The organism is Natronoarchaeum sp. GCM10025321, assembly GCF_042663585.1.
Classification (GTDB): Archaea; Halobacteriota; Halobacteria; order Halobacteriales; family Natronoarchaeaceae; genus Natranaeroarchaeum.
Genome location: NZ_JBHTAN010000006.1, coordinates 2,838,317 through 2,891,089, shown reverse-complemented (window position 1 = coordinate 2,891,089; position 52,773 = coordinate 2,838,317). Strand labels below are relative to the sequence as shown.

Below are 52,773 nucleotides of genomic sequence, written 5' to 3'. Positions count from 1 at the left end.
CACCGTCGCCGCGATGTTTTTCACTTCGCCCGGCGTGTCGACGATCACCTTCGCGATGATGTCGACGTCGCCGGCGACGATGTGTGCGCTCTCGACGCCGTCGAGCGCCGAGATATCGTCACGCAGTCGATCCGCCTCGCCCGTATTCGCTTTGATCATGACGTAAGCAGTAACCATCGTCAGGTGCCTCCCGGGCCGGTCTGTGCCGTGGCCCGACTGTTGTCTCCGACCAGGATCTGTCGCACGTCACCGAGCACGTCGAAGTCCGCGAGCACGACCAGTCGATCACCCTCGGCGAGCGACTCGTCGGGGTTGGGGATATCGAGTGGTTCGCCCTCCTTTCCGAACGCGAGTACCGTCGCGTTTGCGGGAAGTTGCAGTTCGCTGATGGTGTAGCCACGCGTCGGCGATTCCGGCGTCACCGTCAGTTCGACGACCTGGAGGTTCTGAGCGATGTCGGCGATCGCACGGATATCGCCGCCGAGTAGCGCGTTCTTGGCACCAATCGCACCCAGACGCTCGGGGTAGATGATCTCGTCGACCTCTTCGGCGTACTTCCGGTAGATATTCTCGCGGTAGTCCTCGTCGATCCGCAGAATGGTCCGACAGCCGTGATGTTTCCCGATGAGACAGGCTGCGAAATTCGTGTTGAGATCGCCGGAAAGCGCGCCCAGCGCGTCGGCGTCGTCGATCCCCGCTCGTAAGAGAATCTCCTCGCGAGAGCCGTCACCGCCGACGACGTCGAACCCCTGATCACGGGCCCGTTCCGCGACCGCCGCATCGCGCTCTACCAGCGTCACTTCGTGTCCTTCTTCATTGAGGACGCGACCGGTCCGTGACCCGACACGACCCGCCCCTATGATAACAAACCGCATATCACTGCTTACGCTGCCCCCCTTGAATAATGTTACCCCATCGGCGAGCAGAGAGGCGATTCCGTCGCCGGGTTGGACTCGAAGAAAGGTTTTTGACGTGCCACGGAGTACCACACAGCATGGTTCACGCGTTCGTCATGGTGAAGACGGCGGCCGGGAAGTCGGAAAGCTTGCTCGCGGATGTCCGCGAAGAAAACCACGTCGTAGAGGCCCACATCGTGGCGGGCGAGTACGACATCATCGGAGAAGTAGCCGTCGACGAAGTCTACCAGGTCCTCGAAGCCGCATCGAGCGGGATCCAGGCCCTACCCGGCGTCAAGGACACCAAGACGTACATTTCGCTGGAGTAGTCCTTCTATTCGCCAAGCACGCCCCCGAACGCGCCGGCAAGCGCGGACTCCGCGGCGACGACCAGCGAAAAGAACACGATCAGGAGTGCGAGGACGAACCCGCCGGTCGCTCCGATTGCGCCGCCGACCGGCCCGCCCACCGAGCCGACGATTGTCAGTCCCACCCAGAGGAACACTCCCGCAACGATGCCGCCGAGGCTCCCTGCCAACAGGCCATGCCACGCGCCGCTCGCCAGCCCGCCCCCTGCGAGGTAGCCGGCGACCAGTCCGCCAAGCAACCCGGCCGTCAACTGACCAAGCCCGGGGAGGACGACGCCGAACACGCTCAGCACTGTGAGAGTAATAAATCCGATCACGACCGCACGCCAGTTCGTCATGAACGACCGTAGACAGTCGAGGCGTATAAGCACATCAACACGCACGCGGCCCGAAGAACGGCCTTTTATAGCCAGCTATCGTACGATCGGCTATGATTTTCGAGGATCTTCCGACGACGCCATGGTCGGAGGAACTCATCGACAAGGCGTTCTCGCGCGCGTCGCGATCCGGCCGGGCGAAGCAGGGCCGGGAGGCCCAGGAGTCAATGGTACAGACATCGTCGAACATCCTTTCGGATAACCTGGAGAACGTCGTCACGGCGTGGCCCGACTTCGACGAGATCGATCCGTTCTACCGCGAACTGGCCGAGGCAATCGTCGAGACGCACGAGTACGACACCGAGGCCGACGGCGTCGACGCGCTCAGACAGAGCCTCTCGGAGGTAAGCTGGGCGAGCCGCCAGACCAAGCAGATCGGCGACGAGGCCATGGGGAAGATGCGAAAATCCGACGTCGAACTGGCGCGGAAACACCGCAAGCAGGCGTTCGCGCGGATGGCGGACGTCGTCGAGCAGGTCGATACGAACCTGCGACTGATCGGGGAGGCCCGGGACGCTCTCAAGACGCTGCCGGAGATCAACCCCGACAAGCCAGCAATCGTGGTCGCGGGCTACCCGAACGTCGGCAAGTCCTCCTTTGTCAACGACGTCACGCGGGCCCGCCACGAAACCGCGGAGTACCCCTTTACGACCCGCGGCATCGGCGTCGGGCACTTCCACGGCTCCGACGTACCGAGCGAACTCCGAGATGGCGAGGGCTCGTCGATGGACGAGCACGTGCGCTACCAGATCGTCGATACGCCGGGACTGCTCGACCGGCCGCCGGAGGAGCGAAACGACATCGAATCGCAGGCGGTCAGCGCGCTCGAACACCTCGCCGACTGCGTGATCGTGATCCTCGACGCCAGCATGGACTGTGGCTACCCGATCGGCGTCCAGCTAGAGCTACGGGATGCAATCGAATCGCAGTTCGACGACGTGCCGGTGCTGACGGTATGTAACAAGATCGATCTCTCCCGGGACGTCGAGGCCGACCACTACATGAGCGTGACCGAGGACGAGAACGTCGAGGGCGTCCTCGCGGCGGCCGTCGACGCCATCGGCTACGAGCCGGAACTGCCGTTCGAGCGGTAGGACCACCGTACTCAGACCCCAGCGCCGCTTTTCTGGCGAACAGGCACCACACGAGAGTCACGACGCGGTCCGGTGCACACCCGCTGGCCGCGCCGTGGCGGCTTCGTCAGGACACGGTGCGACTGGTCCCGGCATCGTATATGAGTGTTCGGCCCCGAAATTGATGGTACGACCCCGCGTACGGGGCGGCATGGAGATCGTCGAGAACTCGATGGACGTCCCACTGGAGGCGGTGCTCGAACGGCCCCTCTTCTGTTTCTTCGCGACGACCGACGAGGGGTTGCCCCGGATCTCGCCGCTGTGGTATCTCTGGGAGGACGGGACGGTCTGGATCATCGCCGACGACGGGAAGACCTACCTTGACCGGGTGCGGAAGACGCCCCATGCCGCGCTGGCGATGGTCGATTTCCTGCCCGGTTCCGGCGTCGTCCGACACGTCGGCTTTCGCGGGATGGCGACGGTCGAACCCTTCGACGAGGAGCGGGCAGACCGCCTGCTCCGGCGGTATCTCGGCCCCGACCCCGAAACGTGGGACGAGCGATTCAAAAGCCCCTGGAGCGACCGGTGGCAGTTCATCCGCTTCGAGCCCGAAACCGTCGTTGCCCGCGATCAGAGCTACGACGTCGGGACCCTCTGAGAACGCGGCACTCGTGACGTGAGCCTTTTCCCCGCTGCTCGCCAACGATATGTATGTTCGAGAACCGACCGAACCGCTCCGACGAGGTCGTCTTCGTCGGTCGGTCGAACGTGGGGAAATCGACGATTATGCGAGAGCTGACGGGCCACAGTTTCGAGACGGGCGGCAAACCCGGTGTGACGCGCTCGCCGAATCACTACGACTGGGCGAGCCAAGACTTCATGCTCTCCGATCTTCCCGGCTTCGGCTTCATGTCGGGCGTCCCCGAGGACGTCCGCGAGGAGATCAAAACCGAGGTCGTCCAGTACGTCGAACGCCATGCCGACGACATCATGGTCGCGGTGCTGGTCGTCGACGGCAAAAGCGTCATCGACATCATCGACCGTCACTCGGGCGAGGGCGAGATTCCGCACGACGTGGAGATGTTCCACTTCCTGCAGGAACTGGATATCCCGACGGTCGTCGCGGTCAACAAGATGGACAAGGTCGACGACCGAGACGAGCGACTGAACGACCTCTGTGATCGGCTTGGGATCTACCCGCCGTGGAAGCAGTGGCAAGAGACCATCGCGCCGATCACCGCGAAAAAAGGGTCGATTCAGACGCTCAAGGACGCGGCACGCCATCATCTCGAAGAACAGAAACGCGACGACCTGAAGCAGTTCTTCTAGCCCAGCCGTTCGAGCAGTTGCTCGCCGTCGACGAAGGGAATCCCGTTTGCAGTCGCATACTCGCGAGCGGCCGTGGTGGTCAGCGCCCGGCCGGTGTCGTCGTCGAGCATCTCGCAGACGACCGCCGCAGGGGGTTGGCTGGCGGCGTCAGCCAGCGCGATGCCGAGTTCGGTGTGGCCCTGGCGCTCGTCGAGGAGGCCATCCGCGGCCCGGAGCAGGTGGACGTGCCCCGGGGCGCGGAACTCGCTTGCGAAGTCCTCGGCGTCGAGCGGTTGGCCGTCCTCGACTGCCGCCGCGAAGCCGGCGATTTCGGTGATCGTCAGCGAGCGATCCTCGTCGGTGATCCCGGTGAACGTGTCGCGATGATTGACCGTCAGCGAGAACGACGAGCGGTCGCCGTACGCGAGGTGGGCCGTCTCGCTGGCGGGATGGTCGATGGCGTCGGAGAGGAACGGAAGCGAGGCGGCGTCGGCGACCGACCCGGAGAGGCCGACGCAGATCAGCCCGCCCGCGTCGTTTCGCAGTTGCGCAACGGCGTCTAGGTCAACCGCGCCGGCGGGGTAAATGAGGTCAGTCTCACCCTCCCGGTCGTCGAAGTCGTGGACGCAGACGGGGTTGCCGTCGCGAAACGCCGCGACCGCACGTTCGACCGGGTCGGTCGTCGACACGTCTGCGATATCGGCGTTGCTGGTGTTGCCCGCCATCTCACTTGTCCTCGATGTAGACGGTGACCAGTTCGTCGTCCGTCAGTCCGAGTTCGTCTCGGAGTCGATCGGACGCGATCAGTTCGAGTTGATCCTCGTCGTGATGGGTCCGTTCGGGGGCGATGACGTGTGTGCCCTCATAGCGCTCCCCGTCGGCGGTCTCGATGGTCGCGGGGTAGCAGACGGCGGGACCGTAGGTCCGGTCCTCGTCTTCCCAGCCGTCGATGTGGACCGGGTCGAGAGCCTCCATCGCGGAGCGCCGCCTGATGCTCGACTCGGTGAGTTCGACGTTGAGTGTCCCCTCGAACGGTTCGTACTCGAGCCGCTCGCGGAACTGCTTCATGTAGCCCGGCAGGGAGATGTAGTGTTTCCCCTCGCCCATCCCGCCGGTGATGGTGCCCTCGAGTTCCACCGTCGTCTCGCCCTCGAAGATTCGACGATAGTCCTCGTACTCCGCCCGAAGGGCCTGTTCGCCCTCGTCCGTGATCGAGAGCCACTGCCCGTCGGTCACCGTCTCGCGCGTGAGATAGCCCGCATCTTCGAGCCGCTGGAGACGACGCGATGCCGTCTGTGTCGAGACATCGAGGTCCTCGGAGAGCCCGGAGCAGGAGGCTTTCATCTCTCCCGTGGTCCCCCCGTCGAGTGCCAGTAGTTTTAACACGGCAAGCTCGTCGTGTCCGACGGCCAGCGTCGGTGCGTTCGACATATGAGAACCTTCGAACTACCGACTCATAAGCATATCGAATATGGGATGCATCTCAAAAACTTGAACCAGGTTGACCGTGTTACAGGGAGTTAGTGGTCCCATAGAGATAAGCGATATGGGTCAAACGGCGGCGTTTTATTATTCGCTCCAGAACTCGCTGCCCTTTTCCAGTTTCGGCACCCACGTATCGGCGTCTCTGGACAGCAGTGCGACCCGGGAGTCCGGGACGTCCTTGATCGCGTCGTGCTCGGGCATGTGCTCCCGGATCGACTCGGCGAACTCGACGACGTCCTCGTGGTCGGGCATCGAACTCCGGTCGAGACGCCCGCGCGAGTGGCCAACGTGCATATACGCTTTGAGCTCCACGAAGTCGGGGTCGGCACGGTCGTAAAAGGCCGCATACCAGTCCGGATCACGCATGTTCTCGCCGTCGACGAGCGTCGTTCGGAGCACAGTGCGGGTGTCGTCTTTCTCTGCGAGGACGTCCATCGTGTCGATCAGTCGCTCCCAGGCCTCGTCCTCGACCGGTTTTACGACCTCGTCGAACGTCCATCGATCCGGCGCGTCGACGCTGATGTAGAGCTGGGTGGGATCACACCGCTCCAGCATCTCGGGGTTGGTGCCGTTGCTCACGAGAAAGGTCGTCATGTCTCGCGCGTGGAACTCCTCGATCAGTTCCGGGAGATAGGGGTACAGCGACGGTTCGCCATCCAGCGAGATGGCGACGTGGCGTGGCTCCATCGACTCCTCGAACACCTCGCGGGGAACCTTCTCGTTGCCGCCAAAGCCCGAGAGCAGTTTCTTCTGGAGGCGGATCGAGGCGTCGACGACCGCCTCGGGGTCGTCCCACTCCACGTCATCGAGTTCGTAGGCGTGGCCCGCATGGTCGCGCCAGCAGAAGACACAGCGCTCGTTGCACTTGACGACCGGCGTCATCTGGATGCAGCGGTGGGACTCGATGCCGTAGAAGGCGTACTTGTAGCACTTGCCCTCGCCGCGAAGGGCGTTGGCCGTCCAGCCACAGGTCTGGGCGGCGGTGTGGTTCTCGCTGTGGTAGTCGGGATCGCTGACCTGTTTTGCGCCGTCCGATTCACTCATTGTAGAACGACTAGCCGTCGAGGCTAAAACGTTCTTTCCTCTGTGCATACCGACCGAGCCAGCGGTCCGGACTAGTCGTCTCGTCGCGACGTCGGATCGTACGACTCCGGAAGGAACGGAGCAGCCACGTCCTGTCCCGCAGCGTGAGCGTTCAGTCTCGCTGCCGCAGGCGACTCCCTGATAGCCTCGGCGTCGTACTGTAGTTCGTCGAAGACGTCGGTGATCCAGCGCTGGCTCCGTAGCTGGAACTTCTGGTGATAGCTCTCCGCAAGGTAGAACTCGTCGGGTGGTTCGAGCCGGGTTTCGACTTGCTGTCGGCGCAAGTCACTGTCGTCCAGAAAGGCTCGAAGCTGCTCGCGCTGGGCGGCCGTCTCGGTGAAGACGATGTTCTGATACTGTCGTTTGCTCGACTGGCGACGGGGAGAGTGTTCGGAGAACGCCCAGTCGAGGAGGTCACTGAACGAGAGTGTCGTCGAATCGTACTCCACCTGCACGACCTCGGTATGGTCACCGATCACCTCGTAGGATGGATCGGGCTTCGTCCCGCCTGCGTAGCCGACCCGTGTCCGAACCACACCATCCATCGCGCCGGCCGCGGCGTCAGGCCCCCAGAAACAGCCGAGTCCAAACGTCGCCGTCGACGTCTCTGTGGGGGCGTTCGCGTCGTACTCGCTAAGGAGTTCTGGAGTGAGCATTGTTCTGTGAATCCGATGTGGTATTGTATCAGGGCCGGAACCGATTAACGCTCATGGAGCTATCGGAAGACGTCCCACGAGTCACGTTCGGCGTCGTATCGGACCGGGATGCCCTCTCGCATCTCGGCGTACCAATCGAACAGTTTGCATTAGCCGTCCAGCGAGAGCACCAGCGCTGGTGAATCCGCACCCGACAGTGCACCAAGCGAGTGCGACCGCTGTGTCGTCGCTCACAGGCTGACTCGCGAGACAGTCGAGTACTCGGGACCCTCGGAGGTCAGTTCGCTCTCGGTCAGTCGGACGTCCTCGACGGTCCACTCGCCGATGACCGGATCGAGCTCGCGGACGCCAGCCTGGACCAGTTCCTTGCCGCCGGCGTGGTCCATCCGCGCCAGCGTGACGTGGGGGGTGAACTCGTGGTCTTCGGCGTCGAAGCCGAGGTCGACCATCCGCGCCTCGATGGCCTCGTGGAGCGCGGTGAGTTCCTCGGGCCCCGCCGAAAAGCCCGCCCAGAGGACGCTGATGTACTCCATCGAAGGGAAGACGCCGAGCCCTTCGACGCGGGCGGTGAACGGGTCGACGCCGGCGTCCTCGACGGCGGCGGCGAGCGCAGTCTCAACCGTCTCTACGCGCCCGGACGCCACGTCGCCGAGGAACTTCACGGTAACGTGGGCCTGCTCGGGATCGGTGAAACTGAGCCCGCCCGCGTCGCGAAACTCGTCCTGGACGGCCGCAACCTCGTCGGCGAGTTCGTCGGGCAGGTCGACGCTCACGAACAGTCGTCTGCTCATATGAGAGAGTAAGCGCGCGTGACTCAAAAGCGATAACGTCGCCGCGACGGGCAACGTTATAGACCTTCGCGTCGTTAGCCGAGGGTATGAGTCGCTCGCGGAAGCCCGATTGGCTCCTCAGCCCGCTCCCCACCGGCGAGGAGTTTACCGGGATCAAACAGACGTTGCGGGACCGAGACCTGCATACGGTGTGTGAAGAGGCCAACTGCCCGAACATGGGCGAGTGCTGGAGCGGAAACGACGGCCCCGGAACGGCGACGTTCATGCTAATGGGCCACAAGTGTACCCGCTCGTGTGGCTTCTGCGACGTCGAAACCGGTGGCGGCGAACCGCTCGATCCCGACGAACCGTCCGAGGTCGCCGGGGCAGTTGCCGAAATCGGCCTCGACTACGTCGTCCTGACTTCGGTCGACCGCGACGACCTGCCCGATCAGGGTGCGAGTCACTTCGCCGAAACGATCCGCGAGATCAAGCGTCGCGACCCCGAGACCCTCGTCGAGGTGCTGATCCCCGACTTCCAGGGCGAACCCGAGCTAATCCGGAAGATCATCGACGCCGAACCGGACGTGATCGCCCACAACATCGAGACCGTCCAGCGCTTACAGGGCAAGGTCCGGGACCCCCGCGCGGGCTACGAGCAGAGCCTGCGCGTCCTCGAACAGGTCGAGCGGGAGTCCGACGTCTACACCAAGACGTCGATCATGCTGGGCCACGGCGAGCACGACCACGAGGTCTACCAGACGCTCGCGGACCTGCGCGAGGCAGACGTCGACGTCGTCACCTTCGGCCAGTATCTCCGCCCCTCCGCGGACCACCTGCCCGTCGGCGAGTACGTCCACCCGGACAAGTTCGATACCTGGCAACGCGTCGCCGAGGAGGAACTGGAGTTCCTGTACTGCGCCTCGGGACCGATGGTGCGCTCGTCGTACAAAGCGGGCGAACTGTTCGTCGACGCCGTGCTCCGGGAGGGGAAAACCGTCGACAGCGCGCGGGCCACCGCGCGGGCCTCCGAGAGCTAGGAAGGCGCTAACGCAGGTCTTAACATCGTCCCAGACGAATTTATCCGTATGACAGATTCAGCAGACAATCCCAAGGACGACCACGAGTTCTCCGAGGGAGAGGGCTTCTCCGGCGACTACGACGAGTTCGATCTCGACCCGCCCGAACTCGAAGTCGACCCGGACAGAGTCGACCCGGTCGACTCCCGCGTGATCCCGGACCTGCTCGACGACGAGACAACCTCGAACGACGAGATCGACGGGAACGCCCTGCTCGACGTCGGCCTGAACTACATGGCGATCAACCGGTACGAGCAGGCGACCGAGACGTTCGAGCGGACCGCCCGGTTTGCCGAGGACGAACTGGTCGAGCAGGAGGCCTGGGTGAACAAGGGCGTCGCCCACGCGGAACTCGAAGAATGGGACGCGGCGATCGGCGCGTACAAGGAGGCCATCTCGATGGATGGCTCCAGCGAGCACGCCGCGACGGCGGAGACGAACCTCGCGTTCGCGCTCTGGGAGTCCGGCCGAAGCGAGCAGGCACTCGAACACGCCGAACGCGCCGTCGAGATCGACCAGCGCTTCGCCGAAGCCTGGTACAACCGCGGATTCCTGATGCTGGAACGCGGTCTGGCCGAGGACGCCCTGAACGCCTTCGACAACGCCATCAGGCTGGGTATGCGTAATCAGGTCACCCTCGAAGAGAAGGCCCGCGCGCTCGAAGAACTGGGCAAGCACGAGGAGGCCGAAGAGATCGCCGAGGAGGCCGAAGACATGCGCCGGGAGGCCGAGCGGGAGATGGTCGACGAGGAGATCGGAGAGTGATCGTCAACGAGCGGACGACCGAGAAGGGACTGCTCGTTTCGGTCTGTGATCCCGACACGCTCGGAGAGAGCTACGAGAGCGACGACATCTCCCTGACCGTGACCGAAGAGTTCTACGGCGGCGAGGAACTCGACGAGGCGGACGTCGTCGAGGCACTCTCCCGGGCGACGATTGCAAACATCGTCGGGGCGGACTCGGTGGCGCTGGCTATCGAACACGGCTTCGTCGAGGAGTCGAACGTTCTCGAAGTCGGTTCGACGGTACACGCGCAGATGCTACGGTTGGCGTAACCTCACGTTTCTTCTGCGGACTCGTCAGCACCCGTATTCACCAGCACGAGACCGAGTAGCGACAGTCCCGCGAGCGTGAGTCCGATCCACTCTAGCCCGCTGTCGAAGGCAAAGGCCGCAACGGTGTGGAAGAGGCCGACAAACGCGAGTCCGAGCAGTAGGAGACTGGCGCCGAGCGCCCGTTTGGTCACCATACAGGAGCGCAGGGGTGGAGCGACTTAACGGGTCGGGTCAGCCGAGATCGGCAGTGCGGAACCGCAGATAGCCGAGGAAGACTGGGACGATGATCCAGGCGAGCAACACGACGGCCGAGAACCACTCCGAGAGGTAGAACGGAACCTCCCCGACGACAAAGTCTTCGAGCGGTGCATCGCCGAAGACGTTGACACCGATAGGGAACTGGAGCGTCAGCGTGGGAACCTGCTGGTCGATTAGCCCCGAGGCGACCACACTGTACGCTTCCATCGGATTGAGTCGCTTGAGCGCTAGCGCCCACGGCTCGATAGGCGACTCGGGGCTGATGGGGCTAGCCGGGAACGAACCGGTTACGATCCGGTAGATGCCGCCGACGAGCACGTCCCAGAAGCCCAGAAAGACCAGATAGGTGCTGACGACGCCCGCCATCGCGCGACCGCGGGAGGCGACCGCCGCGGAGAAGCCGACCGCGATGCCGACGAACGCGAAGCCGAGCAACAGGTGGGCGGCCGCTAGCCCGGCCAGACCGCCGACCGGCACCTCGCCGAACAGCAGACCGGTCAGGAGGATCGCGACGACGAACGCCGCGAGTATCGCGACCCCGACGACGCCCGAACGACCCAGAAGCTTTCCGGCGACGACGTCCTCACGCGTCGGCGGGAGGCTGAGCAGGATCTTGATGCTGCCGGAGCGTCGCTCCCCGACGATTGACATGTAACCCACGATCAGCGCCGCAAGCGGGATAATGATTTGGAGGGGCAACGCGAGTATCGCCGCAAGGTCGCCGGACGGTAGGTCACCCTCGAAATACCAGATCGCGCCGTAGACGAGAACGATCAGGCCGACGAGGAGGCCCGCCAGCGACCAGAGCATCTTGGATCGGACGGCGTCCTCGAAGTCCTTTCGGGCGACGGTCGCGATACTCATGCTGGCACCTCCTTGGCCGTCTTCTCCGCGTCCTCTTTTGTCCCGTTCCCGGTGAGTTCCGCGAACAGGTCGTCGATGTCCTGATCCTCGACCTGAATGTCGCGCACGGTCGTTCCGGCGGCCTCGACATGGTTGATCGCTTTCGCTTTCGCCGCCGACCGGCTACAAGTGATATCGAGGTTGCCGTTGCGTGCTGTCGCGCCGGAGACGCCGTCGATGTCCGAAAGCGTCTCGACCGTCCGGTCGGAGACGTCGTCAACCGACAGTTGGAGGTGAGCGTCCCCGCCGATCTGTGCGTAGAGTTCGTCGAGGGTTCCGACGGCGACGAGTTCGCCCTCGTTCATCACACCGATACGATCACAGACCTCCTCGACGTGATCGAGGATGTGGCTCGAAAAGAAGACAGTCGTTCCGCGCTCGGCCTCCGAGCGGACTATCTCTTGCATCTCCTGGATGCCGGTCGGATCGAGGCCGCTCGAGGGTTCGTCCATGATCAGCAGATCGGGGTCGCCGACCAGTGCCATGCCGAAGGCGAGGCGCTGTTTCATCCCCTTCGAGTAGTCACCGGCGTTGCGGTCGGCGGCGTCGCCGTCGAGGCCGACGCGGGCGAGATACTCCTCGGGGTCGCCGTTCGCACCTTTCGCGCGCTGTACGAACTCGATATGTTTGCGACCGGAGAGGCGCTCGTAGAGATCGAACCCCTCGGGCAGTACGCCGACACGCTTGCGGATCTCCTGTGACTCGTCTCGGATATCGTAGCCGAGTACGGTAGCCGATCCGCTCGTCGGGCGGGCGAAATCGAGCAGCATGTTGATCGTCGTCGATTTTCCGGCACCGTTCGGGCCGAGAAAGCCGAACACTTCTCCGTCGTCGATCTGGAGGGACACGTCGTCGACCGCAACGACGTCGCCGAAGCGTTTGCTCAGCGAGTCGGTTTCGATAGCGGGCATGTCGTTTCCAGCATCGGCCCGGCATACATTAATACCGCCGTCATAGTTTCCGACCGAGAAACTGTGGACGTTTTTATATGATGTGTGATAACGAACAAATGAATGACCGACGATGAGGAAACCGAGCTGCTCGCGATACTCGACGACGAGTATGCACGCTCTATCCTCATCGAGACGAGCAAGGAGCCGATGGATGCAGAGCGGCTTGCCGAGCGCTGTGATGCCTCGCCCCCGACGATCTACCGACGGATCGATCGACTCGACGAGCACGACCTGCTGGAGGCCCAACAGCAACTCGATCCGGACGGTCACCACTACAAGACCTACGCCGCCCGACTCGAACGCGTCGCGGTCGAAATCGAGGACGGTGAGATGGATATCGACGTGTACCGGACGGAAGAGGACCCTTCCGACCGATTCACCAGACTGTACGAGGAGCTCTGATCCGATGACTATCACGCCACTGCTGACGACGACCGGTGGCAGCCCGTTCGTCGGCGTGCTGGTGTTCGTCGGCCAGACGCTGGCGTTCCTGCTGGCATGCTGGATCGTGCTACGCGCCTACCGGGGCTACCAGCGCGCCAGCGCGCCCGCACTGCTGTGGCTGGCTATCGGCGTCGCGCTGCTCAGTGCCGCACCGACCGTGACGCGGTTCCTGCTCCCGACGCTAACCGATCTCCCCTCAGTAACCATACAGGTCGTTGCGACGAGCGGCGAAATCGCAGGCCTGCTGGCGATACTGTACTCGATATTCGGAAACCCATGAGACGGACACGCTACACACCGACCGACCGCGACACTGCCCGCGGGTGGTGGTCCCGATGATCGCAGAGACCGTCCTCTCGGCCATCGAGGCCGAACTCGGCAGTAGCGCGACCATCTTCCTCGTCACGCTGACCAGCGCGGCACTCGGCGGCGTCGTGGCCGGACTCGCCTATCGAGGGTACAGACGCAACCAGAGCGAACCCATGCTCTACCTCGCGGTCGGCGTCGGGTTCCTGACTGTCGTCCCTTTCGTGCTGTCGTACAGCGTCGACGGCCTGACGGACGCGACCGATGCCCAGATACTGCTCGTGATTACGGGCTGTAACCTCGCCGGCCTGCTCGCAATCGCACACTCGTTACGGAGACCGTGAGATGACTACTGACACAAAAGATAATACCGAAACGGATCGTACCGTTCGAAACGACAGAGGGAAAGCGATGAGCACGGGAACCGACACCTACAGCGTTGCAACGGACGGGCTTCGCTGGTTCCTCGGGGCCCCCCTCCGCCGCCAGACCTACTTCAATCTGCTCTACCTGCTGCTGGCCTTCCCGCTCGGACTGGCATACTTCGTCTTCCTCGTCACTGGCTTTTCCGTTGGCCTCGCACTGATCATCCTCGTCTTCGGGCTCCCCCTGCTGGTGCTGACTATCTATTTCGCCACCCAGTTAGCCGCAGTCGAGCGAACGCTCGCGGAGGTGTTACTCGACGTCGACATCCCGGCGGCCGACCCCGCTGCCGACACGGGTGCGCTCGGACGTCTGAAAGCCCTGCTCCTCGACGTCGCCACGTGGAAAAGCACCGCCTATCTGTTCAGCAAGTTCTTCCTCGGCCTGTTCGCGTTCATCGTCGTCACCGTGCTGGGATCGGTCGTCGTCACGCTGTTGCTCGCGCCGCTACATTACGGCAATCCGAACGTCGGCATCGTGATGGGTAGCTCCATCGAGTTCACCCTGCCGGAGTTCGTCTTCGACCGTGGCGGCTGGGAGGTCAGTCTGGCACTTCCCTACAGCGCGACGCTCGAAACCGGCGAAGTAATCTCGACGTACGCCGACTCGGCGTGGAGCGCCCTCGCGTTCAGCGCTATTGGCGTAGTCGTCGGCATCCTCGTCCTGCACGTGACCAACGGGCTGGCGTGGCTGTTCGCACGCTACACCGAACTAATGTTGCGCTTTACGCGACCGTCGATCCTCACCGAACTTCGCGCGTCCTGACGGCGTCTCAGATGGCACCGTAGCGGCGTCTCGCGCGGCAGTAAAACGGCGTCCAGACCCGTCCGACAGGCGGCAGATGGTACGCGACCGAAGGAGTGTTTTGCCTGGAGTCCTTCCGCTTCAGTAATGAGAAGCCACGAGACCGCACCCCTCGATGTCGAGCGAATCCGCGAGGACTTCCCGATCCTGCAGCGGCAAGTTAACGACGGCCAACAGGTCGTCTATCTCGACAACGCGGCGACGAGCCAGACCCCGAACCAGGTCATCGACGTCTTCGGCGACTACTACCGTGGGTACAACGCCAACGTCCACCGCGGGATCCACCACCTCAGCCAGGAGGCCTCCATCGCCTACGAGGAGGCCCACGACCGCCTCGCCGAGTTTATCGGCGCGAGCGGCGGCCGCGAGGAGATGATCTTTACGAAGAACACCACCGAGAGCATGAACCTCGTCGCCTACGCCTGGGGACTACACGAACTCGAACCCGGCGATGAGGTCGTCCTCACGGAGATGGAACACCACGCCGCGCTGGTGACGTGGCAACAGATCGCCAAGCGAACCGGCGCGGACGTCCGGTACATCCGCGTCGACGAGACCGGCCGCCTCGACATGGACCACGCCCGCGAACTGATCGGCGAGGACACCCAGATGGTCAGCGTCGTCCACGTCTCGAACACGCTGGGAACGATCAACCCCGTCGCCGAGTTGGCCGACATCGCTCACGAGAACGACTCGTACATCTTCGTCGACGGTGCGCAGGCCGTCCCGACCCGACCGGTCGACGTCGAAGCGATGGATGCCGATTTCTACGCCTTCTCCGGCCACAAGATGGCTGGGCCGACAGGGATCGGCGGTCTCTACGGCAAAAAAGAGATCCTCGAAGGGATGGAGCCGTTCCTCTACGGCGGCGACATGATCAAGAAGGTCACCTTCGACGACGCGACCTGGAACGATCTGCCCTGGAAGTACGAGGCGGGCACGCCCCTGATCGCCGAAGGGGTCGCGATGGCCGAGGCCGCGGACTACCTCGACGACATCGGGATGGCGAACATCCAGAAACACGAGGAGTTCCTGGCCAACTACGCCTACGACCGGCTTTCGGAGTTCGACGACATCGAGATCTACGGCCCCGAACCCGGCCCCGACCGCGGCGGTCTCGTCGCGTTCAACCTCGGGTCGGTCCACGCCCACGACCTCGCGTCGATCATGAACGACTCGGCGGTCGCAATCCGCGCCGGCGACCACTGCACCCAGCCACTGCACGACAAACTCGGCGTCGCCGCCTCCGCCCGCGCGTCCTTTTACATCTACAACACGCCCGCAGAGATCGATATCCTGATCGATGCGATAGATGACGCGCGGGAACTCTTCGCCTAGAAGGATTACTGTACCCTCGGGACGGTCTGACGAGGGGACCGAGTCAGACCTCGAAGCGCGCGCTTCGGATGCGCGGGAACTCGTCGCCTGAAGCGGCCTCGTTCTGGCAGTTCCTTTGTTCTGGACCCCTGCTCTGGCACGACCGACTGGTCAGTAACGGGGGGTTTTTCAGGGATGAGCGACCACAGGGTGACGATGAACGTTCCACCGGAGATGACGCCACTGTTCGGAACAGTGCTCGTCGTCGCCGTCATCGGAGTCGCAGTCGTGCTCTGGTGGCGCTCGCGACGTGCATCCGACAGTTCGGCCTCGAAGCGCGCCCACCAGAAGGCACAGAGCCGTGACGCGCCGGTCGAGAAAGGCGAGATTATCGAGGCTGGGGTCGAAGAGCTGACCGAACACCATAGCGGGGAGACCGATGCCGTCGTCAAGGTCGAGGGGTTCGTGATCTTCGTCAAGGACGTTCCCAAGGAGGTCCAACCGGCGGAGATGCTCCGCGTGCGCGTGCTCTCGTTCAATCGGAAGGGCACCTCGGCAAGCGGGAAACTCCTCGAACGACTCTGAAACGGCGATCTATCGCAATCGACCGCTAGCGATCCGGTGGCGGCGTCGGAATCCTTTTGCCGCAGACGCACCTATCTATTTTCAACAATGGGAATGGGATCAGATATGTATCGCCAGCAGATCCTCGATCATTACAAGAACCCGAGAAACTACGGGGAGATCGAGGAGCCGACCTACACGCACGTCGGCGAGAACCCGATGTGTGGCGACGAGATCCGGGTCGACGTCAAACTGGCCGAGGACGACGAGACGATCGAGGGCGTCGCCTTCCAGGGTGACGGTTGTGCGATCAGCCAGGCGAGCGCAAGCATGCTCTCGACGAAGCTACCCGGCAAATCTATCGAGGACTTGATGGAGATGGATCGAGACGATATCGTCGACATGCTTGGCGTCGACATCAGTCCGATGCGAATCAAGTGTGCCGTCCTCGCCGAGAAGGTTGCACAGGACGGATACAAGATTCATACTGGAGAGAAGGATCTCGACCGGACGTCGACCGAAGACGACTGAGCCGCTGTTTTCTACCGCACAGTAAGCACGTTTTAGCTATCGAACGACGTTGACTGGCACGTCCGAGCGGCGGACGACGGTCTCGGCGACGCTTCCGAGTAGCAACCGCTTCACGCCGGACAGGCCTTTGCTCCCCATCACGGCCTGGTCGATGTCGTGTTCCCGAGTGTACGAGAGGATCACGTGTGCCGGCCGACCCTCCCGGAACTGGACGTCGAACTCCGTCGCTTCGGGGTCCACCCGGTCGAACCGGTCGCGGGCCTCTCGGGCAATCTGCTCGCTTTGCTTGATCTGTTCCCCATTCTCTGTCACGTAATCGCCCTCCAGCGGATGGATCACGTACAGCACCGTAATCGAATCCCCTTCGTGGTGTTCGAGCGCGTGCTCCAGAGCCTTCCAGGCGGTGTCCGAACCGTCGACCGGAACGAGGATCTCTCTCCCCATGACAGTATGCACGGGCGGGATTCGCTTAGTGTTTGAGTAGGTCCGGTCTCGCTACTCGAAGCCCTCTTCCCACCGGAACCGGCCGTTTCGCTGGACTGTTTCCCCATCGATTTCCAGCCGGGAATCCTCGCTGACGTCCGTGATCAGGTCGACGTGAACGGCGCTGTCGTTTCCAGCCACGCCGTCGGGCATGTTGGCGTCGTAGGCCCGACCGAGCGCGAGGTGGACGGTGTCGCCCATCTTCTCGTCGAACAGGATGTTGTCGGTGAAGCGATCGATCCCGCGGTTCATGCCGATCCCCAGTTCGCCCAGGCGGCGCGCGCCCGCGTCGGTATCGAGGACATCACCGATCACGTCGGCGTTCTGGCCGGCGTCGTACTCGATAACCTCGCCGTCCTCGAACGTCAGCGAGACGTCCCGGACCCGCTTGCCGTGGATGGTCATCGGGACGTCGAACTCGACGTGGCCGGTCGTGCCGTAGGGGGCGGTGAAGACCTCGCCGCTCGGGAGGTTGTGCGAGTCGTAGGCGACTGTGGCACAGCTATTGACCGCCGTTCGCTCGTCTATCGACATCGTCAGGTCGGTGTTCGCGGAGACAAGTCGGACCTCGCTTCCCTCGTCGAGCAGGTCCTTCATCCGATCCATCTCGTCGGCGAGGGAGTCCCAGTCCCGCAGAACGGCGTCGTAGACGAACTCCTGGTACTCCTCGTAGGCCATGCCTGCCTGCTGGGCAAGCGATCGGGTAGGGTGGACGGTCGAGACCCAGTCGGTATCCATCCGGGCCTCGCGCACTCCCTCCCTCGCTTTCGCGTGGGCCTGCCGGCGCTCCGCGGGGACGTCCGCCGTTGCCGACGTGTTGTGGCCACCCCCCAGCGAGAGATAGGCGTCCGCGTTCTCGTAGAGCGCGAGTTCGTGAGCCGGGTCCGCGTCGAACTCGTCGTCGTGGGCGCTGAGATACGCTCTGGCGATTTCGCCGGACGACCGCGTCGTGACGAGGTTCGCCCCCCGTTCACCGAGTAACTCCGCCGTCGCCACTGCGAGTTCGTGGGCACCCGGACTGACTGCGAGGACGACGTCGTCGCCCGCCTCGATCCGCGCGCTCCAGTCGACCAGTACCTCGGCGTGTCGTTTGATCCGATCGTCCATATCTCCCGAAAACGGCGGCGGCTACAAATACGTCGGGGAACCGACCTAGTCGTCCTGATCGGCAGGCGCAGTCGTGTCCGACGCCTCGACCGCCGGTTCGTCGATATACTTTTCCTTCCAGGTCCCACGCAGGAACCATCCTACCGCGACTATCGCCCCGAGCACGTTCCCGACCGCCATCCCGATCCAGATACCCGTCTCGCCCATATCGAAGGCGAACACGAGCAGATAGACCGTCCCCACGCGGCCGACCCACAGCGTGATGATCGAGATGACCATCGCCACCTTCGTGTTCCCGGCCCCACGGAACGCGCCGAGCATCACCTGCGAGACGCCGATGAAGGCGAACTCGACCGAGCGGATCTGAACGTAGTCGACGCCGAGCGCGATGGTCTCCGGTGCGTCGGGGACGTCACCGAGGAAGATACTCACGATCGGTTCGGTGAACGTGACCGCGATTACCGCGACGACGAGCATGACGCCCGCACCGGTCGTGGCAGCGAGCCACGCCGACCGCGCCGCTCGATCCGCCCGGTCCGCACCGAGGTTCTGCCCGACCATCGTGTCTATCGCTCGACCCAGCCCCATCGCGGGAAGGAAGACCAGCGAGATCAGTCGGTTCCCGAGTCCGTACGCGGCGACCACTGTCGGCGCGAACGTGACGACCATCGCGGTCAGACTGATCATCGCGAGCGCGCTCGTGCTCTGCTCGATCATGCTGGGCGTACCCAGCCGAACGATATCTTCGATAATATCGAGGTCCGGGCGGAGATGGCTCAGGCGAACGGCGGGTCCGACCGACGTACCGAAGAGGATACCGAGTCCCAGCCCCGTCCCCGCCCCGCGGGCGATAATCGTCGCGGCCGCTGCGCCCTCGATACCCCAACCAGTGAACCCAGTGCTAGCGAGCAGCGACGCTTCGACCCCCTGCAGTCCGGTCCACAGCATGAGCGGGTTGTTCTGAAAGCCGAAGATCAGGAACGGATCGAGGAGGACGTTCGCGACCACCGAGACCACCATCACCAGCATCGGCGTTCGCGTGTCGCCATACCCGCGCATGAGCGCCGAAAAGACGAAAAACCCGAACAGCAGCGGCATCCCGAGGAAGAAGACCTCCATGTAATCCGCGGCCAGCGGAATGACGTTTGCCGCGGTATCCGGATCACTCGGTAGGAGTTCGAGCGCCGGGCGCGTGTAAAAGTAGCCGACGATACCGATAACGACCGAGAGCAGACTGACGAACGAGACGGTCTGGCCCGTGACTAGCCCTGCCGACCGGTCACCCTTCGCACCGATATACTGGGCGACAAGGATCGCACCCGCGGTCGTAAAGCCGCCCGCGACGGCGATCAGCAGAAAGATCAGCGGAAACGCGAGGCTGATCGCACCGACAGCATCCGCAGAGAGTCGGCCGAGATAGAGCGTGTCAGCGACGTTGTAGGTCACCTGCAACAGTTGGATGACAACTATCGGCCACGCGAGATGAAAGAGCGGCCGGATCAGGCTTCCCTCGGTGATCGATTCTTTCGGCTCGTCGCCGGAATCGTCCTGTTCGGCCGTCGTATCGTTCGGGTCCGCTGGAGGGCGGTCCGAGTCGCGGGGCTGATCAGTCACTATCTTTGAAAAGGGAGCATGGGCAGTTCAGTATTTTGATGTGACTCTCGCACACGTTGTCAGCGACCCACCGAGATGTCCGAGAGATATCTCGTGCGGTCTGTTTTCTATCCGTCGGCCCGAAACGCGAGTAGTTTGTCAGTCACCCAGGGGAACGACGATTCGTCCGGAAAACCCCCGGGAGATGCCGACAAAGTGTCATATCGTCATCTCGACTCGTGTCTCGGCATCTCTGTCGGCTTCAAGGGTCGCGACTGCGACGTAGTCCCCCGATTGGGGATCGGACCAGGTGTATTCGTGTTCGAGAGTCTCACCGGGAGACAAGGTCACGCGCTCGAGCGCCTGAGTGAACATCTTGTCGTCGCTCCACCGCCAGACGGCCACGTCAGTGTCGGTATCGTGGACGGTAACGTCGGCGTGCTGTCCAGTTCGGAACGTCAACTCGACAGCCTCAGTGCCCCTGTTGGTCACGGCAAACCGAATCGTGATGTCCTCGTCGACAGTCACGTCCAGAGTCGGGTCCAGTGACATCCGTGGGAACGCTTCAGTCGTCTACACCGTCTGGGTTTCGCTCGTCTCGTTACCGGCGGCGTCGAGTTCGGTGACCGCACCGTTCAGCGTCGCAGTGCTCGAACCGATTGGCGGTCGGTCGTCCCAGAGGTCGAATCGTCATTTGATCTTGCCGCTCGCAACGTTGCTCGCAACAAAAGAAAGCCAAGGGCCGGATTTGAACCGGCGATGGGCGGCTCTGCAGGCCGCTGCGTTAGGCCGAACTCTGCCACCTTGGCGCAAGAAAACGTAGACGGGACTCCCGCTTAAGCCCTGCGTTTCGACAGTGGGAGTCGGGTCGGCATCGGCCACGCGTCCGCGCTGACCGGCACTGCCGCTCTCCCTTCTGAATGAAATAACCCCCGCGCCCGAATGGGCGCGGAGGGTCTATGAATAGCAGGCGGCGATCCGGTGTTTCCAGAGGGTCTCCCACTCCAGTACTTGCCGGAACGCTGGCAGGCTTATCTTCCGTGTTCGGGATGGGTACGGGAGTTGCCCTGCCGCTCTGGCCGCCTTAACGCCAACTCGTGGACTCGAACCACAATAATGGACACCTGTCCGTTGGTCAGTTGACCACCATATTCGTGTACGTGCGATCCAGTTTACGCCTGGACCAGGTCAGCAGAGCGAGTCGCTCTACGTTGTGGACCAGTGCAGATGATACACTCGGATATGAGTGAATGGCTTGGCATGTTAGTGCTCGCGGGCTCAACGTCTCGTTGCCTCGACGCGGACACCCCAAGTCTATCGAACTCGTCTTCTACGAGTTGCCTCAAGAGTACTTCGTATCCAGGTGGGTTTCGAGCTTAGATGCGTTCAGCTCTTACCCCGTGGTGCGTAGCTGCCCGGCACGTGCCCTTGCGGACAACCGGTACACCAGTGGCACCCAAGCGCAGTTCCTCTCGTACTATACGCTTGTTCCTGTCAAGTACTCAAACACCCCCAATAGATAGCAGCCGACCTGTCTCACGACGGTCTAAACCCAGCTCACGACCTCCTTTAATAGGCGAACAACCTCACCCTTGCCCGCTTCTGCACGGGCAGGATGGAGGGAACCGACATCGAGGTAGCAAGCCACCCGGTCGATATGTGCTCTTGCGGGTGACGACTCTGTTATCCCTAGGGTAGCTTTTCTGTCATCAATCTGGCCCATTGAGGGCCATGATTGGTTCGCTAGACCCCGCTTTCGCGTCAGCGTCCTTCGTTAGGCAGGACACTGTCAGACTATCTTGTGCTCTTGCACTCTGCGCCGGATTTCTGACCCGGCTGAGATAATCATGGGGCGCGCTCGATCTTCTCTCAAGCGCGTACCGCCCCAGTCAAACTGCCCGGCTACCGGTGTCCTCCGCCAGGAGTGAGAGTCACAGTCACTAGTGGGTAGTATTTCAAGATTGCCTCGGTGGCCGCCAGCGCGGGTACCTGTGTAGCGGCTCCTACCTATTCTGCACACTAGCGACCGTGTCTCAGCGACAGCCTGCAGTAAAGCTCCATAGGGTCTTCGCTTCCCCTTGGGGGGCTCCAGACTCCGCACTGGAATGTACAGTTCACCGGGCCCAACGTTGGGACAGTGACGCTCTCGTTCATCCATTCGTGCAAGCCGCTACTGAAGCGGCAAGGTACTACGCTACCTTAAGAGGGTCATAGTTACCCCCGCCGTTAACGGGTCCTTCGTCCCATTGTACTGGGTGTTCAGATACCCGCACTGGGCAGGATTCAGTGACTGTACGAGTCCTTGCGGATTTGCAGTCACCTGTGTTGTTACTAGACAGTCGGAGCGTCCGAGATACTGCGACCTGCTCCATAAAGAGCAGGCATCCCTTCTTGCGAACGTACGGGACTAACTTGCCGAATTCCCTAACGTCGGTTGCTCCCGACAGGCCTTGGCTTTCGCCGCCATGGATACCTGTGTCGGTTCTCGGTACGGACACCGTACTCAGATTTTCACGGGTTCCAGGTTGACCCAGCTTGCGGTATCTCGCCGTTCGTCCGCTTCGTGCCATTACGGCTTCCACGGAGTTGGACGGTTACACTGGGCGCGAGCCCAGCCTGGGCGACCCCGAAACGTCTCCTTTGAATGTACGGTGGCGCAGAAATATTAATCTGCTACCCTGTTTCGATCTCCTCGAATTGCGAGAGATCTTAGGACCGGCTAACCCTCGGCTGATCAGCATTGCCGAGGAACCCTTATCCATTTGGCCGTCGGGGGTCTAACCCGACTATCGCTGCTACTATGGCCAGAATTGTCGTCACCAGTCGGTCCACACGAGTTCTCACCCGTGCTTCCACCCAACTGGAGCGCCAACCTACTCGATCACTCTGTGAAGAGTGCGGCCAGGTCTCGGTAGTGGATTTGAGCCCCGATCATTTTGGGCGCCCCGAACCTCGGCCGGTAAGCTATTACGCTTTTCTTAGAGGGTAGCTGCTTCTAAGCTCACCTCCCGGCTGTCTGGGGCTCGGGACCACCTTCGGTTGCACTTAATCCACATTTTGGGACCTTAACCCGGCGCTGGGTTGTCTCCCTTACGGTACGCAGGCTTACCCCGCGCACCGGAATCCACGCGTCAACAGCGTTCGTAAGTTCGGAGTTTGACAGATGAGCCGACTCCTCTCGGAGGCGGGGTCATCAATCGGTAGCTCTACCTCACGAACGACCTCGGCGTAGGTCATGCTTCGACATGTTTCGGTTGGAACCAGCTGTTGCCGGACTCGATGGGCCTTTCACCCCTATACGTGAGTCACGAGAGGGTATTGTAGGACACCAACTCTAACAGGCCTCCACATGGCTTTCGCCATGCTTCACCTTGCTCACGCATAGATCGTCCGGATTCGGGTCGTGTCCGAATGACTCCCCGCACTTGAATACGGCGGCCCTGGGGCAAAGCCCTGCGGCCATGTCGGTTTCCCTATGCCTTCCCGGATGCACCGGTTAGACTCGTCATTCAGACACACTCTCTGGCTCGTTTTTCAAAACGCACGACGCGACATCGGCTTCCATTGGGTCCTACTGTGGGGTCGCCCCCAGGTCGTTTTCCAATGGACCTTGTATGCCCCGTCGCTCAGTGGCTGACTGAGTTCAAGCCCTATTGCACCTCCCGTTGTGGGGTGCTTTTCAGCGTTCGCTCACGCTACTTGTTCGCTATCGGTCTCGAGGAGTGTTTAGTCTTCTCAGTCGATGCCTGAGATATTCACGAGGGATATCCAACCCCCGCTACTCTGGAACTGACGCACACTCTACTGCTCGATCGTACGGGGTTGTCACCCTGTTTCACGCTCCGTTCCAGGAGACTTCTGATCGAGGTTCAAGTGCTGCAAGTCAGCCCGAACACCACATTGCCCGTGAAGGCTTCGGTTTGGACTGTGTCGCGTTCACTCGCGGTTACTAACGATATCGCGGATTGCTTTCTATTCCTGCCGATACTGAGATGTTTCAGTTCTCGGCGTTCCCCATTGCGCAAAGCAATTGCGGTGAGGATTCCTATTTGGAGATCCCGAGTTCTTCGCCTCCGTGCGGCTCCCTCGGGCTTTTCGCAGCTTGGCACGTCCGTCGTCGGCTCTCGAGCCGAGCTATTCACCAGCCAGCGTCGTAGCCACGTCTGTCGTCTAATCGTCTAAATCGTGTGTCGTCTGTGTTGGACCACTGCGGTTGAGCAGACTCGCAAGTCTGCCGAACTGGTCCAGTGGACGTCTGGATCGCACGTACACATGGTCTCGTCACACCCGGGGTGGTCTAGCCGAGTGTTCAACCCTTCCCATCCGCGCTTACACGGGATGGTGCATCAGTTTCGCTTCGTACTCCAACCGAGCGCCGTTTCCCACTTAAGGGCAACGGTTCGCGATTCGAGCACGAGTCATGGACCCACAGGGATTCTGAACCCTGGGCATCCTCCTTGCAAAGGAGGCACTCTACCGCTGAGCTATGGGCCCACTCCGGGCAGAGCCCGGAGAGGCGTGTATAGTGTTAGCTTTGATAGTTCGTTAGCGCCCGGACGCGTCGTGGTGGCGTCGGCCGGCGTGCGGACAGTGCATGAGTATATAGGTGGGTCGGGGCGTCGCCCCGATCCCGGTCAGTGGAGGTGATCCAGCCGCAGATTCCCCTACGGCTACCTTGTTACGACTTAAGCCCCCTTGCGGAGCCCAGATTCGACCGAGGAACTCGGCCTCATCCGGACCCCACTCGGGTGCTTTGACGGGCGGTGTGTGCAAGGAGCAGGGACGTATTCACCGCCACCTTCTGAGTGGCGATTACTACCGAATCCAGCTTCATGAGGGCGAGTTTCAGCCCTCAATCCGAACTACGACCGAGTTTCGGAGATTAGCGCCCCCTCTCGGGGTTGCATCCCACTGTCTCGGCCATTGTAGCCCGCGTGTCGCCCAGCACATTCGGGGCATACTGACCTACCGTTGCCCGTTCCTTCCTCCGTGTTAGCCACGGCAGTCTCCCTAATGTACCCACCTGGCGCGAGCCAGTGCTGGCAATTAAGGATGCGGGTCTCGCTCGTTGCCTGACTTAACAGGACGCCTCACGGTACGAGCTGACGGCGGCCATGCACCTCCTCTCAACAGGTCTGATAAGCTCATCACACTGATCGTCACTCCTGTTGTCGATGCTGGTGAGATGTCCGGCGTTGAGTCCAATTAAACCGCAGGCTCCTCCGGTTGTAGTGCTCCCCCGCCAATTCCTTTAAGTTTCATCCTTGCGGACGTACTTCCCAGGCGGTCCGTTTATCGTCTTCACTGCGGCACAGCACAGGCTCGTAGCCTGTGCCACACCTAACGGACATCGTTTACGGCCAAGACTACCCGGGTATCTAATCCGGTTCGTGACCTTGGCTTTCGTCCCTCACCGTCGGATCTGTCTTCTCGAGGCGCTTTCGCCACCGGTGGTCCGACCAGGATTATAGGATTTCACTCCTACCCCGGTCGTACCCCTCGAGCCATCCAGTCCCAAGCCAGGCAGGTTTCGCCGGCCGCCTACGTGTTGGGCACGTAGATTTCCCGACGAACTTACCTGGCAGGCTACGGACGCTTTAGGCCCAATAACAGCGGCCATCACTTGAGCTGCCGGTATTACCGCGGCGGCTGGCACCGGTCTTGCCCAGCTCTTGTTCCACCACCTCCCTACGGTGGTGAAAAGCGAGGACTATATGCCCTCGCACTGGGGATCCCCTTATCGCACTGGCGTGCAGTGTAAAGGTTTCGCGCCTGCTGCGCCCCGTAGGGCCCGGTATCTTGTCTCAGATACCGTCTCCGGGCTCTTGCTCTCACAACCCGTACCGATTACTGGCACGGTGGGCCGTTACCCCACCGTCAACCTAATCGGCCGCAGCCACAGCCTCTGGCGCCGGAGCGTTTCCAGTTCCGTGCAGTTCCAGCAGCGGAACGGTATCAGGCATTAGCCTCAGTTTCCCGAGAGTATTCCTGTCCAGAGGGTAGTTTGGCCACGTGTTACTGAGCTTTCCGCCACGAGTCTGAACTCGTGCGACTAGCATGGCTAAATCGGATCCCCATAGCAATGGCCTCCGGCAGGATCAACCGGAATGTGCCCCCTGGTGGGGGCGGTTAGGCGGGATGCCATCCCAGAGGGATGGCGTCACCTTATGTTCCCCGTCAGGGAACATGATCGCGTTTGTAACATTGCATGAGTCCGTAATCCGGCGACGACCAGGCACGAGCGCCCGGATGTCGCCGAACTACCAAAGCTAACATCAGATTCCATCGTGTACGGCGGACCGCAGGGGTGGAATCCTCATCTCTTTCGGACCAAATATTACCTCGAGAAAGCCCTTAAGGCCTTCGAAGCGCGTCTTTCGGTCCAGGCGACTGAGGCCCGAGTTGAACGGGCCGTCGGTCGCATCGTGTCGTTCGCATTCAATCCGAGTACCCTTATACACTTAAGGGCGTCGGATTCCGACTCCGTCGAGGATGTCGACGGAACCGCCGTGCGCAATACGACAGTAGTCCACTTTCACACTTAAGGGCATCGTTTTGCCACGAGCGTGTGAGCGGTGGAGCGTACCTGCCTCCGAGTCAGGTCGTGACCAGAGGGACACCGAGCGACTCGGTGGGAGTCGACTGCGTCACGTCGCTTGCATACTGTCGGAAGCCGGTGGTAAACTTAAGGCCGTCGAACGAATCCGCCATCGGAAGAGCGTACCATGGCAACGGGATGACTCGGTACAGCAGGTCACGGTACGAGCTGTGTTCAGGTCGTAAGGTGGCCGCACAGATGCGATACGGTAACAGAAGTGAAAGGTGGTTACAGAGAGCGTCGAAGGTGCTCGGCTACCGAACTGGCCGAGCACGACAAAAAAGCCATTCCTGGCGGACGATTTATTCGTCGAGGTGCTCGATGCCCTGTTTCGAGACGTTCGCCTCGGTGATCTCTTCGGGCATCCAGTCCGGCTTGTCGTCCGGCGCCTTCTCGTGCCAGGCCCAGCCTTCATAGATATGGACCTTGTCGGTACCTTTCTCCCGAAGTCGGAGTTCCGTCATCTCGGCCTCGTCTTCCGACGGTGCTGGTTCGAGACGCCGGGCGGCTTTCAGGGCAGCCTGTCGGGGAGTGTTACCCGAAAACACGCTCGGTTCCTCGCCTTCCTGTTCGCGCAGTGCAAAGTTTCGCTTACCGTCTTCACGTACCATGGTTTGTTGCCTCCATGAGAACCGAGCACATGACTCAATATAAATATATCCCCGAGGGGACGCCGATTCAGTGCTTAGTATATAATTCTAACCCATTTGTTCTCGCATGAGAGTGTGAAAACGTACGACGAAAGGGTGGTACAGTCGATATGTAGCCCCGAAAGGATGTCACGCGCACGGCTACCGTCCCCGAAATAGTTGCGTCCGTAGAAAACACTTAAGTATGTCGTGTGGCGAACTTCGTCATAGAATACCTCGATGGTACGGAAAAAGAAGCTCAGTCCCAGTGGTGCGAAGGGCGAAGACGGAGAATACCACAACGTCCACATCAACCTACACGAAGACGAGCTGGCGGTGGCTGGGATGGAGATCGGCGACGACGTCTTTGTACGTGTTCGGGAGGGCAAGATCATCATTCAGAAAGCGGACCAGGACGAAGTAGAGCACGACTTCTAACCCCCCGTACCGTCGATATCGTGTCTTCGGGAACTTTATAGCCAAACGGCCCAGGGTGACACACGATGGACGTTTACAGTCTCGCAAAGCCGATATTTTTCAAACTCCCACCGGAAACCGCTCACAATCTCGTCCACACTGGCCTCAAGATCGCACAGAACACGCCAGTCGAACGAGCGGTTGCAAACAGATATGCAGTCGAAAGCGACCGTCTCACAGTCGACCTGTGGGATCTCGAGTTCCCGACACCGGTCGGTGTGGCTGCTGGCTTCGACAAGAACGCGGAAGTCCCGTCGATGCTGAGCGCGCTCGGGTTTGGTCACGTGGAGATCGGAGGTGTCACCGCCGAGAAACAGCCCGGGAACCCGCGTCCGCGGATGTTCCGTCTCCCGGAGGACGAAGCGCTCATCAACCGGATGGGCTTTAATAACGACGGCGCAGACGAGATCGGCGAGCAGATGCGCCGACTCGAACTCCCCGACGTGCCAATCGGTGTGAACATCGGCAAGTCGAAGTCCACGCCGCTCGAGGAGGCCGCAGACGACTACGCGTACACGTACGAGCGCGTGGCCGAACACGGCGACTACTTCGTGGTCAACGTCTCCAGCCCGAACACGCCCGGCCTCAGAGAGCTACAGAACCGGGAGCATCTGGAACGGATCCTCGGGCGACTCAAAGAACAGGGTGCGTATCCGCTACTCGTCAAACTCTCGCCGGATCTGCCCGAGAGTTCGATCGAAGACGCGCTCGCCGTCGTCGACGACCTCGATCTCGACGGCATCATCGCCATCAACACGACGACAGAGCGAGCGGAGACGCTAACGAATCCGAACGCCGCCGAAGAAGGCGGTCTCTCCGGGAAGCCGATCGAGCAGCGAGGAACACGGACGGTACAGTTCGTCGCCGAACGGACCGACGTACCGGTGATCGGCGTGGGCGGCATCTCCAGTGCGGAAGGAGCCTACGAGAAGATCCGGGCCGGAGCGAGCGTCGTCCAACTGTACACCGGGCTAGTCTACGAGGGCCCCGGGATCGCACGCAAAATCAACGAGGGGCTGCTGGACCTGCTCGATCGGGACGGCTTCGATTCGGTCGAGGACGCCGTCGGCGTGGATCTATAGCGCATCGGCTACAGGTTTTTCTACCAGACCGAGCCCAGAGCGACGCGTGTACTGGCCGATGCCGTGGCGTGGTTCGAACTGTGCACCGCGACACGCCACGGGCGAAAGCGGTGCCTGTTCGCTACTGTAGCGCGTCCAGTCGGAACTCGAACGCCGAAACCGGCAGTTCGAGTTCGTGTTCGACCAGCACCCCGGGATGGACTTCGCCGACGATACCGACCGGTTCACCGTCGATGACGACCTCGGCAGTCCGGCCGTCGATAAAGCTCGGGTGCGTCGTCGCCGGCGTCTCCAGTTCGACGCCGAAGTTCCGTGCTAGCGCCTGGAGACGGCCCTTGGCGTCCTCGTAGGTGGCATCGTGTCGGGCGAGTACGCCAGCGACCGCACGGTGTTCGGCAACGTTCGTGTTCTCCGATTGGTCCACCTGCGCGGCGAGACCGATCTCGACGAGGTCCTGTGGATACCGCCGGTGTGTGTTCCCTTCGAGCACCATCATCAGCGAGGGGAGCACCCACGTCCGAAGCATGGTGTAGTCCTCGCTGTAGGGGTTCTTGATCGTGGTCGGCGTCCCCGCGCCGACGGCATCGGCATCCGGCGAGAGGCTCATCCGATCGAAGTTCTCGGCCTCGTTGATCATGTAGAAGTTCAGCATGTCCTCGAAGCCGAGTCCGACGAGTTGGGTTCGGACGGCATCTTCCAGTCGGGAGCGTTCGTGTCGCCCACCGACAGTGCTCACGTCGGGGTACCGCGGTTCGAGGTCGTTGAATCCATACGCCCGGCCGAGGTCGTCGACGAGATCCAGGGGATGGAGGATATCGACGCGATACGGCGGAATCGTCGCCTCGTAGATCAGGTTGCCCTCGTCGTCCTCAGCCGTCACGGCATCGAGGCCGGATCGCTCGAAGAGGTCGATCACTTCGTCGGGGTCGAAGTCGACGCCGAGCAGCGTCTCGATCCGCTCGTGTGAGACAGCCTTCTCCGATAGCTCGAAGTCGGGGCGCACGAGACTTCGTTGCGCCTCGTGCTCGTCAGCCGCGGTCTGATGGGTGGAGAGTTCGCGGTCGGAGTACTCCACCATGACGTCCTCGATGGTCGCGGCGCGGGCGTCGAGCGCGTAGCAGATGATCGCACACATTCGGTCAATCGTCCACTGGTCGGTGCCCGTCAGTTCGACGAACAGATTGCGCGAGTCGGTCGTCACCTCGGTACGGCGACCGTTGATCACTGGCGGGAACGAGAACAGGCCGATGTCGTCGTAGATCGCCGGATAGCGGTCGTACTCGCTAACGAGGTCGGCGTACGTCTCCCCCGTCGAGTGTTCTTCGAGCACTTCTCCGGGAGTGAGTTCCCGGTCGGAGTCGAGCGGGACGAACCGGTCGCCATCCGGTTCGACGCTCGTGTAGCGGATGCTGTTGGTCGTACGCTCGTCCCCGGCGGTCGGGTCGAGCGACGTGCCTTTCAGCATCGTAAGATCGTGGATGCCGATGGCACCCTTCGCACGCTTGCGGCCCATCGTAGCGTGGAGCTTTTCCTGCAACTGGATAAGCGAATCCAGCGCAGCCTCGTCCAGCGAGACGCCGCGGATCACCGCACCGGTGACGTAGGGGCGGTCCTCCGGGGCGTCTTCGACCTCGATGACCCAGTCAGCGTCGTTCGTGTTAGGGACGTGAACGCCACGGTCGTCGCCGTACTGGTAGCGGAGCGACCGGGCGATCCCCTCGACGGAGAGCCGATCCAGTCGGTCCGGCGCGAACTCCAGTTCGAAGTCGCCGTTCTCGGTCGAGCCCTCGTACTCGAGGCCGAGCGAGAACAGGTCGTCTTTGAGTTCCTCGTCGGATTTCTCCTCGTGGTCGGTCAGTTCGCGCAGTTCGTCCGGGTCGACGTCGACTGTTGGCATCAGTACATCACCTCGGTATCGCGTAGCAGTTCGAGATCACACAGCGTCCCGTGGACATCACGGATGTCCTCGAAGCCGTAGATCAGCATGAGCAGGCGTTCGAGGGCGAGCCCCCACGCCATCACGTCGCAGTCGACGCCCAGCGGTTCGAGCATCTCCTCGCGGAAGATGCCGCTGTTGCCGATCTCGATCAGTTCGCCCGTCTCGGGGTGGGTCCCGAAGAGCTCGAAACTCGGTTCGGTGTAGGGGTTGTAGTGCGGTTTGAACTCGATATCGGTGATCCCGAACTGGGCGTAGAACTCCTCGAAGGTGCCCATGAGGTCACGCACCGAGAGGTCCTCGGCCATCACCCAGCCCTCGATCTGGAAGAACTCCAGCAGATGCGTCGGATCGAGCGTGTCGTTACGGTAGACCTTCTCGACGCTGAAGTACCGCTGGGGCGGTTCGAGTTCGCCGACCTGCTCGCCGGAGAGATACCGAGTCGAGAGTGACGTGGTGTGCCCGCGCAGCGCGAGCGCACGCGCGAAGTCCTCGTCCCACGGTGAGTGGTAGCCGTCGCCGTGCTCGCCGACGCCTTCGCGGTGGGCGCGCTCGACGCGCTCGACGAGGTCGGCCGGAAGGTCGTCGATCTCCTGGGGGTTGTCCATTGCAAAGCGGTCCCAGTGGGTTCTCGCCGGGTGGTCCTGGGGCATGAACAGACAGTCGTTGATCCAGAAATCCGCGTCGACGTGGGGGCCCTCCATCTCCTGAAAGCCCATGCCGACGAGGACGTCCTTGACGCGATTGGCCGTCTGGCGAAGGATGTGCTCTTTCCCGCCGCCGTACTCGGGGGCGTCCGCTTCGACGTTGTATTCCGTGAACTCGACCTCGCTCCACTCGCCGCTGGTGAGCATCTCGGGGGTGAGCTGGTCGACGGTTTCGGCCACCTCGACGCCCTCCATCAGCGCGGTGATGCCGTCGTCGGTGAGTCGCACCGACCGGACCGTCCGCTCCGAGCGATCGACGAGCCCACGGTGAGCTAGCTGGTCGAGCGTCTCCTCGTCGGCCGGGGCCGGATCGCCGGACGCCAGCGCCTCGAGCGCCGCCGCCTCCGCATCGGTATCGGGATCGGCGTCGGGATCGGCCGTGATCTCGCCGCTGTCGATGGTGCCGTAGCCTTTCCGGGCGTAGTTCGAGAGCGCGATATCGACGGCCGCTCCGTCGAGGCCGGACGCACCGATACCCTGGCCCATGGAGACGGCATCCTCGTCCGCACCGAGCTCTGTGGCCGCCTCGTAGAGGCGGACCTCGGGAAGCCCCTCCTCGAGATACTGCCGCCCTTCGTCGGTGAGTTCGACGCTCTCCTCGACCGTCTCCTCGATCGAGACGAGCCCATCGGATTCGAGATTGAACGCCGCGCCGGTGACGGTCTCGGGCTTTTCCTCTGTCAGCGTCGCTATCTGGTCGATCGTCTGTGCCTCGTCCGCGCTCGCGGCTTCGAGGACCGCGACCTGTGATGCTGGGAGTTTCATGGATTCATGTATGTCACACTGCGTGGTCGTCAGTTACCGGTTCCGGTTTAGCGGTCGGTTTCGTCGACGCGTCGGGCGAGAAGCCGTCTGCGTGAGTCCACCGATCGATCAGACCGAAAAGAAAAACCCGAGACCCTGACTGGCTGGTGGTCGGATCGCCGCACCACTGGCACGAGTAGCGGGTTCGGGTGCCATACGAACCCATAGTGAGGAGTCAGAAAAAAACCTTGCGAGTCACGGTCATGATAGAAACCAACACGGGATAGATCGTTCTCGTGAAATGAAAACCGACTGGGAGCATATACAGTTACACCACCAAGCTACGATCGAACAGGGCGAATACGAACGGTACCGAGCCCGAAACAGCAATCGGCTATGAGCAGAGCAAATGCGGCCCGGCTTCCAGCGGGAACAACTACGACGAACCATCCATGACATCCGAACGCGAACTCCTCGATCAACTCAGCACAGTGACCGACCCACAGTTGGACGACGATGTCGTCTCGCTCGGGCTGGTAAACGACGTCGCTGTCGAAGACGGGACGGGTCACGTCTCGCTCGCGCTGAACACACCCTACGCACCGGGCGAGATGGAACTCGGTGATCGAATCCGAACGGCCGTCTCGGACCTCGGCTTGGAGCCGGAGCTACACGCCGGCGTAGACGAGGAACTGGGCTTCGACACCGAGGTGTACCCCAACGTCAAGAACGTCATCGCCGTCGCGAGCGGCAAGGGCGGCGTGGGCAAGACGACTGTCGCGACGAACCTCGCCGCCGGGTTGAGCGACCTCGGCGCGAACGTCGGCATCCTCGACGCGGATATCCACGGGCCGAACGTCCCGCGCATCCTCAACGTCGAGGACGAACCGGCGCTGACCGACGATCAGCGTCTCGTCCCGCCGACTTCGGACGGGATCAGCGTCATGAGCATGCGCTTTCTCACCGAGAACGAGGACGACCCCGCAGTCCTCCGGGGACCGATGGTCAACAACATACTGGTGCAGTTCATCGAGGACGTCGAGTGGGGACTGCTCGATTATCTCGTCGTCGACCTCCCGCCGGGGACCGGTGACGCCTCGCTGAACCTGCTCCAGAGCGTCCCGGTGGCTGGCGCGGTGATCGTCACGACGCCCCAACAGATGGCCGTCGACGACGCCCGCAAGGGACTGGAACTGTTCGAGCAACACGACGCCGAGGTGCTCGGCATCGTCGAGAACATGAGCGGGTTCCAGTGCCCGAACTGCGGGGACGTCCACGAGGTGTTCGGCCAGGACGGCGCGGACGGCATCGTCGAGGACTACGGCGTCGAACTCTTGGGTCGGCTTCCGGTCCACCCGGAACTCGGCGCGGAAGGAACGGGGCGACCGGCAGTGACCGACGAGGACAGCGAGGTGGCCGAGCCACTCTCCGAACTGGTTGAAACCATCGCTGACCGGGTTGGAGAGAGCAACCGTCGAACCGTCGGCGAGCACAGAGACGACGATAGCGGACCGGCCGGGTGGCTCGAAGAGGACGCCTGACGCCGCGTCGCCGTCGGAACAGGACGAACTGACGATTATTCCGCTGCGCCCTCTATCCTCCGTGCGTCGACTTCCAGATAGCGCGTCTCACAGTCGGTACAGGCGACCGCGACCACCTCCCAGGACCGACAACAGGACTCGACCGTCTCGTTACCCATCCGGATCTCGCCATCGCAGAGCGGACAGACGGGCAGGAACGACCGGAGCGCTTTCAGAATCGGGAGGCGCTGGTGCGGGTCGAGGGCCGTCCACCGCCCGTGCTCTGCGAGGAGCAGTTCGTTCGCAGCGGCGTCCGCGAGCAGCGCCCCCGTCGAGATCCAGCGCTGGCGGCCGATACCCGCTGCCTGGATCGCCACGGAGTCCTCGCCCTCGTTGCTCTCGATACCCTCGGCGTCGGCGTCGAACAGCGGCGCGAGGAACGCCGGGTCGGTGATCTCGTCGCGATGCTGTGCAGTCGCGTCGAGCCACGAGCGCTCGAACTCCTCGGTCAGACAGAGATCATCGACCGCTTCGCAGGGTTCGACCACGCCGAGATCTGCGAGCAGTTGCTCGGGGACGAAGTCCGGATCGGTCGCGCCCGTCTCGCTAGCTGGGGCATCGGTAGTACTGTCCCCGTCGTCGTCCGACGCGGTGGCTCCGGTAGTCGCCCCGTCCTCGGATGCCGGGACGAAGCCTCCAGTCGAGTCGGATTCGGGCGCTTTGTCGAACAGCGCCAGCACGCGATCCGGAAGATACCGCTTCGTCAGCGCGGGCGTCCCGGGGACGAGATAGCCCCGGAAATATATCGCGAGGAGGGAGAGGCCGAAGACGGCGACACCCAGAAGCGGGACGAGCCAACCGACCGCGACCGAAAGCACGGCCGCGATACAGACGTTGACGACTGTACAGGGCGTACACCGGTTTTCGCCGGTGTACTCGGACTGTTTGAGCGTGTCGACGCGAGTGGACATAGCTACGGCTTCTTCGAGCCAGGTAAAAAATTTCACGGCGGTCAGGCAAAAAGGATTCGCGAGGGTCTACTGTCGTTTCCGGTCGCTATCGAGGTCGATATCGAGGTCGTCGAGTTTCGCTTCCCACTCGTCGCGTTTCTCCTGGTGCTCTTCGAGGAACTCCGACATGAGTTCGGCGGCCTGCTCCTTGCAGCCACCACAGAGCCGTTCGCCGCCGACACACTCGTCGTAGACGTCCTTTGCGAACTCGTCGTCCTCGTCCGCGAGCAGGTAGGCGTACAGTTCGTAGACGGGACATTCGTCGGCTTTCCCGCCGAGTTCGCGCTGTTTCTCTGCCGTTTCGCGGCCGCCCGTAGTTGCCGATTTGACCTTGTCGTAGCCGTCCTCGGGGTCGTCGAGCAGCGAGATGTGCGACGCGGGAATCGACGAGGACATCTTTCCGCCGGTCAACCCCGTCATGAACCGGTGGTAGATCGAGGACGGCGGGCGGAAGCCGTAGCCGCCGTGATCGAGTTCGGCCTGCCGAGCGAGTTCGTCGGCAGCCTCGCGGGAGAGCTCGAAGGTGTCGATGTGGTTCTCGTAGACGCGCTTCTCGCCCTCGATCCGCTCGATCAGTGCCTCGAAGGCGTCCTCGGTGGCGTTCCGGTCGAGTAGCCGGACGCGGGGTCGAACCGGCTCCTTGCCCGCGGCGTCGAGCTTTTCGACGACGGACTGGCGGGCCTCTTCGGGCGCGGGTTCGTGCTCGCGCAGCCAGTCGGCGACGTCCTCACAGCGGACGGTGTCGCGCTCTCCGTCCGTGCGGGCCGCCGCGCCGTCTAGGGCCTCGTATGCCGCTGCGATCAGACGACGCTCGGTCTCGTTCGCCTCGAAACTGGCGTACGCCTCCGTGACGCCGAAAAAGCGGGTTCGAGCGGCCAGATCCCGGGCCAGACGCATGTGTGGGTCCTGATCGGGGCCGACCGGGATCACCGTCGGCTTGGGCTGGTCGGCGACCTGCGGGTAGAGGATGTCGGCCATCTGCGTGACGACGCTTTGCATGTGCGAGACGTCGGTTTCGCCGTCGAAGCCGTAGATCGAACCGAGTTCGGAGTAGTTCGCCTCGATACCCAGTTCGAAGGCCAGATCCTGCACCTCACGGTTGTCGGACTGCCGGTAGAGCGTTCCTGCCTCGGGGTCGAAGCCGAGCGCGAGCAGCGAGAGGATGTAGTCCCGCGAGTGCTCGTCGATCTCGTCCCAGGAGAGGCCGCGTGCGCTGTGGGCTTCGAGGTCGGCGATCAGCCCGTAGGCATCGCCGCCCTGCTGTTGATGCCAGATGATCTCGTCGAAGACGAGTTTGTGACCGATGTGGGGATCACCCGTCGGCATGAACCCGGAGAGGACGGCGAACGCATCGTCCTCTCGCATCGCTTCCGCGACGGGTTCGTAGTCCCGATGGCCGAAGATGACGCCGCGGCGCATCAGGTAGTGGGGGTTCGGCACCGAGTCCAGTAGCTCCTCGAACTCGGCGATGCCGAACTCCTCGAACAGTTTGCGGTAGTCCGCGACCGACGAGGAGCCCCAGGGGTCGAGTGCGACCTCGTCGGCCCCCGCGGCGCTGTCGGTAGCGCCTGAACCGTCGGTTCGGACCGACGAGTGCCAGTCCTCCCCGTCCGAGGCGTGTCGTTCGGACGGCGATGCGCTGGCGTCACGGGAGTCTGTATCTCGGGTCATCCGTGCGACTATCCGAGGTTGGTACGGGCGGGCGCATAAACCGTTCGTTTCGGGACCCCGTCAGGGCGTGATGCGCCCGACTGCGAGCCAGTCGATGCCCTCGCCGTCGGGCAGCGCGAACAACATCTCCTTGCGGACGCCGTGGGCCAGCCGAATATCTAGCGAGAGGTCTCGCGGCGCGAACTCGTGGTTCGACGGCAGTACCCGGACGAGACGTTCGGAGTGACTGAGCTCTTCGACCGATTCCACGTCGGCGTAGGTCCGGAAATCCGCGCCGAACTTGAAGCCGGTCTTGGGAACGATTCCCTGCTCCCGGAGCGCGGAGTAGGCAGTGAGCCGCCGGTCGAACCGCTCGCCCTCCACGGCACGGCCGCGTTCGACGACAGCCTCGTAGCCGCCGGGAACGTCGATTGCAGCCGCGTCGGCGAGCTGTGCCGCCTCGACGAGGGACAACTGGAGTCCGTGGATCCCGTCGGCGTTTCGCTCGGCGAGAGGCTGGCCATAAAAGCCACTATCGTGGAGTTGTTCGGGCGGCTCCCAGCAGATAGCCCGGTCAGCGAAGAGGACCGCCGGCACCCCGTCGGGGAGGTCGACCGTCGTCGAGCCAGTGAGATCGGGTCGTCCCGTCTCGAAGTAGGTAATCTCGCTCTCCTCGTCGACGATGGCGAGCGTGCAGTCACCGAGCGACGCGGCGGGCTGGCGCTGGCGCTCGCCGACGACGCGGATCCGGTAGGCGACCCGGCCGTCTTCCGGGCCCTTGCCCCGCGGGTAGACGACGAAATCAACGGTTTCGATGTCGGCCGAGTTCGGCGTCCACCGCTCGCGGGCCGGAGAGAGATAGAATCCGCGTGCGCGCAGGTCGGCGTAGACGAGGAATCGCAGGCCGAACTGATCGCTGCCGGTGCCGGTGAGGAACTCGCGGAAGCCGAGGCGTCGGTCGCCGTCGACGACCGCATCCAGATCGCCCCGGAAGAGGAGATGCGCGGCCTCGACGGGGGCGACCGCGATATCGTTCCCGCCGGTCGGATAGCCGTAGCCGCGAGCGTCGTAGAACTGCTGTCGTGCGTTGCCCGAAAGGTGGACGACGCCGTCGCGGAGTGTGCCTTCCATTGGTAAACGTTCGCCCGTGGGCGGGCAAAGGTGCTACGGTCGGTCCTCAGCCGCACGCCCTCGTCGACGGTTACGTGTCTGCCTGCGCGACGCGCTCGCAGGTCGCGTCCAGACACCGCCGCCCGGTCGCGGTCTCGAACAGCGGTAACCCACACTCACAGGAGCCGATCACGGTCCCCGCGGGAATGGAAAAGCCCGTCTCGCAGTCGGGGTAGGAGTTACAGCCAGCGATAAGCCCGCCGCGGCGGAGGACGCGAAGGTCGTCCCCACACTCCGGACAGTCCCAGGCGCGGTCGAACTCCTCGCGGACCGCGCTGTCGAGGGACTCGCACTCGCGGTCCATACAGAGGTCGAAGGGGACCCCGCGCTCGACGCGAAGCCGGGGGAGACCGCACTCACACTGCTCCGACCGGATCGACGCGCCGGCCGGCAGACCGTAGCGCTCGCCACAGCCAAGACAGGAGACGGCCCCGCTCGCGCGGACGAGCGAGCGCCCGCAGTCGGGGCAGGTGCCGACCGGTACGCCCGCTTCGGTCGCCGGATAGCTGGCGTAGCCGTCCTCGCGGTGGCCGACGACGCGGAGCGTCTCGTCGCCGGACTGGGCCGTCACCGAGAAGCCGCGGTCGCGGGCGCAGGTCACCGAATCGGCGCGGGTGAGCCACGCGACTGGCTGGTAGCCGTCGGCGTCGTGAACGAGGACGGTGTTGTCGGGTTTGACGACGACGGTGACGTGACCGCGGTGTTCCTCGCGGCCCTCGCTGTCGTAGATGGCGGTACACTCGCCGGCGAAGACGCGGATCGAGTGGTCGGTCTCGTGCAGGACTGGATCGGCTGTGTCGGACATGGACCGCTCTGGGCCCGGATTCGTACTTGAACCTGTGGACGGTACCGGTGCAACCCACAGTACGATGACGGGAGCTATATCCGGGCGAGTCGTCTATGCACCGTACATGAAGGCCGTGTTGTTCGATATGGACGGCGTACTGGTCGACTCCGAGGAGTACTGGGTCGAACTCGAGGAGGAACGGGTGCTCCCCGAGGCGGTCGGCGAGGGCGTCGTCGAGGACGAGGAGATAACGGGCATGAACTACCGGGAGATCTACGATTATCTGGAAGAGAACTACGCTGACCAGCTACAGGTCGACCGTGAGACCCTCGAATCCCACTACGAGGCCGCCGCCGAGGAGCTATACGGCGAGCGGGTCGCCCTACTTTCCGGGTTCGAGGAACTCGCAGAAGAACTCCAGAAGCGAGAGGTCGACCTCGCCGTCGTCTCCTCCTCGCCACACGACTGGATCGACATCGTGCTCGACCGGTTCGGCATCCGGGACCACTTCGATGGCGTCGTCAGCGGCAACGCCGTCGACGGCCGCAGCAAACCCGAACCGCTTGTCTACGAGGAAGGGGCCGCCGCGCTCGACGTCGATCCGGCGGACTGTGTCGCCGTTGAGGACTCCGAAAACGGGATCGAGTCGGCAAACCGCGCAGGAATGACGAGTATCGCCTACCGGACCGATATCAACCCCGGCATGGACTTTTCCGGGGCGGACGTCGTAGCCGAAGGCCCCGAAGACCTGCGAGAGACCGTGCTGGCAGTCGTCAACGGCGGAACGGTGCAGTAGCAGAGCCTACTCGACGTCGACGGTCCGGGAGTCCCGCACCGGCAACAGGGGCAACTCCGGGAAACAGACCTCAATGGCGTACTCCAGCGGCGATTCGTCGCCCCCAAAGACGCCGACCGGGACGGCGAGTTCGTCGCTCAGGTAGGTCTCGTCGGCGGTCATCTCGACGCCGTTAACCGTGACACGGACGCCGACCGCGGCGTTACCGGCAACAGTTCGGATCGTGACTTCACACATCTCGTTTTCGCCGCGTGCGATCGATTCGGGAAACTCTCCCCACTCGATTTCGATGGTCGGCAGTTCGCCTGCCGACTCGATGACGCGCTCGGCAACGCCCTCCGAGAGTCCGGCGGCGACGAGTCCGTCGACGCCGGCGGCGATAACCTCGCCCGGCGTCGTGATCTCCTCGGAGGCGAGTTTGCTCGCTCGCCCCGAACCGATCCCGTCGATGGCGGTGAGTCCGACCGCCCCCTCGCTGACGCCGTTTTCGAGGCGCGCTTCGACGCGCTGGACGAGGTTGGCGGCCTGTGGCCCGGCAAAGCGCTCACAGAAGGCCCCGAGCGCGGAGATCAGGCGGACGGCGTTCTGGCGGATCACCCACGCGTCGCTCGTCAGATCGGCGGGCGTCGAGCCAGTCATCGAGGAGTGCAGGATGGCGAGTACTTTCCGCTGGCCCGCTTCGATGTCGTCGGAATAGCTCTTGCCGGACAGGACTGCGGAGATGGCGTCTCGCTCGGCCTGCCGGGCGGTGACGCTGTCGAACTCCTCGGCGGTCGCGACCGCTTCGAGCACCGCGTCGACATCTTGCTCGGCCGCCGTCGCCACCGTGTGGAACCGTCCGGCGGTATCCAGCCGCAGGTAGTACTTCGAGGCGAGCGTGCCCAGCGGCGTCGGATCGACGCCCAGTTCGTCGGTCTCGACGAAGCCAGCCTCGACCAGTTCCGAAAGCGTCTCGCGGACGCGCTCGCGCAGGCTCTCGAAGTCGTACTGTACCGGCGCGCTCTGTGCGCGCTGGTAGTAAAACGTCGTCTCCAGCCAGCCCATCACGTCGTCGAGGTCGTTGATCGTACCCATCGCTATCTCGGCGTTGAGGTGGGAGTCGAGGTCATCGGCTAGCTGGGACTCGATCTCTTTGCCGTCCCGCAGAAGCTTGCGATACATGTCGGCGTCCGAACGGTCACAGACGATCCAGCCATACCCCACGTCGTCGTAGCCCGGTCGGCCCGCCCGCCCGAGCATCTGGAGGACGTCCAGGGGGCTCATATCGACTTCGCCCTCCAGCGGGTCGTGATACTTCGTGTCCCGGATCACGACACAGCGTGCGGGGAGGTTGACACCCCACGCGAGCGTCGACGTCGAGAAGAGGAGCTGAATCTGTCCCTGTCGGAACCACTCCTCGACCAGGTCCTTGTCGTTTTTCGAGAGTCCGGCGTGGTGGAAGCCGACGCCGTCGAGCGCCGACTTGCGCAGGGTATCGTTCTCCAGTTGCTGGGTCTCGTTGTGGTAGTCGTAATCGCCACGGGCACCCATATCGAGGTCGCGTTCGGCGATTTCGTCGCGTGCCTTCTTGGCCGCCTGGACGGTGTCCTGGCGCGAGGAGACGAAGACGAGGGCCTGCCCGCCGTCGTCGATGTGGGGTTCGGCGAGGTCCATCGCCCGGTAGAGCCGCCGGTACTTGTCGGCAAACGAGTTCTCTCCGTGCGTGTACGTTCGCACGTCCGCATGCAGGTCGACCGGCCGGTACTCGTCGTCGAACTCGAAGGTGGTCTCGGCGGGGGCGTCGAGCCACGCCGCCACGTCGTCGATGTTGGGCATCGTGGCCGAGAGCGCGACGACGCGAGGATCACAGAGCCGTCGAAGCCGTGAAATCGTTACTTCGAGGACGCTGCCGCGCCGATCCGAGTCGAGCAAGTGCACCTCGTCGATGACACAGACGTCCACGTCGGTGATGAAGTCGTAGCGGCGGCTATCGTGTTTGCGAGTCGCCGAGTCGGTCTTCTCGGGGGTCATCACCAAGATGTCGGCCCGGCGCGCCCGCCGGGGGTTCAGATCCCGTTCGCCGGTGACGACGTACACCGAGTAGCCCAGATCCTCGAAGCGCTCCCAGTCCGCTTCCTTCTCGTTTGTCAGGGCACGAAGCGGGGCGACGAAGAGGGCAGTGCCGCCCTCGGCGAGCGTCTTGCAGATCGCGAGTTCGGCAAGCGCGGTCTTGCCGCTCGCGGTGGGTGCGCTGGCGACGACGTTCCCGTCCGTCCCGAGGAGTCCGGGCAGGGCCTCGCGTTGCATCTCGTTGAACGACTCGAACGCGAACGCGTCGGCGAAATCTGCAAGCTCGAAATCGGCGAGGACCTCGGCGAGTTCCATCATCAGATAGCGTGGGTCGGGGACGCAAATGCGTTTCCTTCGAGCGCTGTCCCGCTCCACGCCCCGTCACGACGGCAATTCTTTTGCCGACGCCTCGGCAAGGGCAGGACATGACAGAGCGAGTAGGCCCGAACGACGAGCGATCGGAGGAGGACCACGAGGTGGACGAGGAGACCGAACCGGACGACACCGAATCGTCGAGTTCGCCACAGCCCTCCGTTCCGGAGACTGATTCGCAGGTCCCCGACGACGTCCGAAAGTACGAGAAGTTCACCAAGATGGACGGCGCGCAGTACGACCGGGTCAACGAGTTTCTGCGCGACCGGACCTACATCACGGCACGCGAGTGGGCAATCGCGCGACTCTGTGCGGACTTCCGAACCGAGACGGGCGTCGAGATGACAAAGGTCGGCGAGAACCTGCCCGAACTCGTCCCCTTCATGACCGACACCTACAGCCCACAGGCAGTCAATCAGGCCCGCTCCTCGTTCGAGGAGAAGGTCCGAACTGCGGGTGCGACGTTTCTCTACGGCGCAATGTCGGATTTCTTCACTGCCGAGGAACTCGACGACATGATGTACGAGGTCACCGAGGTCGCGAAGTTCCTGCTGGAGGTAGAGGGTGTCGACCTGGACGTCGAGGACGAACTCGACACCGAGGACCGGATCTCGGCGGTGATGCGGGAGGTCAGATCGTCGAGCGAGCAACTGCGCCAGGACGCCGACGACTGTCCACACTGTGGCGGCGACCTGCACGCGAGCGCCGAGTAGCTACTGCCCGTCGAGTTCGCGGACGTTCTCGCCGGCGGCGTCGCCGAAGTCGCCATCGCGGTAGACGACCTCGCCCCGGACCATCGTCAGTTCGGGGAAGACGCCCGGACGCCCCTCGAACGGCGTCCACGTACATTTCGAGTGGAGCATCTCGCCGTCGATCTCGGTCGCCTCGGAGGTGTCGACGAGCACGAGGTCGGCGTCGTAGCCCTCCTCGATACGACCTTTCCGGGAGAGGCCGAACGTCTCCGCGGGGGTGGCGGCGATCAGGTCACGGACGCGTTCGTAGGAGAACCGATCCTGGCGCGCTTCCTCCAGGAGCAGTGGTAGCATCGTCTCGACGCCCGGGACGCCACTCGGCGCATCCCAGATGCCGGCGTCTTTCTCGTCGCGAGTGTGGGGTGCGTGGTCGGTGGCGATCATGTCCACGGTGCCGTCGGCGACCGCCTCGTAGACGTCCCGGCGGCGCTCTTCGTCACGGAGCGGCGGGTTCATCCGGCCATGAGTACCGAGGTCGTCCAGATCCTCCCGCGAGAGGAACAGGTGGTGGGTCGTGACCTCACAGGTCGCGCCGCCGTCGACGGCGGCCTCGATACCCTCCGGCGTGCTGGTGTGGGCAATGTGGACGTCCGTCCCCGTGTCGCCTGCAACCTCGATAGCGCGCTCGACTGCGGCTTCCTCGGCCTCCGCGGTGCGGAACGCGCTCCACAGGTCGGCGTTGGCGTCCGGGCCGGTACCGTTGGCTGGCATCTCCTGGACCGACTCGTCGAACAGCGTCGCGTCCTCGGCGTGGACGGTCACGGTCGTGTCGCGTTCGCCGGCCTGCTCGACCGCTTCGGCGAACAGGTCGGCATCGATACCCATGTCGCCGGTCGAGTCAGCGAGAAACACCTCGCCGAGCGCAAAGAGCGGCCGGTCGAACAACTCCTCGGGAGTCCAGTCGGCGGTGACGCCGCCGTTGATGCCGTAATCGACGTAGGAGGCGGCGGCGAGTTCGGCCTTCCGGTCGAATCCTTCGCCATCTATCGTCGGCGGGTCGGTGTTTGGCTGGTCGACGACAGTCGTCACGCCGCCGGCCGCGGCGCTTTTCGAACCGGTCTCCCAGGTCTCCTTGTGGGAGTACCCCGGCTGTCGGAAGTGGACGTGGACGTCGATTGCGCCCGGGAAGAGCCGTTTGCCGTCCGCGTCGATATCGGCCGACCCGTCGAGCGATGGTTCGAGGGCGGCGATGCGCCCGTTCTCGGTCCGGACGTCGACCTCGCGGTCGTCCGGCAGGAGGGCGTTCGTGATGAGCATACCAACACTGGGTCGTCGGGGTTCCTAAACGTCCCGAATGCCCGCGCTCGGCCGGAATAGAAGAGCTATATACGCAGAGACCTATTTCAGCATTGAAATGATAGATGCGGTAGCGGGCCCGGTGATCGACATCATCGATCACTACGGCATCGCAGTGCTCTTTCTGGTCTTCGTACTGGAGGGTGCGCTCGTCGGGAAGGTGATCCCGACGCGGACGCTGTTCGTGGCAGTCGTCGTGGCGGCCGGGACGAACCTGCTCGATTTCGTGCCAGTGCTCGCCGCCGCCGTCCTCGGAGCGACCGTCGGCCAGTCGGTCCTGTTCTTGCTCGTCAGACGGTACGGCATCGACCTCGCCGAGATGGAACACGTACCGATCGACGCCGATCGCATGAATCGGGCAACGGGGTTGCTCGACCGCTGGGGACCCGCCGCCGTCGCCGTGACGAACGTCCTCCCGGTCGTGCGAGGATCGCTGATCGTCCCGACCGCGATGTCGGACACCCCGTGCTATCGGTTCTCAGCGTGGTCGATGGCTGGGTCGGCCGTCTACGGCGGCGCGCTGGTTGCACTCGCCATCGGAATCGAGAGCCTCGTAACGCTGGCCGGACTGTTCTAGTCGTCGAGAAATCGGTCGACCGAGAGAATCGGTCGCGGGTCGCCGTCGACGAACGCATCTTCGAGCGCTCGCACCACGAGATCCGGATCGTCCGGACCGCCGGCGTGGGCCACGCCACCCACCGATTTCGGGTCGAACGGGGCGCCGAGCGCGTCGTAAACGGGCGAGAGAACGTCGGCTATCTCCTTGCGATCGGTGACGATGACTACACCGGAGACGAGTGCGGCATCGGCCCGGACTCGCTGGGCGACACCGGCGAGTTTGCCGGCCGCCTGGAGCGAGTGCGAACCGGGGCAGAACGACTCCGCGGGTTCCCCCGCCGAGACGGTGACGCCGAGACTCGACAGCGCCTGCCGGACAGTGGCCGTCGCGGCGTCGTACCGCTCGCCGAGGCCGCGCCGGAGGTCATCGATCGGGCGGGCGTGGGCGAACGCTATCGTGGTGCCGGTGTAGGCGACGGCACGACCGCCGACGCTCCGCTCGGTTGGCACGAACCCGTGTTCGGTCGCCGCGGCGCGGGCGGCGTCGTAGCCCTCGCAAGCGGCGTCACGACGCCCGAACGCGACCTGGCGATGGGGCGTCCAGACGCGAACCGAGGGCTGTCGGTCCGTTGCCGTCCGATCAAGCATCGCCGCCGTGGCTTCTCGGTCGGTGGTCGGTGTCGCCGCGCGGCCGCGAACGAGACGCATCGACACGTGTTAGGGAGCCCCATGCTAAAATCGGTTCGATGGTGACTCTGCCCGGGCGAGTCCTCGACCGGTATCGCCGGTTCTCGCTGTACAACTCTCCCTACACCGCACACGACACCGGATCGGCGGTCGATCTGTATCCCGACGCCGACGCCACGGCTGCGCCAAGCCCCGTTGCGGGCACGGTCGAACTCGTTCGGAGCGTCCAGGCGCCGCCGAAGTCCTACGCCGCCGACGAGGATCACCTGATCGTAATCGACACCGGGAGTCACCTGGCTCGCGTCATGCACGTCGATCCGGGCGTCGAACCGGGCACGCAGGTCGCGGTCGGGGATTCGCTGGGGCGGCCGATCCGCGCGGGCTTTTTCGCACCCTGGGTCGACAACCACCTCCACGTCGGCTTCCGGCCGCGCGATGCCGACCCGCTCAGGGCGTCGGGATCGATCCGGATCGAGCCAGCGGTCGACGTCGAACCGCTCTCGTGGGACGGGACGGGTCGCGTCACAGAGCGCGGCGACACCTATGCGATTCTGGACACACCCGCCCATCCCGCACCGGGCGAGCAGTTCGTCGGGATGGGGACACTCGGCGGGCGAGCGGTGCTGGACGGCGGCTTCCCACACTACGACTGTGGCGGACTGCTCGGCGCGAGTACGGACGACGCCGAGGTCGACTTGGCAGGACGCCGCGTCGGCGTCGCGACGGGCCGTGACGTCGCGTGGGACGACGTGAGCGTGCTGGCGAACGACGAACCCATCACCGGCATCGCGCTGTTCGCCGACCGGGAGACCTTCGGTGCGAAACTGATCTGTCCGGACACGACGTTCCCGGTGGGCGAGGACGTGCGCGTCAGGATCGAGTAAGCCGATCTATTCGAGCGGCGAGAAAATCTCGACCTCGTAGCCGTCGGGGTCCTCGACGAAGGCGGCGCGAGCACCGGCCGCTTCGATGGTGAGTGGTCCGTTGGTCACCGGGCAGTCGGTGGCCGCGACGAGCGCCTCGACGGTCGCCTCGACGTCTTCGACACGGACCGCGAGGTGGACGATGCCCGAGGGGGAGACCGACTGCCCCTCCTCGTGGACGAACTGGATCGCGGTATCCAGTTCGTCGCCAGTGACGTAGTAGTGGTGCGTCTCGCCGGCGTAGAAGTCCTGATCGTGAGTCAGTCCGAGTCCGTCCTCGTAGAAGGCTTTCGTCGCATCGAGATCCGAGACAGCGACTGCGGTGTGTTGAACGTCCATGGTTCCCTGTTCGTCATCGGCCCCATAAGGCGTTCTATCCGGGGGCGCCGCTGTCAGGAATCTGCCCGATCTACGACCGAATCAGACCCCGACCGCCGCGAGCGCTTCGTCGAGTCGCGGGCGGATCTCCGTGCCGAAGTACCGGACGTTTTCGAGCACGTGAAACGCGGTGTAGACGTCGCGGCGCTCCTCGAAATAGCCCGTCGGGATCGGCCGATGGCGTCGGTACTGGTCGAGAAAGCTCTCGCCGAGTTCTGGCGAACGTTCCGCGTACGCCAGGCCGAGTTCGTCGTGGCCGAAGTAGATAGCCGGATCGATCACCGCCTGTACCGCCCCGTCGCCGACGACGACGTTGCCGGGATGGAGGTCGCCGTGGAGCAGTGCTGGCTCGGCCGGTTCGACGAGCAGGTCGTCGAGGCGCTCGGCAAGCGCCTGGACGCGCTCGAACCCGTCACTGGAGAGCGACCCGTCGTCGCTGGCCGCTCGCGCGAACGGGAGCAGGCGCTGGTCTCTGAAGAAGTCGATCCACGAGTCGGCCCACGGGTTCGACTGGAGGAACGGCCCCGAAAGCGTGTCGAACGGGAAGCCGTAGGCGTCGGCCGAGATGTCGTGGAGCGCGGCGAGATGATCGGCGAGCGCGCGCTCGGCCCGCTCGTCGAAGATACCGTCGCCGTCGACGTACTCCATCACCAGCAGCCCCGATTCGACGTGGTGGACCGCGGGGACGGGAAGCGCCGTCTCGTCGGCGAGATACGCGAGCATCCGCGCTTCGTTCTCCAGCGGGACGTCGTCGACTTTCACCGCGACTGGCTCCCGACCGGCGAGGCTGACGCGAAACACGCGGCCGACCAGGCCGCCCTCTAGCTCGGTGATATCGGTCACGTCGGCGCCGATAGCCGTCGATAGCCGGTCCGAGAGGTCGCGTTCGATGGACTCATCGCTCATCGTTCCGGCGGATACGCCCGCCCGCAGTATATCTCCTCTGACTCACTCGAAAGCGACGTCCTCGCGGGTGCTGACTTCGCTGAACAGCCAGTCGGCGTGTTCGAGGGCGTACTCGCGGTGGTCCTCCTCGATGGCACCGATAGCGTCCTCGACGAGAACCGGTCGGTAGTCCCGCAGGCCCGCGCTCCCGGCGGTGTGGAGCACGCAGACGTTCGCAAGCGTCCCACAGAAGACCAGAGTGTCGATCCCGCGTGCGCTCAGCCAGCCGTCGAGTTCGGTCTCATGGAACGCGTCGTAGGTGTGTTTCTCGACGACGTGATCCTCGGGGTAGATCATTAGCTCTTCGACGAGTTCGGCCTCCCACGAGCCTTCGAGGACGTGCTCACCCCACTGCTCGAACTCGTCGTAGTAGTGGTTACCGTCGAACTGCTGGGGCGGATGAACGTCGCGCGTGTAGACGACCTGGACGCCCGCATCGCGGGCCCGCTCGACCAACCCAGTGATCGGTTCGATCACCTCCTCGCTCCCCGGCGCGTACAGCGTGCCGTCGGGATGGGCGAAGCCGTTCTGCATGTCGACGACGACCAGTGCGGTAGAATCGGCATCGAGTGTCATGACAGAGAATAACGCATCAGTGCTCAAAAGTGGATTGCCCGCGAATCGAGTCGCCGTGGCGGTTTCCGGGTTACTTGTTGGAGCCGTAATATTTACTTTCCCGATATACCTCTATACACTCACATGTCAACTGTTGAAACAACTGGCACCTCACACCAGGATGGCGGGCTACCCGGACTCTTGGGCGGGCTGATCTGGGGGGTCGTCGGGCTGATCCTGACCCTCGCCGCCTGGGCTGGACTGGGCGCCTATCACGCCTCGACGGCACCGAACAACCCGGAACAGTACGTAGATCAGCAGCTAGAAGCACAGATACAACTGGTCGATAACGCACTGTCGAGCGCACAGTTCGGGTCGGAGCCGATGGTCGAAGCGGTGCTCTGGGTGTTCTATGCAGGCCACGGTGTCCCGATCCAGTTCGATCTGGGCGATCGGACGGAGTCGATACAGTTTCTGGAGTACTGGGCGACGATTCCGAGCGCCACCGAGACGATGTATCTCGCCGTACCGGCGGTCGCCCTGGGCCTGTGTGGGCTGATTCTGGCTCGGCGCGCCGGCGTGAGCAACCCCGTCGAGGGAGCGATGGGCGGTGCGTTCGTCGTGATCGGCTACGGCGGACTGTTCTGTCTCAGTCTGGCCTTTGCAACCGTCGAGAGCGCCGACGGACTCGTCAGCGTCGGTCCAGCGATGTCCGATGCGGTCCTGCGCGGACTCGGGTATCCGATCATTGCAGGGGGGATCGGCGGCGCACTCGCGGGGCTTGGCGAGAGCTAACCCTCGTTTGTCACCTGTTTGAGTTCGAAGAGAAACACCCACAGGCCCACGACGAGGCCCGCCGGGATGACGATCCGGGCCACGCCCTCGTCGACCGGGAGCCGTGCGGTCTCGACCAGTAGCCGCACGGAGAGTTCCGAGAGGCGCTCGACGACGCCGACGTGTTCCGTGAGCAGATTGTTGGTCAGGCCGGCGAGGATGATCGCACCCATCGAAGCGAGTCCGTGGATAGTTCCCTTGATATGTGACATAGACTAACACTGTAATCGGAAATAATATAATTGACGGATACGGCGGAACTGCGATTACTGCGTGTGTTTGAGCCCTTCTCGCTCGACGTAGACCTCCATCTCCTGTGAAAGCTCTTCGAGTTCCGCGTTGATCGCTTCCTGCTGGTCAGCGACATCGTCGCGCACGTCGGCCTCGACTTCGTCGAGAAGCGTTTCGGTGTACGCGAGTCGGACGTCGAACGAGCCGTTGATACGTGACTGGACCTGATCGATCGTATTCTTGTATCGGCGGTTCGAGGTGTCGCGGTTCGACCACGCGCCGAGATGGTCGATGAATCCGGAGCTAGGGTTGAGCGCGTGCTCGCTTGAGACGATGTCGTCGTGCCACTCCTGGACGGTTTTCGATAGCTGGCGGCCGAGCGTCCAGTCGAGTTCCTCGAAGGAGTCGGCGTCGATGTTCGAGCTCATCCGGCCGGTGTAGACGTTGACAAACGTGTCACCGGCGTAGATGACACTCATATTCGCGAAGATGTCGGTCCGTTCCTCGTCGGTGTCCTCGATGGTTCGTTCGCTAACCTCGCCAGTCATCAGAATCCGGATGATGTCCTTTCTAGCGACGGGGAACTCCCCAGTCTCGGTCTTGAAATACAGGTAGATCCCCGCGACGACGAGTACCCCACCGAGGGCCGCGTACACGAGTTCCTCGGCGAGTCCGGTGGCAACGGCCACGAGCAGGCCGATCACGATCATAAGTGCCCCGTGGGGGCCGTACGGTTTGTATTCGATCTTGCCGGTGCCGAGCATGCCCCAGTCCGATTCCGCCATGAGCCGGCCGTCGAGGCGCCCGGTCTTCTGGCCGACTTCCTCGCTGATGATGTCCAGATCAGAGTCCTGTGTCCCGACCGTCTCGTACTTGAAGTCGTTTTTCGTCTGGATCTCTTCGAGCCGTCGTTTCAGTCGCCGGTAGAACTCACGGGGATTGATACCCCGGTAGTCCCCATCGGTAAAGCGCGTTGCCTTCCGCAGGTCCTGGCGGCTGTATTTTGGTACTCCTCTGTCAGATGCCATACAGCTATCGTTTTAATGAGGCATAAAAAAAGTAACGTATGTGAGCAGTATTCGCCAAACAAGCGTTAATAAGGCGGATGCAACGGGAAGAACGCAAGTGGGTATGTCGCCGATAGAATCGCGGGCCGGTGGCTGTCCAGAGCTGGCGGGTCGGGACGTTTGCCGCTTACGAGCCCCAGAAGTCTTCGCGACTTCCGAGTTGTGGGCTGCGGTCGGTCGGATCAGTTCGCTCGCGGTCCGACGTCTCCTCGTCGTCGGCATCGGCGTCCTCGGTCTCTTCGTCTTCCTCCTCCTCGTCCATCGGGAGTCGCTCTACCTCCTCGCCCTGGGCGTGGTTGGAGTGGACGTTAGTGATCTTGACGCGTGCGCGGGCTTCGGGAAGGATTCCATCGACGAGGATGATGAATCCGTCTTCGGTCCGGCCGACGCCGGCACCGCTCTCGTGGATGTCGGTCACGTCGACGACGACTTCTTCGTTTGGTTTGACGGGCTGCGTCTTCAGTTCGGAGATCGGCTGACCGTAGTGGTTACACCACTCCTTGCCACCACGGTCGCCGTAGTGGCTACATCCCATCCCTTCGATGCGTTCGGAGAAACTCGGGCAGTCATCCGCCAGTGGACAGTGAGCCATGGCGAGAGCTACTGTACCGGCCAAGTAAACGCTTGCGATGGGACCGCTACACTGCAAGGCATCCAAACGGGGTTTCGACGGATGTTTCAGAGATCACAGGCAATTTCCTGGTATGATTTTCCTGGCGAAGCCGACAGTCGATTCGAGCGGCTTGGGGTGGTAACTCGATGGAAATCGGCATTGTCTACTCGATTCTCGCCGCGTTCGTCTGGGGGAGCTACCTGTTCGTCCTCAAGCGCTACTTCGACGAGTTCCCGGCGACGACGCTCGCGGTCTGTGTGAACGCCTTCGCGATCCTGTTTTACGCGCCGATAACGGCGAGAGGGCTCGCCAACGGCGACGCCGCCTCGCTGTCCGGGGCTGGCCTCGAACACGTCATCGTGATCGCACTGACGATCCTGAGCACCGCGGGCGCGTTCATCCTCTTTCTGTACGCGATCCAGACCGGCGAGGTCTCCTACGTCGCGCCGATCAACAAGATCGTTCCCGTCTTCGTGCTCCCAATCGAGGTGCTCCTGCTGGGCCAGTTCCTCACGCTGTTGCAGGTCACTGGCGTGGTCGTCGCGACGCTCGCAGTCTACGTGGCGAACTACCGGGCCGGGAGCCTGCTCGAACCGATCCGGCGCGCCGCCCACTCCCGTCCGGCACAGTTGGCGTTGCTCTCGGCGATGCTGTTTGCGGTCACCGACGTCGGCAGGCGGGTCGTTCTCCAGGAACTCGCGGTGCCGACCGCACTGTGGGTGCCGCTGTTGCTCGCCGGCGTCCTCCTCGTCTTTCTCCCCTCGGCGGTACAGAACGTCCCCGATACCCTGCGCGCCGACCTGCCCAAACTCGCCGGGGCGGGTGTGATCGTCGCGCTGGGCGAGCACACGACGACTCTGGCGTTCTCGCTGATTCCGGCGAGCATCGCCTCGCCGATCGTGAACACACAGGCCATCGTCGCGGTGATCCTCGGCGGCGTCGTGCTCGGGGAAGAACACTTCCGGATCCGGATCGTCGCTGCGGTGCTTGCCGTGGCCGGTGTAACGATGATCGCCATCTAGGAAAGGCAGGTTTCAAGCGTCCGCTCGGCCAACCGGAGGACATGTACGAACGTATCAAGGGGTTCCGGGATTTCTATCCGGAGGAGATGCAGGCCCGTCGGCAGATGTTCGACGCGGTCGAGTCCACGGTACGAAGCTACGGCTTCCGTGAGATCGGTACGCCCGCGATGGAGGACGCACAGCTCTATATCGACAAGAGCGGCGAGGAAATCGTCGAGGAGCTATACAGTTTCGAGGACAAGGGTGGCCGACACATCGCGCTGACGCCCGAACTGACGCCGACGGTCGCACGGATGGTCGTCGCCAAACAGCAGGAGCTCTCGAAGCCGATCAAGTGGTTCTCGACACGGGCGTTCTGGCGCTACGAGGAGCCCCAGCAGGGACGCTTTCGCGAGTTCTATCAGACCAACGTCGACATCTTCGGCTCCAGCGAGCCGACCGCCGACGCCGAAGTGCTGGCCGTCGCGGCCGACATGCTGACGAACCTCGGCCTCGACGCCGACGACTTCGAGTTCCGCGTCTCTCACCGGGATATCCTCGGCGGCCTGCTGGAGAGCTTCGAGGGCGAAATCGCCACACAGGCCGCGATCCGTGCCGTCGACAAGAGCGCAAAGATCGAAGAGGCCGAGTATCACGAACTGCTCGTCGACGCGGGGCTTTCCTACGAGCAGGCCCGCGAGTTCGACGACCTGCTCGACGTCGACGAGGACGAACTCGACGACCTGATCGAGTTCGCGGGAACTGACCGCATCGAGGCGGCGGTCACCAATCTCCAGAACGTCCTCGACGCCGCCGCCGACTTCGGCGTCCGCGAGTACTGCGACCTCTCTCTCGAGACCGCGCGGGGACTCGATTACTACACCGGCGTCGTCTTCGAGTGTTTCGACTCGACTGGCGAGGTCTCCCGCGCCGTCTTCGGCGGCGGGCGCTACGACGACCTGATCGAGAGCTTCGGCGGCCAGCCGACACCCGCAGTCGGCTTCGCGCCCGGCGACGCGACGCTCTCGCTGCTCCTCCAGCGCGCCGGTGTCTGGCCCGAGGAAAGCCTCTCGACGGACTACTACGTCCTCCAGGTCGGGGATACGCGGCCCGTCGCCGCACGGATCGCCCGCGAACTCCGGGGCGCTGGCAACGTCGTCGAGAGCGACGTCGCCGACCGTAGCTTCGGCGCACAGATGAACTACGCCGATTCGATCAACGCCGACACGGTCGTCATCGTCGGCGAGCGCGACCTCGAAAACGACGAAGTGACGATCAAGGACATGGAAAGCGGCGACCAGGTGCAGGCACCGGTCGACGAGTTCCCCGGCGACCACGACCGGCCGACAATCGAGGACTTCACCGAGTAACGCCGACGACAGTTCTACCCACATTCTCCCGCCGGGACCGCCCTCTTCCGTGCCAGGACCGTGAGATGTTTAACTCAGTGACGGAGAGCCTCGACTATCCTAACTGTGAACGACGACTTGTTCAAAGATCCGGAGCGAGGTGAACGATGAGTGACGACCGGTCGGTCGACCTCACCGAGGGGCGACTACTGGTTCCATTG

General features: G+C 63.1%; 57 protein-coding genes, 2 tRNA genes and 3 rRNA genes (2 of these 62 only partly in view). 26 read left to right on the top strand and 36 right to left on the bottom strand.

Annotated elements, in window-relative coordinates; all coding sequences use genetic code 11:
* Both ACFQL3_RS17745 and ACFQL3_RS17740 read right to left on the bottom strand, forming a co-directional pair.
* Positions 1–177, bottom strand: the 5' portion of a protein-coding gene (locus tag ACFQL3_RS17745; RefSeq protein WP_377056756.1) for an Lrp/AsnC family transcriptional regulator. Its footprint begins 54 nt before the window's first position; the window shows 177 of its 231 coding nt (coding positions 1–177); its start codon is at positions 175–177; the stop codon falls past the left edge of the window.
* Positions 178–179: 2 nt separating this feature from the next.
* Complete coding sequence (locus tag ACFQL3_RS17740; RefSeq protein WP_377056754.1) at positions 180–875, bottom strand: potassium channel family protein; 696 nt, start codon at positions 873–875, stop codon at positions 180–182.
* Between the two features lie 119 nt (positions 876–994).
* Between ACFQL3_RS17740 and ACFQL3_RS17735 the strand changes: the two genes are divergently transcribed.
* Positions 995–1,225: an Lrp/AsnC ligand binding domain-containing protein gene (locus tag ACFQL3_RS17735; RefSeq protein WP_377056752.1), complete on the top strand. Its 231-nt coding sequence runs from the start codon at positions 995–997 to the stop codon at positions 1,223–1,225.
* Between the two features lie 5 nt (positions 1,226–1,230).
* On the opposite strand, the gene ACFQL3_RS17730 is transcribed toward ACFQL3_RS17735, so the two are convergent.
* The gene (locus tag ACFQL3_RS17730) at positions 1,231–1,602 is read right to left on the bottom strand and encodes a DUF5518 domain-containing protein (protein ID WP_377056750.1); all 372 of its coding nucleotides are present in this window, start codon (positions 1,600–1,602) and stop codon (positions 1,231–1,233) included.
* Between the two features lie 92 nt (positions 1,603–1,694).
* On the opposite strand from ACFQL3_RS17730, the gene ACFQL3_RS17725 reads away from it, so the two are divergent.
* From ACFQL3_RS17725 to engB, 3 genes are all read left to right on the top strand, one after another.
* Positions 1,695–2,735 (top strand): NOG1 family protein, encoded by a 1,041-nt coding sequence (locus ACFQL3_RS17725; RefSeq protein ID WP_377056748.1) that lies wholly within the window; start codon positions 1,695–1,697, stop codon positions 2,733–2,735.
* 163 nt (positions 2,736–2,898) lie between these two features.
* A complete protein-coding gene (locus ACFQL3_RS17720) occupies positions 2,899–3,372 on the top strand; it encodes a pyridoxamine 5'-phosphate oxidase family protein (RefSeq protein ID WP_377056746.1) in 474 nt (157 codons plus the stop codon).
* A 53-nt stretch (positions 3,373–3,425) separates the two neighbouring features.
* Positions 3,426–4,043: a GTP-binding protein EngB gene (gene engB / locus ACFQL3_RS17715; protein ID WP_377056744.1), complete on the top strand. Its 618-nt coding sequence runs from the start codon at positions 3,426–3,428 to the stop codon at positions 4,041–4,043.
* Here engB and ribB read toward each other — a convergent pair.
* The 4 genes from ribB to ACFQL3_RS17695 all read right to left on the bottom strand — a co-directional run bounded on the left by ribB (position 4,040) and on the right by ACFQL3_RS17695 (position 7,246).
* Positions 4,040–4,747, bottom strand: a complete 708-nt coding sequence (ribB, locus tag ACFQL3_RS17710; protein WP_377056742.1) for a 3,4-dihydroxy-2-butanone-4-phosphate synthase — start codon at positions 4,745–4,747, stop codon at positions 4,040–4,042. The genes engB and ribB overlap by 4 nt on opposite strands.
* Before the next feature lies 1 nt (position 4,748).
* On the bottom strand, positions 4,749–5,453 hold the full coding sequence (locus ACFQL3_RS17705) for a DUF120 domain-containing protein (RefSeq protein ID WP_377056740.1): 705 nt from the start codon (positions 5,451–5,453) through the stop codon (positions 4,749–4,751).
* A 138-nt stretch (positions 5,454–5,591) separates the two neighbouring features.
* Positions 5,592–6,551, bottom strand: a complete 960-nt coding sequence (twy1, locus tag ACFQL3_RS17700) for a 4-demethylwyosine synthase TYW1 (RefSeq protein ID WP_377056738.1) — start codon at positions 6,549–6,551, stop codon at positions 5,592–5,594.
* Positions 6,552–6,622: 71 nt separating this feature from the next.
* Positions 6,623–7,246: a peptide-methionine (S)-S-oxide reductase MsrA gene (locus ACFQL3_RS17695; RefSeq protein WP_377056736.1), complete on the bottom strand. Its 624-nt coding sequence runs from the start codon at positions 7,244–7,246 to the stop codon at positions 6,623–6,625.
* A gap of 53 nt (positions 7,247–7,299) precedes the next feature.
* On the opposite strand from ACFQL3_RS17695, the gene ACFQL3_RS17690 reads away from it, so the two are divergent.
* Complete coding sequence (locus ACFQL3_RS17690) at positions 7,300–7,428, top strand: hypothetical protein (RefSeq protein ID WP_377056734.1); 129 nt, start codon at positions 7,300–7,302, stop codon at positions 7,426–7,428.
* A 48-nt stretch (positions 7,429–7,476) separates the two neighbouring features.
* Here ACFQL3_RS17690 and thpR read toward each other — a convergent pair whose 3' ends face one another.
* A complete protein-coding gene (gene thpR / locus ACFQL3_RS17685; protein ID WP_377056732.1) occupies positions 7,477–8,037 on the bottom strand; it encodes an RNA 2',3'-cyclic phosphodiesterase in 561 nt (186 codons plus the stop codon).
* Between the two features lie 86 nt (positions 8,038–8,123).
* Between thpR and lipA the strand changes: the two genes are divergently transcribed.
* From lipA to ACFQL3_RS17670, 3 genes are read left to right on the top strand one after another with little or no spacing between them, the layout of a single operon-like run.
* Complete coding sequence (lipA, locus tag ACFQL3_RS17680; RefSeq protein ID WP_377056730.1) at positions 8,124–9,056, top strand: lipoyl synthase; 933 nt, start codon at positions 8,124–8,126, stop codon at positions 9,054–9,056.
* A 48-nt stretch (positions 9,057–9,104) separates the two neighbouring features.
* Positions 9,105–9,860: a tetratricopeptide repeat protein gene (locus ACFQL3_RS17675; protein ID WP_377056728.1), complete on the top strand. Its 756-nt coding sequence runs from the start codon at positions 9,105–9,107 to the stop codon at positions 9,858–9,860.
* Entirely contained in the window at positions 9,857–10,150 is a 294-nt protein-coding gene (locus ACFQL3_RS17670; RefSeq protein WP_377056726.1) for a DUF424 domain-containing protein, read from the top strand. Before ACFQL3_RS17675 ends, ACFQL3_RS17670 begins: the two co-directional genes overlap by 4 nt.
* Before the next feature lie 2 nt (positions 10,151–10,152).
* Here the strand turns inward: ACFQL3_RS17670 and ACFQL3_RS17665 are convergent, their stop codons facing one another.
* Genes ACFQL3_RS17665 through ACFQL3_RS17655 form a run of 3 tightly spaced genes read right to left on the bottom strand, consistent with a single transcriptional unit; the run spans position 10,153 to position 12,222 of the window.
* Positions 10,153–10,344 carry a hypothetical protein gene (locus ACFQL3_RS17665; RefSeq protein WP_377056724.1) on the bottom strand — a complete coding sequence of 64 codons (192 nt, stop codon included), beginning with the start codon at positions 10,342–10,344 and terminating at the stop codon, positions 10,153–10,155.
* Between the two features lie 37 nt (positions 10,345–10,381).
* Entirely contained in the window at positions 10,382–11,272 is an 891-nt protein-coding gene (locus tag ACFQL3_RS17660) for an ABC transporter permease subunit (RefSeq protein WP_377056722.1), read from the bottom strand.
* Entirely contained in the window at positions 11,269–12,222 is a 954-nt protein-coding gene (locus tag ACFQL3_RS17655; protein WP_377056720.1) for an ABC transporter ATP-binding protein, read from the bottom strand. Before ACFQL3_RS17655 ends, ACFQL3_RS17660 begins: the two co-directional genes overlap by 4 nt.
* 102 nt (positions 12,223–12,324) lie before the next feature.
* On the opposite strand from ACFQL3_RS17655, the gene ACFQL3_RS17650 reads away from it, so the two are divergent.
* From ACFQL3_RS17650 to sufU, 7 genes are all read left to right on the top strand, one after another.
* Positions 12,325–12,666 (top strand): helix-turn-helix domain-containing protein, encoded by a 342-nt coding sequence (locus tag ACFQL3_RS17650; RefSeq protein ID WP_377056718.1) that lies wholly within the window; start codon positions 12,325–12,327, stop codon positions 12,664–12,666.
* 4 nt (positions 12,667–12,670) lie between these two features.
* On the top strand, positions 12,671–12,988 hold the full coding sequence (locus ACFQL3_RS17645) for a DUF7521 family protein (protein ID WP_377056716.1): 318 nt from the start codon (positions 12,671–12,673) through the stop codon (positions 12,986–12,988).
* Between the two features lie 55 nt (positions 12,989–13,043).
* Complete coding sequence (locus ACFQL3_RS17640) at positions 13,044–13,358, top strand: DUF7521 family protein (RefSeq protein ID WP_377056714.1); 315 nt, start codon at positions 13,044–13,046, stop codon at positions 13,356–13,358.
* Positions 13,359–13,425: 67 nt separating this feature from the next.
* Positions 13,426–14,202 (top strand): sensor domain-containing protein, encoded by a 777-nt coding sequence (locus ACFQL3_RS17635; protein WP_377056712.1) that lies wholly within the window; start codon positions 13,426–13,428, stop codon positions 14,200–14,202.
* Between the two features lie 126 nt (positions 14,203–14,328).
* Complete coding sequence (locus ACFQL3_RS17630; RefSeq protein WP_377056710.1) at positions 14,329–15,579, top strand: aminotransferase class V-fold PLP-dependent enzyme; 1,251 nt, start codon at positions 14,329–14,331, stop codon at positions 15,577–15,579.
* 195 nt (positions 15,580–15,774) lie between these two features.
* On the top strand, positions 15,775–16,143 hold the full coding sequence (locus tag ACFQL3_RS17625) for a TRAM domain-containing protein (protein WP_377056708.1): 369 nt from the start codon (positions 15,775–15,777) through the stop codon (positions 16,141–16,143).
* A gap of 87 nt (positions 16,144–16,230) precedes the next feature.
* Complete coding sequence (sufU, locus tag ACFQL3_RS17620; protein WP_377056706.1) at positions 16,231–16,653, top strand: Fe-S cluster assembly sulfur transfer protein SufU; 423 nt, start codon at positions 16,231–16,233, stop codon at positions 16,651–16,653.
* 36 nt (positions 16,654–16,689) lie between these two features.
* Here the strand turns inward: sufU and ACFQL3_RS17615 are convergent, their stop codons facing one another.
* The 10 genes from ACFQL3_RS17615 to ACFQL3_RS17570 all read right to left on the bottom strand — a co-directional run bounded on the left by ACFQL3_RS17615 (position 16,690) and on the right by ACFQL3_RS17570 (position 27,045).
* Positions 16,690–17,097 carry a universal stress protein gene (locus tag ACFQL3_RS17615; RefSeq protein WP_377056704.1) on the bottom strand — a complete coding sequence of 136 codons (408 nt, stop codon included), beginning with the start codon at positions 17,095–17,097 and terminating at the stop codon, positions 16,690–16,692.
* A 51-nt stretch (positions 17,098–17,148) separates the two neighbouring features.
* The gene (locus tag ACFQL3_RS17610; RefSeq protein WP_377056702.1) at positions 17,149–18,243 is read right to left on the bottom strand and encodes an aminopeptidase; all 1,095 of its coding nucleotides are present in this window, start codon (positions 18,241–18,243) and stop codon (positions 17,149–17,151) included.
* A gap of 45 nt (positions 18,244–18,288) precedes the next feature.
* Positions 18,289–19,857, bottom strand: coding sequence for an MATE family efflux transporter (locus ACFQL3_RS17605; RefSeq protein WP_377056700.1), 1,569 nt, complete (start codon positions 19,855–19,857; stop codon positions 18,289–18,291).
* A gap of 198 nt (positions 19,858–20,055) precedes the next feature.
* Positions 20,056–20,388 (bottom strand): BsuPI-related putative proteinase inhibitor, encoded by a 333-nt coding sequence (locus ACFQL3_RS17600; protein WP_377056698.1) that lies wholly within the window; start codon positions 20,386–20,388, stop codon positions 20,056–20,058.
* Between the two features lie 181 nt (positions 20,389–20,569).
* Positions 20,570–20,645, bottom strand: a tRNA-Cys gene (locus ACFQL3_RS17595).
* Between the two features lie 156 nt (positions 20,646–20,801).
* Positions 20,802–20,923 (bottom strand): 5S ribosomal RNA (gene rrf / locus ACFQL3_RS17590).
* A gap of 158 nt (positions 20,924–21,081) precedes the next feature.
* Positions 21,082–24,002, bottom strand: a 23S ribosomal RNA gene (locus ACFQL3_RS17585).
* 255 nt (positions 24,003–24,257) lie between these two features.
* Positions 24,258–24,330, bottom strand: a tRNA-Ala gene (locus ACFQL3_RS17580).
* A gap of 144 nt (positions 24,331–24,474) precedes the next feature.
* Positions 24,475–25,945, bottom strand: a 16S ribosomal RNA gene (locus ACFQL3_RS17575).
* Together the 16S, 23S and 5S rRNA genes with 2 tRNA genes alongside form the textbook arrangement of a ribosomal RNA operon.
* A gap of 791 nt (positions 25,946–26,736) precedes the next feature.
* Positions 26,737–27,045: a non-histone chromosomal MC1 family protein gene (locus ACFQL3_RS17570; RefSeq protein WP_377056696.1), complete on the bottom strand. Its 309-nt coding sequence runs from the start codon at positions 27,043–27,045 to the stop codon at positions 26,737–26,739.
* A gap of 258 nt (positions 27,046–27,303) precedes the next feature.
* Between ACFQL3_RS17570 and ACFQL3_RS17565 the strand changes: the two genes are divergently transcribed.
* Positions 27,304–27,501, top strand: a complete 198-nt coding sequence (locus ACFQL3_RS17565) for a hypothetical protein (RefSeq protein ID WP_377056694.1) — start codon at positions 27,304–27,306, stop codon at positions 27,499–27,501.
* A gap of 65 nt (positions 27,502–27,566) precedes the next feature.
* Positions 27,567–28,622, top strand: coding sequence for a quinone-dependent dihydroorotate dehydrogenase (locus ACFQL3_RS17560; RefSeq protein WP_377056692.1), 1,056 nt, complete (start codon positions 27,567–27,569; stop codon positions 28,620–28,622).
* A 121-nt stretch (positions 28,623–28,743) separates the two neighbouring features.
* On the opposite strand, the gene pheT is transcribed toward ACFQL3_RS17560, so the two are convergent.
* Both pheT and ACFQL3_RS17550 read right to left on the bottom strand, forming a co-directional pair.
* Positions 28,744–30,519 (bottom strand): phenylalanine--tRNA ligase subunit beta, encoded by a 1,776-nt coding sequence (gene pheT, locus ACFQL3_RS17555; RefSeq protein ID WP_377056690.1) that lies wholly within the window; start codon positions 30,517–30,519, stop codon positions 28,744–28,746.
* Entirely contained in the window at positions 30,519–32,030 is a 1,512-nt protein-coding gene (locus ACFQL3_RS17550) for a phenylalanine--tRNA ligase subunit alpha (RefSeq protein WP_377056688.1), read from the bottom strand. Before ACFQL3_RS17550 ends, pheT begins: the two co-directional genes overlap by 1 nt.
* A 431-nt stretch (positions 32,031–32,461) precedes the next feature.
* Between ACFQL3_RS17550 and ACFQL3_RS17545 the strand changes: the two genes are divergently transcribed.
* A complete protein-coding gene (locus ACFQL3_RS17545) occupies positions 32,462–33,550 on the top strand; it encodes a P-loop NTPase (protein ID WP_377056686.1) in 1,089 nt (362 codons plus the stop codon).
* Positions 33,551–33,585: 35 nt separating this feature from the next.
* Here the strand turns inward: ACFQL3_RS17545 and ACFQL3_RS17540 are convergent, their stop codons facing one another.
* The 4 genes from ACFQL3_RS17540 to ACFQL3_RS17525 all read right to left on the bottom strand — a co-directional run bounded on the left by ACFQL3_RS17540 (position 33,586) and on the right by ACFQL3_RS17525 (position 38,164).
* The gene (locus ACFQL3_RS17540) at positions 33,586–34,500 is read right to left on the bottom strand and encodes a hypothetical protein (protein WP_377056684.1); all 915 of its coding nucleotides are present in this window, start codon (positions 34,498–34,500) and stop codon (positions 33,586–33,588) included.
* A gap of 66 nt (positions 34,501–34,566) precedes the next feature.
* A complete protein-coding gene (locus ACFQL3_RS17535) occupies positions 34,567–36,210 on the bottom strand; it encodes a tryptophan--tRNA ligase (RefSeq protein WP_377056682.1) in 1,644 nt (547 codons plus the stop codon).
* A gap of 60 nt (positions 36,211–36,270) precedes the next feature.
* The gene (endA, locus tag ACFQL3_RS17530; RefSeq protein ID WP_377056680.1) at positions 36,271–37,320 is read right to left on the bottom strand and encodes a tRNA-intron lyase; all 1,050 of its coding nucleotides are present in this window, start codon (positions 37,318–37,320) and stop codon (positions 36,271–36,273) included.
* A gap of 70 nt (positions 37,321–37,390) precedes the next feature.
* Positions 37,391–38,164: a topoisomerase DNA-binding C4 zinc finger domain-containing protein gene (locus ACFQL3_RS17525; protein ID WP_377056678.1), complete on the bottom strand. Its 774-nt coding sequence runs from the start codon at positions 38,162–38,164 to the stop codon at positions 37,391–37,393.
* A gap of 64 nt (positions 38,165–38,228) precedes the next feature.
* On the opposite strand from ACFQL3_RS17525, the gene ACFQL3_RS17520 reads away from it, so the two are divergent.
* The gene (locus ACFQL3_RS17520; RefSeq protein ID WP_377056676.1) at positions 38,229–38,942 is read left to right on the top strand and encodes an HAD family hydrolase; all 714 of its coding nucleotides are present in this window, start codon (positions 38,229–38,231) and stop codon (positions 38,940–38,942) included.
* A gap of 6 nt (positions 38,943–38,948) precedes the next feature.
* Here the strand turns inward: ACFQL3_RS17520 and ACFQL3_RS17515 are convergent, their stop codons facing one another.
* The gene (locus ACFQL3_RS17515; protein WP_377056674.1) at positions 38,949–41,306 is read right to left on the bottom strand and encodes a DEAD/DEAH box helicase; all 2,358 of its coding nucleotides are present in this window, start codon (positions 41,304–41,306) and stop codon (positions 38,949–38,951) included.
* Between the two features lie 110 nt (positions 41,307–41,416).
* Here ACFQL3_RS17515 and ACFQL3_RS17510 point away from each other — a divergent pair, with 110 nt between their 5' ends.
* A complete protein-coding gene (locus ACFQL3_RS17510) occupies positions 41,417–42,076 on the top strand; it encodes a DUF5806 family protein (RefSeq protein ID WP_377056672.1) in 660 nt (219 codons plus the stop codon).
* On the opposite strand, the gene ACFQL3_RS17505 is transcribed toward ACFQL3_RS17510, so the two are convergent.
* A complete protein-coding gene (locus tag ACFQL3_RS17505; RefSeq protein WP_377056670.1) occupies positions 42,077–43,372 on the bottom strand; it encodes a dihydroorotase in 1,296 nt (431 codons plus the stop codon).
* A gap of 97 nt (positions 43,373–43,469) precedes the next feature.
* Between ACFQL3_RS17505 and ACFQL3_RS17500 the strand changes: the two genes are divergently transcribed.
* Entirely contained in the window at positions 43,470–43,988 is a 519-nt protein-coding gene (locus tag ACFQL3_RS17500; RefSeq protein ID WP_377056668.1) for a DedA family protein, read from the top strand.
* Here the strand turns inward: ACFQL3_RS17500 and ACFQL3_RS17495 are convergent.
* Complete coding sequence (locus ACFQL3_RS17495) at positions 43,985–44,677, bottom strand: lipoate--protein ligase family protein (protein WP_377056666.1); 693 nt, start codon at positions 44,675–44,677, stop codon at positions 43,985–43,987. The two genes, ACFQL3_RS17500 and ACFQL3_RS17495, sit on opposite strands and share 4 nt — an antisense overlap.
* A 38-nt stretch (positions 44,678–44,715) precedes the next feature.
* Between ACFQL3_RS17495 and ACFQL3_RS17490 the strand changes: the two genes are divergently transcribed.
* Positions 44,716–45,540 (top strand): hypothetical protein, encoded by an 825-nt coding sequence (locus tag ACFQL3_RS17490; RefSeq protein ID WP_377056664.1) that lies wholly within the window; start codon positions 44,716–44,718, stop codon positions 45,538–45,540.
* Between the two features lie 6 nt (positions 45,541–45,546).
* On the opposite strand, the gene ACFQL3_RS17485 is transcribed toward ACFQL3_RS17490, so the two are convergent.
* From ACFQL3_RS17485 to ACFQL3_RS17475, 3 genes are all read right to left on the bottom strand, one after another.
* A complete protein-coding gene (locus ACFQL3_RS17485) occupies positions 45,547–45,918 on the bottom strand; it encodes a VOC family protein (RefSeq protein WP_377056662.1) in 372 nt (123 codons plus the stop codon).
* Positions 45,919–45,999: 81 nt separating this feature from the next.
* Positions 46,000–46,863 carry a fructosamine kinase family protein gene (locus ACFQL3_RS17480; RefSeq protein WP_377056660.1) on the bottom strand — a complete coding sequence of 288 codons (864 nt, stop codon included), beginning with the start codon at positions 46,861–46,863 and terminating at the stop codon, positions 46,000–46,002.
* 42 nt (positions 46,864–46,905) lie between these two features.
* A complete protein-coding gene (locus ACFQL3_RS17475) occupies positions 46,906–47,478 on the bottom strand; it encodes a cysteine hydrolase family protein (RefSeq protein WP_377056658.1) in 573 nt (190 codons plus the stop codon).
* Positions 47,479–47,601: 123 nt separating this feature from the next.
* Between ACFQL3_RS17475 and ACFQL3_RS17470 the strand changes: the two genes are divergently transcribed.
* Positions 47,602–48,252 (top strand): hypothetical protein, encoded by a 651-nt coding sequence (locus ACFQL3_RS17470; RefSeq protein ID WP_377056656.1) that lies wholly within the window; start codon positions 47,602–47,604, stop codon positions 48,250–48,252.
* Here the strand turns inward: ACFQL3_RS17470 and ACFQL3_RS17465 are convergent.
* The 3 genes from ACFQL3_RS17465 to ACFQL3_RS17455 form a co-directional block, all read right to left on the bottom strand.
* The gene (locus tag ACFQL3_RS17465; protein WP_377056654.1) at positions 48,249–48,503 is read right to left on the bottom strand and encodes a hypothetical protein; all 255 of its coding nucleotides are present in this window, start codon (positions 48,501–48,503) and stop codon (positions 48,249–48,251) included. The genes ACFQL3_RS17470 and ACFQL3_RS17465 overlap by 4 nt on opposite strands.
* A 54-nt stretch (positions 48,504–48,557) precedes the next feature.
* The gene (locus ACFQL3_RS17460; protein WP_377056652.1) at positions 48,558–49,550 is read right to left on the bottom strand and encodes a hypothetical protein; all 993 of its coding nucleotides are present in this window, start codon (positions 49,548–49,550) and stop codon (positions 48,558–48,560) included.
* A gap of 166 nt (positions 49,551–49,716) precedes the next feature.
* Positions 49,717–50,181 carry a TRAM domain-containing protein gene (locus ACFQL3_RS17455; RefSeq protein WP_377056650.1) on the bottom strand — a complete coding sequence of 155 codons (465 nt, stop codon included), beginning with the start codon at positions 50,179–50,181 and terminating at the stop codon, positions 49,717–49,719.
* Between the two features lie 167 nt (positions 50,182–50,348).
* Between ACFQL3_RS17455 and ACFQL3_RS17450 the strand changes: the two genes are divergently transcribed.
* The 3 genes from ACFQL3_RS17450 to ACFQL3_RS17440 all read left to right on the top strand — a co-directional run.
* On the top strand, positions 50,349–51,224 hold the full coding sequence (locus ACFQL3_RS17450) for an EamA family transporter (RefSeq protein WP_377056648.1): 876 nt from the start codon (positions 50,349–50,351) through the stop codon (positions 51,222–51,224).
* A 41-nt stretch (positions 51,225–51,265) separates the two neighbouring features.
* On the top strand, positions 51,266–52,573 hold the full coding sequence (hisS, locus tag ACFQL3_RS17445; protein ID WP_377056646.1) for a histidine--tRNA ligase: 1,308 nt from the start codon (positions 51,266–51,268) through the stop codon (positions 52,571–52,573).
* A 146-nt stretch (positions 52,574–52,719) separates the two neighbouring features.
* Positions 52,720–52,773, top strand: partial view of an MATE family efflux transporter gene (locus ACFQL3_RS17440; RefSeq protein WP_377056644.1) — the 5' end (the start) only. The gene runs 1,437 nt beyond the window's last position; 54 of the gene's 1,491 nt are visible here — the first part of the coding sequence; it begins with the start codon at positions 52,720–52,722; the stop codon falls past the right edge of the window.

Bases quoted from the DNA above. Each gene is read 5' to 3' on its own strand.
- ACFQL3_RS17490 (WP_377056664.1), top strand. From the start codon at position 44,716: ATGGTGACTCTGCCCGGGCGAGTCCTCGACCGGTATCGCCGGTTCTCG.
- ACFQL3_RS17705 (WP_377056740.1), bottom strand. From the start codon at position 5,453: ATGTCGAACGCACCGACGCTGGCCGTCGGACACGACGAGCTTGCCGTG.
- ACFQL3_RS17730 (WP_377056750.1), bottom strand. From the start codon at position 1,602: ATGACGAACTGGCGTGCGGTCGTGATCGGATTTATTACTCTCACAGTG.
- engB (WP_377056744.1), top strand. From the start codon at position 3,426: ATGTTCGAGAACCGACCGAACCGCTCCGACGAGGTCGTCTTCGTCGGT.
- ACFQL3_RS17505 (WP_377056670.1), bottom strand. From the start codon at position 43,372: ATGCTCATCACGAACGCCCTCCTGCCGGACGACCGCGAGGTCGACGTC.
- thpR (WP_377056732.1), bottom strand. From the start codon at position 8,037: ATGAGCAGACGACTGTTCGTGAGCGTCGACCTGCCCGACGAACTCGCC.
- ACFQL3_RS17610 (WP_377056702.1), bottom strand. From the start codon at position 18,243: ATGGACGATCGGATCAAACGACACGCCGAGGTACTGGTCGACTGGAGC.
- ACFQL3_RS17550 (WP_377056688.1), bottom strand. From the start codon at position 32,030: ATGAAACTCCCAGCATCACAGGTCGCGGTCCTCGAAGCCGCGAGCGCG.
- ACFQL3_RS17525 (WP_377056678.1), bottom strand. From the start codon at position 38,164: ATGTCCGACACAGCCGATCCAGTCCTGCACGAGACCGACCACTCGATC.
- ACFQL3_RS17460 (WP_377056652.1), bottom strand. From the start codon at position 49,550: ATGGCATCTGACAGAGGAGTACCAAAATACAGCCGCCAGGACCTGCGG.
- ACFQL3_RS17655 (WP_377056720.1), bottom strand. From the start codon at position 12,222: ATGCCCGCTATCGAAACCGACTCGCTGAGCAAACGCTTCGGCGACGTC.
- ACFQL3_RS17450 (WP_377056648.1), top strand. From the start codon at position 50,349: ATGGAAATCGGCATTGTCTACTCGATTCTCGCCGCGTTCGTCTGGGGG.
- ACFQL3_RS17485 (WP_377056662.1), bottom strand. From the start codon at position 45,918: ATGGACGTTCAACACACCGCAGTCGCTGTCTCGGATCTCGATGCGACG.
- ACFQL3_RS17500 (WP_377056668.1), top strand. From the start codon at position 43,470: ATGATAGATGCGGTAGCGGGCCCGGTGATCGACATCATCGATCACTAC.
- ACFQL3_RS17465 (WP_377056654.1), bottom strand. From the start codon at position 48,503: ATGTCACATATCAAGGGAACTATCCACGGACTCGCTTCGATGGGTGCG.
- ACFQL3_RS17480 (WP_377056660.1), bottom strand. From the start codon at position 46,863: ATGAGCGATGAGTCCATCGAACGCGACCTCTCGGACCGGCTATCGACG.
- ACFQL3_RS17645 (WP_377056716.1), top strand. From the start codon at position 12,671: ATGACTATCACGCCACTGCTGACGACGACCGGTGGCAGCCCGTTCGTC.
- ACFQL3_RS17540 (WP_377056684.1), bottom strand. From the start codon at position 34,500: ATGTCCACTCGCGTCGACACGCTCAAACAGTCCGAGTACACCGGCGAA.
- ACFQL3_RS17625 (WP_377056708.1), top strand. From the start codon at position 15,775: ATGAACGTTCCACCGGAGATGACGCCACTGTTCGGAACAGTGCTCGTC.
- ACFQL3_RS17630 (WP_377056710.1), top strand. From the start codon at position 14,329: ATGAGAAGCCACGAGACCGCACCCCTCGATGTCGAGCGAATCCGCGAG.
- ribB (WP_377056742.1), bottom strand. From the start codon at position 4,747: ATGGCGGGCAACACCAGCAACGCCGATATCGCAGACGTGTCGACGACC.
- ACFQL3_RS17455 (WP_377056650.1), bottom strand. From the start codon at position 50,181: ATGGCTCACTGTCCACTGGCGGATGACTGCCCGAGTTTCTCCGAACGC.
- ACFQL3_RS17565 (WP_377056694.1), top strand. From the start codon at position 27,304: ATGGTACGGAAAAAGAAGCTCAGTCCCAGTGGTGCGAAGGGCGAAGAC.
- ACFQL3_RS17475 (WP_377056658.1), bottom strand. From the start codon at position 47,478: ATGACACTCGATGCCGATTCTACCGCACTGGTCGTCGTCGACATGCAG.
- ACFQL3_RS17735 (WP_377056752.1), top strand. From the start codon at position 995: ATGGTTCACGCGTTCGTCATGGTGAAGACGGCGGCCGGGAAGTCGGAA.
- ACFQL3_RS17560 (WP_377056692.1), top strand. From the start codon at position 27,567: ATGGACGTTTACAGTCTCGCAAAGCCGATATTTTTCAAACTCCCACCG.
- ACFQL3_RS17470 (WP_377056656.1), top strand. From the start codon at position 47,602: ATGTCAACTGTTGAAACAACTGGCACCTCACACCAGGATGGCGGGCTA.
- pheT (WP_377056690.1), bottom strand. From the start codon at position 30,519: ATGCCAACAGTCGACGTCGACCCGGACGAACTGCGCGAACTGACCGAC.
- ACFQL3_RS17725 (WP_377056748.1), top strand. From the start codon at position 1,695: ATGATTTTCGAGGATCTTCCGACGACGCCATGGTCGGAGGAACTCATC.
- ACFQL3_RS17740 (WP_377056754.1), bottom strand. From the start codon at position 875: ATGCGGTTTGTTATCATAGGGGCGGGTCGTGTCGGGTCACGGACCGGT.
- ACFQL3_RS17675 (WP_377056728.1), top strand. From the start codon at position 9,105: ATGACAGATTCAGCAGACAATCCCAAGGACGACCACGAGTTCTCCGAG.
- ACFQL3_RS17690 (WP_377056734.1), top strand. From the start codon at position 7,300: ATGGAGCTATCGGAAGACGTCCCACGAGTCACGTTCGGCGTCGTATCG.
- ACFQL3_RS17570 (WP_377056696.1), bottom strand. From the start codon at position 27,045: ATGGTACGTGAAGACGGTAAGCGAAACTTTGCACTGCGCGAACAGGAA.
- ACFQL3_RS17640 (WP_377056714.1), top strand. From the start codon at position 13,044: ATGATCGCAGAGACCGTCCTCTCGGCCATCGAGGCCGAACTCGGCAGT.
- ACFQL3_RS17660 (WP_377056722.1), bottom strand. From the start codon at position 11,272: ATGAGTATCGCGACCGTCGCCCGAAAGGACTTCGAGGACGCCGTCCGA.
- lipA (WP_377056730.1), top strand. From the start codon at position 8,124: ATGAGTCGCTCGCGGAAGCCCGATTGGCTCCTCAGCCCGCTCCCCACC.
- ACFQL3_RS17545 (WP_377056686.1), top strand. From the start codon at position 32,462: ATGACATCCGAACGCGAACTCCTCGATCAACTCAGCACAGTGACCGAC.
- ACFQL3_RS17615 (WP_377056704.1), bottom strand. From the start codon at position 17,097: ATGGGGAGAGAGATCCTCGTTCCGGTCGACGGTTCGGACACCGCCTGG.
- ACFQL3_RS17520 (WP_377056676.1), top strand. From the start codon at position 38,229: ATGACGGGAGCTATATCCGGGCGAGTCGTCTATGCACCGTACATGAAG.
- ACFQL3_RS17635 (WP_377056712.1), top strand. From the start codon at position 13,426: ATGAGCACGGGAACCGACACCTACAGCGTTGCAACGGACGGGCTTCGC.
- endA (WP_377056680.1), bottom strand. From the start codon at position 37,320: ATGGAAGGCACACTCCGCGACGGCGTCGTCCACCTTTCGGGCAACGCA.
- ACFQL3_RS17535 (WP_377056682.1), bottom strand. From the start codon at position 36,210: ATGACCCGAGATACAGACTCCCGTGACGCCAGCGCATCGCCGTCCGAA.
- sufU (WP_377056706.1), top strand. From the start codon at position 16,231: ATGGGAATGGGATCAGATATGTATCGCCAGCAGATCCTCGATCATTAC.
- ACFQL3_RS17695 (WP_377056736.1), bottom strand. From the start codon at position 7,246: ATGCTCACTCCAGAACTCCTTAGCGAGTACGACGCGAACGCCCCCACA.
- ACFQL3_RS17510 (WP_377056672.1), top strand. From the start codon at position 41,417: ATGACAGAGCGAGTAGGCCCGAACGACGAGCGATCGGAGGAGGACCAC.
- ACFQL3_RS17665 (WP_377056724.1), bottom strand. From the start codon at position 10,344: ATGGTGACCAAACGGGCGCTCGGCGCCAGTCTCCTACTGCTCGGACTC.
- hisS (WP_377056646.1), top strand. From the start codon at position 51,266: ATGTACGAACGTATCAAGGGGTTCCGGGATTTCTATCCGGAGGAGATG.
- ACFQL3_RS17515 (WP_377056674.1), bottom strand. From the start codon at position 41,306: ATGGAACTCGCCGAGGTCCTCGCCGATTTCGAGCTTGCAGATTTCGCC.
- ACFQL3_RS17650 (WP_377056718.1), top strand. From the start codon at position 12,325: ATGACCGACGATGAGGAAACCGAGCTGCTCGCGATACTCGACGACGAG.
- ACFQL3_RS17720 (WP_377056746.1), top strand. From the start codon at position 2,899: ATGGTACGACCCCGCGTACGGGGCGGCATGGAGATCGTCGAGAACTCG.
- ACFQL3_RS17600 (WP_377056698.1), bottom strand. From the start codon at position 20,388: ATGTCACTGGACCCGACTCTGGACGTGACTGTCGACGAGGACATCACG.
- ACFQL3_RS17495 (WP_377056666.1), bottom strand. From the start codon at position 44,677: ATGCGTCTCGTTCGCGGCCGCGCGGCGACACCGACCACCGACCGAGAA.
- twy1 (WP_377056738.1), bottom strand. From the start codon at position 6,551: ATGAGTGAATCGGACGGCGCAAAACAGGTCAGCGATCCCGACTACCAC.